Raw genomic sequence first — 57671 nt, forward strand, 5'->3', positions numbered from 1 at the left:
ACCGGTCTCACCACGCACCAGCACGGTGACGTAACCGCCGCCGACAAACTGGCGGCCAATCAAACGCACTTCCGAGGCCTTGGTCATGGCGTCCGCCGCTTCAATCGCCGGCACCAGTCCACGCGTCTCGATCATGCCCAATGCGATACCCATTTTTTCACTTGCCATGTCAGTCTCCTGTTAGTCTCAAATTAAAATCAGTCCCGCACACTACAAACTCTTGCTGCCCTTACTGTTCGGCGCCTTTTGCCTGTGGCCTATGTGCGCCATTCCGCTTCACTCCAGCTATCGATAATCCCGCCTATCGTCATGTCGGTCGTGATCTTGGGGTTGCCCGCCGCGATACGTGCCGCTGAGATGCCTATCGTCACCACAAAATCACCGGGCTTGCAGCCTATCGGGTCGAGTGCTACCGACAGGTTGCCCTGATAATCCTCGACTACCCGCAACGCCTTGGCAGCTAGCCAGAAGTTACGCTTGGTCGTGACCAAGTCGCGCACAACACGCATGATTTCCATTTACTGCTTTCCGTCTTTGCTGTCGTCTTCCCAGTAGTCGATGATACCCACGATGGTGAAATCGCTCGGATAGTCCTTGCTGCCAGCGGCATCACGCGCCGCAGAGCTGCCGACCACAATCACCCAGTCACCGGGCTTGCAGCCCACCGGGTCAACCGCAACCTGTTTGCCACTGCTGCCGCGCTCTTTCACCACCAGCAGGCGGCGGTTTCCAAGGCCGCCGATACGGGCGGTGGCCACCAGGGTTTTCTCAACCTGACAAATCTTCATTGCCTTGACTCCATTTTGTTGCATCCACAGGCACAGCGCTCGCTGCCCGTCACTCGGTGCGCTGCCACATCCTCAAGCGGGCTGCCCGGTGTGCGATCCTTGACCGTGGTATAGGTGTATAGCCAGCCGTCACGCAGCAGATCCGGATAGCGCGCATGAATCGCGTGCTCAAGGCGTTCACAGCGTGCGATGGCGCGCTCGCGTGAACCCGGTACACGCCCGTCATAGCGGAAGTGAACGAATGCCGGGATCGGCAGGTCATGCGCCATATTTACCTTGCGGAAAATCTTGATGCCCACATCCATGTCGGCGGCGCCTTCCTCTATTGTTTCCATCTGCGCCTGATAGGCGAAATTGCGCATCTGTACGTCATCGAAGCTGTCGCCTACGGTGATGAAGCGCTCGGTATGGCCGAGATCGGTGTAGCGCCCGTTGTGCCAGGCGCGCACATACTCGATCTGCGCCATGTTGTTCTTGAGCAGGTAGGCGCAGAACCAGCGCATGCCTTCGGTGGCGCTGTCATCCGACGATACGCCTGCGGCCTCGGCTACTGCCAGGCGGATGGCTTCTTTCGCTGCTTCTCGTGCCAGTGTGTCCGTTGCATCAAACAGCGCGCGGTTATCGACAAAGCGGTCCAAGCTGATCACGCCTTGCGCGTCGGGCACATGTACCTTGATCGCGTCGGTATCGGTGTCCACGCCCACCAGCAGCGTGGCCACCGAGGCGCCACAGCAGTGGCTGTTCTCAATGGCATCGGCAAAGCTGTTCAGACGCTCCAGCAGTGCGCCCGCCGCCTTGCGCTCATCACTGCCGTGCGCGGCGCAGCCTTCATGAGCGGGATCCGAGCTGCTGGTGTGGTACACACCGAGCTTGAGGTAGCGTGTCGGCTCATCGGCCTTGTTGGGCGCACCTTCGCGATGGCGGCGTAATTCCACCTCGGTCCAGTTGCGCACGCTTTCCTCGATATCGAACATGCTGCCGGCAAACGATTTTCTGCTGGTCACCACGGCGGGTGGTACACGCAGGATGTAATCCACCACGCCGCTCAGGCGACCATCGGCGCAGGGTGTAATATCAATGGCATGAAAGCCCCATTTGTGAATCACTGCTTCCGCAGGCTCGCCTTCCGTGAGGTTGCTGCCGCTGCGGTCGAAGTCACGCTTGGCGAGTTGACGGAAGGTTTGGAACGCACTGTAGGCGTAAAGACCGCGCATGTTGAGCGGTTTGACCCAGTTTGCGCTGAGACATGATCCGGGCAGTTCGAAGCCCAGGCGAGTACGCATCAGGTCCTGAATGCGATCGGCGTAGCCATCCTGGTGCTGCAAGGCTGCGACTTCCTTCAGCGCAGGCTCAATAGCCCCGAACGCGGTGGTGATCACAGCCTCGCGCTCCAGCAACTGCTGATTGTGCACGGCATCATACAGCGGATGCGCGCCCGCAGGCGTGGTGCTGCTGAGGTCGGACGGCGCAGCGCCAAACAGCGTAACGTATGGATCGGTGACCGCCGCAGGCGCGCCACCGTAGCCGCCGGGATTGTACATCCCGACGCCTGGGTGCTGCCTTCTGCTGTGTGCCTGCGTGATCATGCGTTATGACTCGTCAACTCCATCGCAAATAACCATCAATCTGTTAACCCTGGGCCCCACCTGATAAGGTGACGCGCGCGGCCGATAAGGCCGACCAGCCGACCATGCCGGTCACATGCTGGGTGGGGGCTTCATGGTTGCCCTTGCCCTTGAACTTGCTGGCATTGGCGAAGGCATGTGATTTACCGTTGCGCTCGCTGGGGTTACGTTCCACAGCGATATGGCCCTCGGTGCCGGTCACATTGTTCTGTTTGGTCCAGGCGCTGCCGGTGATGGCGGGGCCTTCCACGCGGCCTTCACCGGTGATGCGTGACTTGCGTTCATCGCGCTCCGCGCGGCCACGTGGGCTGAAGTGAAATTCCTGGTTGCCGGTGATCTTGCCATCGCCTACGGCGAATGCGCCTGTTATCCGCATCTCGGCACTCGGCGCCTGCACGGCACTGGCGTCGGCGTGCAGATGACCCTCGCGCTGCGGCGAGCGCACGCTGAAGCGGTGGTTGATGTTGCTGATAGCGTCCGCTGTCATTTCCACCTCGGGTGCTTCTGTACGGAAATAAGGTGTTCCGGTGATGCTGCGGTCACCGCCACGCTGGGTACCCGTGACATGCTCTGCATTGAACGGGGCATCACCCGTCACGCGGGCTGTTGCAGGTTGTCCGGGCATGACGCGCTGCGCCACGCTGGTGGCTGCGTCTGTTGCGCAGGCCGTCTCATATTGGTTGGGGCCGGCGTAAGGCGTGCCGGTAACGGAGGCGCATACGCCGTACTCGTCGCCACTGACGTTGGGATTGTGCGCCACGTCTACACCGGTAATGCGCTGGCGGGTCCAGGTCTCGGACTCGACGACTTTCTCGCCCGTCACCGGGTCGGGACGTGTGCCTTGACTGTTGCAGGACATGCCCATCGCGCCGCTGCCTGCGCGCGTTCCAGATGCCGCCGCTGGCGTGGCGCAGAGAGGCTGCTTGTTGCCCGGCATCAGATACTGGGTGCCGGTAATCGGCCGGCATGCGCCGGGCTCGTCGCCGGTGATGCGCAGGCTGCGGCCCACAGCGGTGCCTGAAACAGGCAGCCCGCCATCGGTTTGTTCGGTTACGTACTCGCGATCCCGGTCACGCGAGCCGATCGACTTGATCGAGCGGCCGAGGTTGGTGCCGAACACGGTGTGTCCGTGCGGGTTGTTCTGGCGCTGGAACTGCATGCTGGTGTAAGCACCCTGTTCCCGGCGGTTGAGCAGGTCGTCGTTAATCTCCTGGTCGGCCTCGCCTGTAATGCGAATGGCGCTGTTGGATTCGTCGCCGGTGATCATGATCTTGCTGCGCACCTGGCTGCCAGTGACCACCTGGCCGTTTGCAGTGCGCGCCGCGCCGACCTTGAGCCCGCCTTCGCGCGGGTTGAAGCCGGTTTCCTTGCCAATGTACTGCGAGCCGGTGACCTGTACATCCGCGCCGGGCTCATCGCCGGTCATGTTCGCACTGCGGCCAATACGTATGCCGGTCACTTTTTTGCCCGCGTAGGTTTCGGTATTGGATACCTTGGCTGGATAGACGAGCGGTGCCGAGTGGCGCACACGACCGCAGGGCCGAGTGGACTCTGTATTGCCACGGCCGTTTCTGGCACGTGAGCCACGCAAGGCCTGTGCGGCCTGGCGACCGTTGCCGCTCATGACGGCCACCCGTGGGGTGGCAGCGGCGGCGGTCGCAGCTGTTTGTACCGAAGCGGTGGCCTGCACGATGCCCTGCTTGCCCTGCACCGACCCTGCACGCCGGGTGCGTGAGGCGTCACGGCCGGTGAGCACGTTACTGTCCGTTGTTACGGGCGCAGGTGCGCTCTGGACAGCCGCTGGCGTGACTGACTGTGCAACACTTGCCATGCCCGCAATGGTGGCCTCGCGTTCGCCCATACGGGTACGGTCGATAGCAGGCGGCAGCCCCGCCTTACCCTGTCCCAACTGTGTACGGCGTTCCCGGGAGGCCTCTCGCCCACCGGTGGCTTTCATTGTGATATTCGCTTGGCTCATGACATCACCCTCGATACTGGTTTGGTTCCCGGCCTGTGATGATTGCGGCCACAGGTCGTTTTGCTTTTTAGCGTCCGGCGCGGTGCACGATAAACGCCGTGCCCAGGCTTTGTGCATAGTTGTCATACGCTACCAGGCGTACGTGGTGCCCCGGATTGGTGCGATGGCAGGCATCAATTTCGGCCAAAATCTTCTCAATCGAAGTCTCGCCGAAAAACGGCAGCTTCCACATGTACCAATAGCGAGAGAATGCCTTCTCGGGCTCGGTGTGCTCGACTGACGGACTCCAGCCTTGACCTATCATATAGGCAATCTGCTGGCGGACTTTTTCGGGCGAGAGCGGGGGCAGATAGGAAAAGGTCTCACCCTTGCGCTCGGTTGCCTTGTATGGTTGAACTTCTGGCATGACGGCTCTCCTGTACTTAAAATATCTGGCGGGGTAGGTAGCGGATCGGATTACGCGCGCTTCTGCGTGTCGAGTTTGTCCACGGTATCGAACTCGAACTTGATCTCTTTCCATGTCTCCATGGCAATCTTGAGTTCGGGGCTGGACTGCGCGGCCTCGGTGAGAATCTCCTTGCCCTCGCGCTCGACCTGGCGACCCTGGTTACGCGCATCGACGCAGGCCTCAAGCGCCACACGGTTGGCGGTCGCGCCGGCGGCGTTACCCCACGGGTGGCCCAAGGTGCCGCCACCGAATTGCAAGCAGGCGTCGTCGCCGAAGATGGCCACCAGTGCCGGCATGTGCCAGACGTGAATGCCGCCCGAGGCCACCGGCATCACGCCCGGCATGGCGCCCCAATCCTGATCGAAGAAGATGCCGCGGCTGCGATTCTCGGGGATGAACGACTCGCGCATGATGTCGATCCAGCCCAGCGTCGCTTCGCGGTCACCCTCGAGCTTGCCGACCACGGTGCCGGAGTGCAGGTGGTCGCCGCCCGACAAGCGCAGGCACTTGGTCAGCACCCGGAAATGAATGCCGTGGTACGGGTTGCGGTCAAGCACGGCGTGCATGGCGCGGTGGATGTGGAGCAAGATACCGTTATCCCGGCACCAGTTGGCCAGACTGGTGTTGGCGGTGAAACCGCCGGTCAAATAGTCATGCATGATGATGGGCGCGCCCAGGGACTTGGCGAACTCGGCGCGCTTGTACATCTCTTCCACGGTCGGCGCGGTGACGTTCAGATAATGGCCCTTGCGCTCGCCGGTCTCTGCCTCGGCCTTGTGCACCGCCTCCATGACGAACTCGAAGCGATGATTCCAGCGCATGAACGGCTGGCTGTTGATGTTCTCGTCGTCCTTGGTGAAGTCGAGCCCGCCGCGCAAACACTCGTACACGGCGCGGCCGTAGTTTTTGGCCGACAGGCCGAGCTTGGGCTTGATGGTGCAACCCAAAAGCGCGCGGCCATACTTGTTGAGGCGATCACGCTCCATCTGGATACCGTTGGGCGGGCCGCCGCAGGTTTTAACGTAGGCGATCGGGAAGCGGATGTCTTCCAGACGCAGGCTGCGGATCGCCTTGAAGCCGAACACGTTGCCGACCAGTGAGGTCAGCACGTTTACCACCGAGCCCTCCTCGAACAGGTCGATCGGGTAGGCAATAAAGGCGTAGAACGCGGTGTTGTCGCCGGGCACCGGCTCGATGCGGTAGGCGCGGCCCTTGTAGTAATCCATGTCGGTAAGCAGGTCGGTCCACACCGTGGTCCAGGTGCCGGTGGATGACTCGGCGGCGACAGCCGCAGCGGCCTCTTCGTGCGGCACACCGGCCTGTGCTACGATCTTGAAGCAGGCCAGTAAGTCGGTATCGAGCGGCACGTAATCCGGTGTCCAGTAGGACTTGCGGTAGTCTTTAACGCCGGCGGTGTAAGTTTTTTCTGCCATGATCAGCTCCTCAATGTGTAAACCGTGCATGCTTGCAGTACGCAAATCGCACTGCTTTGTGGATGCACTATAGGAGTAAGCCAAAGACTGGTCTAATCAATTGTTAATATCGTCTTGATAGACTTAAATCTATGATTAAGCGGCAGGTCGCGCCTGTGGGCCAGGCGCTCACATAGTGGTTTGCGCCGGACTTTATTGCGGGGTATAGAGACAGGCGTTGTAGAGCATGCCAGGCGTTGCGCATGTTCATGCGCGGAGATGGGAGACAGTGTGCAGGACGGTGAAGCGGGTGTTGCTAGCGGCCGTGCTTGGACAGCGACTCAATCAGGTTTTTGGCCTCGTGCAGAACAAAATCCTTGAAGGCGCGCGCGATGGGAGACAGGCGCTTGTCCTTGCGGTGCACCAGATACCAATGGCGGATGATGGGCAGCGACGCAACGTCCAGAATCGCCAGCCGTTTCACCTCCAGCTCCAGTGCCACGGTATGCACCGACACGATGCCCAGCCCCAGGCCTGCCAGCACGGCTTGTTTAATGGCCTCGTTGCTGTTCATTTCCATGCCGGTAACCACGTGAATATTCTGCTCGGCAAAAAACCGTTCCATCGCAATCCGGGTGCCAGACCCCTGCTCCCGGATCAGAAAGGTTTCTTCTTGCAGACGCTGCAGCGGGATGCCACGCTCCCGTGTCAGCGGGTGATCATAAGGTGCAATCACCACCAGCGGATTTTCCATAAAGGGCACGGCGACAAAGTCCTGCTGGCGTGGTGGCACACCCATGATGACCATATCCCGGTCGTTGGCAGCAAGATGCGCGAGCAGGGCTTCGCGGTTGGTCACCTCCAGGTTGACCTTGACGCCCGCATAGCGCTTGCTGAAAACCGCGAGCAGGTAGGGTGCGAAATATTTGGCGGTGCTCACTACGGAGATAGTCAGCTTGCCGCGTTTGACGCCTTTGAGTTCTTCCAGGGCCGATTCGGCATCGGCCAGATGTTGTGTGATGCCCAGACTATAATGATGAAACTCCTTGCCGGCCTCGGTCAGGAAGATGCGTTTGCCGGCCTGCTCCAGCAAGGTGATGCCGAGATTTTCCTCTAACTGTTTGATTTGCATGGATACGGCGGGCTGGGTCAGGCACATCTCCTTGGCGGCCCGGGTATAGCTCAAGTGACGGGCCACGGCATCGAAGATACGTAATTGCCGCAAGGTGGTGTTCATAAGTTGTATCTTATAGTAAAAATCAAAAATACTGAATATTGTTTATGGTAAGGCGGGCTTATAGTGTGTTCCAGTGATTCAAGGTGCCCCGCGCGTAACTGGTTCGGGAAATTTTTACTGATCAATGGAGGCCATTATGGCAAAAGCTGAAGCTGGTGGGACAATGAAGGAAGGTAAGGATCGCTACAAGGCAGGCGTCTTACCTTACAAAAACATGGGCTATTGGGAGCCTGATTACGCGATCAAGGAGACCGACGTGCTGGCGATGTTCCGTCTCACGCCTCAAGCGGGCGTGGATCCTGAGGAAGCCGCCGCTGCGGTTGCGGGCGAATCCTCCACCGCCACCTGGACGGTGGTATGGACGGATCGGTTGACCGCCTGCGAACTGTACCGCGCCAAGGCCTACCGCGTTGATCTGGTGCCGAACACCGGCCCAGGCACCAAGAACGAAGCCCAGTATTTTGCCTACATCGCCTATGATCTGGATCTGTTCGAGGGCGGCTCCATTGCCAATCTGACCGCTTCCATCATCGGCAACGTATTCGGATTCAAGGCCGTGAAGGCGCTGCGTCTTGAAGACATGCGCATTCCGGTCGCTTACCTCAAGACCTTCCAGGGCCCGGCCACCGGTGTTGTGGTGGAGCGCGAGCGTCTGGACAAGTTTGGTCGTCCGCTGCTCGGTGCCACCACCAAGCCCAAGCTCGGCCTGTCTGGCCGTAACTATGGCCGCGTGGTGTATGAAGGATTGAAGGGCGGTCTGGATTTCATGAAGGACGACGAGAACATCAACTCGCAGCCGTTCATGCACTGGCGTGATCGCTTCCTGTATTGCATGGATGCCGTGAACAAGGCCTCCGCTGCAACCGGCGAGGTGAAGGGTCACTATCTCAACGTCACCGCTGGCACCATGGAAGAGATGTACGAGCGTGCAGAGTTCGCCAAGTCACTCGGCTCCGTCATTATCATGATCGACCTCGTCATCGGCTACACCGCCATTCAGTCAATGGCCAAGTGGGCACGCAAGAACGACATGATCCTGCACTTGCACCGCGCCGGTAACTCGACCTACTCGCGCCAGAAGAATCACGGCATGAGCTTCCGCGTGATTTGCAAGTGGATGCGTATGGCGGGCGTGGATCATATTCATGCCGGTACCGTGGTGGGCAAGCTGGAAGGCGATCCGCTGATGATCCGCGGCTACTACGACACGCTGCTCGACACGCACACCCCGATGAATCTGGAAAAAGGCCTGTTCTTCGAGCAGGACTGGGCCTCGCTCAACAAGGTGATGCCGGTCGCTTCCGGCGGTATCCATGCCGGCCAGATGCATCAGTTGTTGACCTATCTGGGCGACGACGTAGTGCTGCAGTTCGGCGGCGGTACCATCGGTCATCCGCAGGGCATTCAGGCCGGTGCAGTGGCAAACCGTGTTGCACTCGAAGCCATGGTCATGGCGCGTAACGAAGGCCGCGATATCTGGAACGAAGGTCCGCAGATTCTGACGGATGCCGCCAAGTGGTGTGGCCCGCTCAAGGCCGCGCTGGATACCTGGAAGGACATCACGTTCAACTATGAATCCACCGACACGCCTGACTTCGTGCCCACGGCCACCGGTAGCCACTAACAGATCAAGGAGAAGCGATTATGATGACCAACATTGGAAATCGCGTCACGCAAGGGCAGTTTTCCTTCTTGCCCGACCTGACCGATGCGCAGATCACCGCGCAGCTCAAATATGCACTGAAGAATAACTGGGCGGTAGGCGTCGAATACACCGACGACCCGCATCCGCGCAATACCTATTGGGAAATGTTCGGTAACCCGATGTTCGACCTGAAAGATCCCGCCGGGATTTTGCTGGAGATCAACAATTGCCGTAAGACGTTCCCGAATCATTACATCCGCGTGACGGCGTTTGATTCCACGCGCGGCGTGGAAAGCCCGACCATGTCGTATATTGTGAACCGCCCCAAGAAAGAGCCGGGCTTCGGTCTGGTGCGGCAAGAAGTGGAAGGACGCCACATTCGTTATACCATCCACTCCTACGCCACCGACAAGGCTGAGAGCGAGCGTTACTAGCAGGTAGTTCTGTCAGTGGGGCGGCGCAACGCCGCCCCGTTTTTTTGTAGTTGGGCTGTAGACACATTAACTTCATGGAGTAAGTCATGAGCGAGCCCACCGCCGAGCAAGATGGCAAGCCAGAACCTTCCGCCCTGCACAGTGTTCCGGACAATACCCCGGTGGATCTGGAGGCTGAGTTCCGTGCCTCAAATATCCAGGAGGTGCTGGACACGCTCGACCGTGAACTGATCGGCTTGAAACCCGTCAAGACCCGTATCCGTGAGACCGCAGCGCTGCTGCTGGTGGATCGTGTGCGCAAGAAGCTGGGGCTTTTGGCGCAGACACCGACGCTGCACATGAGCTTCACCGGCAACCCCGGCACCGGCAAGACCACGGTGGCGCTGCGCATGGCCGAGATACTGCATCGGCTCGGCTACGTGCGCGAGGGGCACCTCGTATCCGTCACGCGCGACGATCTGGTCGGGCAATACATCGGTCACACCGCACCCAAAACCAAGGAAGTGCTGAAAAAGGCAATGGGCGGCGTGCTGTTTATCGACGAGGCTTATTACCTCTATAAGCCGGAGAACGAGCGCGATTACGGCGCGGAGTCGATCGAAATCCTGCTGCAGGTGATGGAGAACAACCGCGACGACCTGGTGGTGATTCTCGCCGGCTACAAGGACCGCATGGACAAGTTTTTCCACAGCAACCCCGGCATGCGTTCGCGCATCGCCCATCATATTGATTTCCCGGATTACAGCGCAGAGGAGCTGCTGGCCATCGCCAGGCTGATACTGGAGGAGCAACAGTACCGTTTCAGTCCGGACGGTGAAAAGGCTTTCTTCGACTACATCGGCAAGCGCATGAAGATGGAGCACTTCGCCAATGCCCGCAGTATCCGCAATGCGCTGGATCGCGCGCGCCTGCGCCAGGCGAACCGCCTGTTCGCCAACCCGGGCTCAAAACTGACCAAGAAAGACATGGTGACCATCGAGGCTGAAGACATTCTGGCGAGCCGCGTGTTCAGCGAAGGCGTGCCGGATACCGAGATGCCAAAGGCATGAGGAAGCCGTGGCGCGCCAGCCCGCTGCCGGTGATGGCTGTCAGCAGCGCGCCTGCCTGAGACACTGGCCATGGAGCCTATCAACAAGTTGATTGCAGGCTTTGCGCGCTTTCGCAGTAAATATTTCGAAGGTCAGTCGGCGCTGTTCGAGAAGCTTTCCCGCCACGGGCAGTCCCCGCACGTCATGGTGATTGCCTGCTGTGACGCCCGCGTCGATCCTGCCATTATCACCGACTCCGACCCCGGCGACTTGTTCGTGGTGCGCAATGTGGCCAACCTGGTGCCGCCATGTGAGACCGGAGGTGGTTATCACGGTACCAGTGCGGCACTCGAGTTCGCGGTGTGTGGCCTCAAGGTCAGTCACATTGTCGTGTTGGGTCATTCACACTGTGGCGGCGTACACACGTTGTTGAAGGACCCGAGTACGCAGCAAGGTGACTTTATCGGTCCCTGGATGGCGCTGGCTGAGGGTGCCTGCCGGCAAGTCAATGCAGCGCATGCGCATGCGCCAGAGGCAACACGACAGCGTGCCTGTGAGCAGGCTGTTGTGCGGGTATCGCTCAAGAACCTGCAAACCTTTCCCTGGATACGTGAGCGTGTAGAGTACGGGGGTCTGCAGTTGCATGGCTGGTATTTCGATATCGATGGCGGCGACTTGCTGTGCTACAACAAAAAAATGACGGTTTTGAAAATCTCGGGGGAACCTTGCCCGCCTGAGTGCATGGTATGATGCGGCAGTCCAGGTCACTTTAAGCATGATCCCAGTCTTGTTTCATACCAACATTCCCAGTCTCAAGCTGCTGCATCAGGGCAAGGTACGCGATCTCTACGAGGTCGATGCCAAGCATCTGCTGATGATTACGACCGACCGCCTGTCGGCGTTCGACGTTGTTTTGCCCACGCCCATACCCGGCAAAGGCCAGGTACTGAACACGCTCTCCAATTTCTGGTTCGAACGGCTTGAGTACATGATGCCGAACCATCTCACCGGCATTGCGCCGGAAGATGTGGTCAAGACCGAGGCAGAGCGCGAGCAGGTGCAGGGCCGCGCCGTGGTGGTGCGCAAGCTGACACCATTGCCGGTGGAGGCCATAGTGCGCGGTTTTCTCGCGGGCTCGGCCTGGAAGGAGTATCGGGCGAGCGGCACCGTCGGAGGCGTCGTCATGCCGCCCGGCATGGCGGAAGCGGGGTGGATGCCCGAGCCGCTGTTTACACCCAGCACCAAGGCGCCGCCGGGGGAGCATGATGCCGCCATGACCATGGTGCAAATGGAAGCACTGCTGGGCACCGAGCGCGCGCGCGAGGTCGAGGTGATGAGTGTGACGATGTATTTTGAATCCATGAAATATGCCTCGGAACGCGGCATCATCATCGCGGATACAAAATTTGAGTTCGGCGTGGATGATGCGGGCGAACTCACGCTGATGGATGAGGTGTTGACGCCGGATTCTTCGCGTTTCTGGCCGACCTCGAGTTATGAGCCCGGCCACAACCCCCCCAGTTTTGACAAACAGTACGTGCGGGATTATCTAGAAGGCATTGGCTGGAACAAGCAGCCTCCGGGGCCTGAGTTGCCGCCGGAGGTGGTCGAGCGTACCGCGCAGAAATATCAGGAGGCGCTGTTGCGACTGACACAAAATGCGGATTAGTAGGATTATCGCCGGGCATGACGCGCGCGGCTGACATCGCAGACGCCGTCCAGGTATTGCGCAGTGGCGGTGTGGTCGCCTTTCCCACTGAGACCGTTTACGGTCTCGGTGCCGATGCCTCGAATCCCGCCGCAGTCGAGCGCGTGTTCGCCATCAAGGGCCGCCCCGCGCATCACCCGCTCATCATACACATTGCGGATGCGGCACAATTAAGGCGCTGGGCGCGCGACATTCCGCAAGACGCCCATACCCTTACCAGCTGTTTCTCGCCAGGCCCGCTCACACTCATTCTCAAGCGCGCACCGCAGGTGCCGGATTGCGTCACCGGCGGCCAGGACACGGTGGGCCTGCGTGTGCCCAGCCACCCGGTGGCGCTTGAACTGCTGCATGCCTTTGGCGGCGGTATTGCCGCTCCGTCGGCGAATCGCTTCGGGCACGTGAGTCCAACCACGGCGGCACACGTGCATGCAGAGCTGGGCGGGGAGGTGGACATGATACTCGATGGTGGGCCATGCCGTGTTGGCCTTGAATCCACGATCGTAAGCCTGGTGGGTGACCAGCCCGTGATCCTGCGCCCCGGCGCCATTTCGCGTGCCATGCTGGAACAGGCGTTGGCGAAAAACATCCGGGTCGATGCTGTGCCGCATGAAATGCCGCGTGCGCCGGGTATGCTGGAAGCGCATTACGCGCCTTCCATGCCATTGTTTGTGGTACCGGTACAGATGCTGGCGGAAACGGCGCGCACCTGCGCTGCCAGCGGGCAGCGTGTGGGTATCATATGCATCGAGCCGGGAATTAATTCGCTACCGGAGGCGCAGGCGCAACAGTTTGTGATGCCGCACGATGCGGAAGCCTATGGGCAGAGACTTTACGCCGTACTGCATGAGGCCGACGCAGCGGGCTTGCAGGTGCTGCTGGTGGAGCAGGTGCCGGGCGATGAGGCCTGGCTTGCGGTGCGCGACCGATTGAGCCGCGCGGCGGCGGCTCACGGCTGATCGCCCGGGGGTGTGCTGGGTTATACTTAACGTGCGCCGCACACCGGGCAGTCAGCGTGATGGCTACGGGGCGCTTGGGTTACCGGACAGTCGGGTGCCGCCAGTCACTGCTTTGGTTGAAGGCCAGCATACGTAATGAAAAATAAACAAGATCACGATAGGCGCTCAGTGCCGCCAGCGGATGCGGGCAGTTCCAGCCTGCATCAGGCCCCGTGGGAGCACTCCCTCCGCAAGGTAATCACGCCGTTTGAGGAATTCATCCAGAACCAGACCACTGCCAGTGTGCTGCTGATGCTGTGTCTGGTCATTGCCCTGTTTATTGCCAATGCACCCCTCGCGGGCCTGTACCAGCAAATCATCAATACACCGGTTGCCTTCACGGTCGGCAGTTTCGTGCTGGAAAAAAATGTGCATCATTGGGTCAATGAGGGCCTCATGGTGCTGTTCTTTTTTGTGGTCGGGCTGGAGATCAAGCGCGCCATCCTGGTCGGGGAGCTGTCCAGTTTCCGCAAGGCCGCCTTGCCCATCGTGGGGGCGCTGGGGATGATCGTGCCGGCACTGCTGTATTTCAGCCTGCATTCGGCAGGTGACGCGGCGCGCGGCTGGGGTATCCCGATGGCGACTGACATCGCTTTTGCCGTGGGCGCCTTGATGCTGCTCGGCAGCCGTGTTACGCGTTCGCTGGTGATGTTTCTGGTGGCGCTGGCGATCGCGGATGACCTGGGTGCCGTGTTGATCATTGCGGTGTTCTATACGGATCAGATCGTACTGACCTATCTTGCCGCAGCGGCAGGCCTGCTGGCGGTGTTGTGGTGTTCAACCTCGCGGGTATCCGTCACCCCGTCCCGTATATATCATCGTCGCAGTCCTGCTCTGGCTGATGCTGCTTAAATCAGGCGTGCATGCCACCGTCGCCGGCGTGCCGGGGGCGCTTACGGTGCCGGCGCGTTATAAATACGATACCCTGCGTTTCAGCCGCGACATGCACGCGTTGATGGCGCGGTTTGACGCCAGTCACCGGCCTGACACGGATATCCGCGCCGACGAGGCGCAACGCTCGGTGCTGCGCACCCTGGAGCGCAACATTGAGTTGGTCGATACGCCGCTGCAACGCCTGGAGCATCTCTATCATTTGCCCGTGGCGTTATTGGTGATCCCGATCTTTGCCCTGGCCAACGCGGGTGTGCCGATTGCCTTTGACACGGTTTGGACGGCCTTGCATCATCCGGTGGCTGTGGGCGTGATAACCGGTCTGGTGTTGGGCAGGTTTGTCGGTATTGCGGGCGGTTGTTGGCTTGCGCTCAGATTTAATATCGGGCAACTGCCGGAGCATACGGAATTTCGGCACATTATCGGTGCTAGTCTGCTTGCGGGCATCGGGTTTACCATGTCACTGTTTATTGCCGAACTGGCCTTTGCAGGACACCCCGAGGAGATGTTGATGGCCAAGCTGGGGATATTGAGCGCTTCGCTGGCGGCGGGTGTGCCCGGATACGCGTGGTTGTTGCTGATCACCCGCGCCAAACGTCAGCCTGCCAGTGGCTGAACGGAAAAAGCCAGCGCATGTCGCTGCCTGCAATAGTCATGATTGGGCTAAAATAGCCCTTGGGCAGAGGGGGGTTGCCTTGGGGCGCGGTATGCACAATGTGCGCAAACCCGGAATCCCGCCGATAAACCAGACGCTGCGTTCAGGACATGAAGACGAATAAACCGCTGGTGGGTGTGGTCATGGGCAGTGACAGTGACTGGGAAACCATGCGTCACGTCGCGGCCAGGCTGGAAGAGTTCGGCATCGCTTACGAAAAAAAGGTGGTCTCCGCGCACCGCACGCCGGACGTGCTGTATGAGTACGCCGAGTCGGCCGCAGGCCGCGGCCTCGCCTGCATCATTGCCGGGGCGGGCGGCGCGGCGCACCTGCCCGGCATGCTGGCCGCCAAGACCATCGTACCGGTGCTGGGCGTGCCGGTGCCGTCCAGACATTTGCAAGGCGTGGATTCGTTTCTGTCTATCGTGCAAATGCCGAAGGGTGTGCCGGTAGCGACCTTCGCCATCGGCGAGGCGGGCGCGGTGAACGCGGCGCTGTTTGCTGTCGCCCTGCTGGCACTGCATGACACTACGCTGGCGTCACAGTTGCGCGATTTCCGCAAACAACAAGAGCAGGCCGTGCTCGCGATGACACTCCCGCCGCGCGCATGATTGCTCCGGGGGCAATGCTCGGCGTTCTGGGCGGCGGACAGCTTGGGCGCATGTTTACCGTGGCCGCGCGTACCCTGGGCTATCGTGTTACCGTCCTCGATCCAGACCCGTACAGCCCCGCCGCGCAATTCTCAGACGCGCAAATCTGTGCAAACTACGATGACCATGCAGCGTTATTAGAGCTAGGTAAACGCTGCGCCGCAATCACCACCGAATTTGAAAACGTACCCGCTCGGAGTCTGGAGCTGCTTGCTGCATTGTCCACGGTGCGGCCCGCCGCCGCCGTCGTCGCCATCGCCCAGGACCGCATTACTGAGAAATCGTATCTTGCAGAGCAGGGGTTTCCAGTGGCTTCCTTCGCGGTGGTTCGCACTGAACAAGAACTGCATGAAGCGCTAAGTAACATTCCAGCGCCCGCCATACTCAAGCGCAGCCGTTTGGGTTACGACGGCAAAGGGCAAGCGCCTGTCTCGAATCTGGAGTACGCCGTAACTGCCTTTCACATGTTGGGCGACGAACCCTGTGTGCTGGAGCAGCGCGTTTCGCTGGGAAAAGAGATTTCAGTTGTCGTGGCGCGTGGCGCGGACGGCGAGACGGTGTGCTTTCCCGTTGCGGAGAATCAGCATCAAGACGGCATTCTGGATGTCAGCATCGTGCCTGCGCGCATCAGCGCAGCGCTTGCAACGCAAGCGACGGATATGGCCGGGCAGCTCGCCCAGCGGCTTGATTACTGCGGTGTGCTGGCCGCGGAGTTTTTTGTGCTGCCCGGCGATAAACTCATTATCAACGAAATCGCGCCGCGTCCGCACAACAGCGGGCATTACACGCTCGATGCCTGCGTCACTAGCCAATTTGAACAGCAGGTGCGCGCGCTGTGCGGCCTGCCGCTCGGCGGCACGCGCCTATTGTCTCCTGCGGTGATGGTAAATTTGCTGGGCGATCTGTGGGCGGACGGCGAGCCGCACTGGGAAAAATTATTACAGCACCAACAAGTAAAACTTCATCTGTACGGCAAGAGTGAGCCCCATCCAGGCCGCAAGATGGGCCACTTTACCTGTCTCGATGAATCGCTTGAGCAGGCCCTGGCCGTGGCCTTGGAAGCCAAAACAGATTTGCTGAACCGTATTACAACCTCCGCTCAGGGAAGGGTAAGCTTATGATGCTGGAGACGATCGGAGCCTGGGGGATGTAGCTGGGATTTATCCTGCTGGTGCTTGTCATGCTGGCCGTGGATATGTTTCTGTTGGGGCGCCAAGATTCTCACAAGGTGAGCCTCAAGGAGGCGGCCACCTGATCCGTGGTGTGGGTGACCATGGCCTTGCTGTTTAACGCGGCATTATGGTGGTATCTCGACGGCAATCTCGGGCGCGAGCTGGCCAATCAAAAGGCGCTGGAGTTCTTTACCGGTTATCTCATCGAGAAGTCTCTGGCGGTGGATAACATCTTTGTATTTCTGATGCTGTTCAGTTATTTCGCGGTGCCTGTGGAATACCAGTGCCGGGTGCTGCTCTACGGCGTGCTGCGCGCAATCGTGATGCGTGCCGTGATGACACTGCTCGGCGCCTGGTTGATCGCCCAATTTCACTGGATACTCTATGGAAGCACTGAATAAGTCCATCATGGACTTCTCAGAGCACGAAAAGCAAAAACGTGGCCATAAGATTATTTCTGACTTAATCAGAGGTTCCTTAAACAAGTCAGTAAGTAAGGTTACACTTCCCGCTGCGTCCCCGCCCCTTGTGTAGGGGGCGGGACAGGGTGGGGGCTAGAGTAAACAGGGTTTTTACTCAGGAGTCACATCATTAATGTTGTGGCCTTATTTGCTGACTCCTGAGTAAGTCTTCATTTACACTCCCGTTTCCGCCCTTGCCTGTGTATGCGCATTTCAAACAGTTATAATCCAGCGCAATGAATTTGCTCCTCTTAGTCCTCACCCCCTTCATCGGCGCTGCGATAGCCGCCTGGATTTCCCGGCTGGGCCGGCTGCATGCCGCCTGGATGGCGGGGGCGGTGACGCTGCTCGCGCTGGCCTGGCTGCTGCCGCTGGCGGGCGCGACTTTCGCCGGCCACACCGAGATCCAGCGTATAAGCTGGATGCCGGCCGTTGGCCTCGATCTCGCCTTCCGCCTGGATGGACTGGGCCTGCTGTTCACGCTGCTGATCCTGGGCATCGGCCTGCTCATCATTCTTTACGCCCGCTATTACCTGTCGGCGAAGGACTGCATGGGGCGCTTCTATGCCTATCTGCTGCTGTTCATGGGCTCCATGCTGGGCATCGTGTTGTCCGAGAACATCATCCAGTTGTTGATCTTCTGGGAACTGACCAGCCTTTCTTCTTTCCTGCTCATCAGCTACTGGCAGCATCGCCCCGATGCCCGTAACGGCGCGCGCATGGCGCTGGCGGTAACCGGAACCGGCGGGCTGGCACTGCTGGGAGGCTTTCTGTTGCTGGGCGAAATCGCCGGCAGCTATGATCTGTCGGTTATCCTGGCATCGGGCGACATCATCCGTGCCCATCCTCTCTATGTGCCGATGCTGGTGCTGGTGCTATTAGGCGCCTTCACCAAGTCGGCCCAGTTCCCGTTCCATTTCTGGCTGCCCAACGCCATGGCGGCGCCGACACCGGTGTCGGCTTATCTGCATTCGGCCACCATGGTCAAGGCCGGAGTATTCCTGCTGGCGCGGCTGTTTCCGGCTCTGTCCGGCACGCCGGAATGGTCCTGGCTGGTGGGCGGGACGGGGCTTGCCACGCTGCTGCTGGGGGCATACGTCGCCCTGTTCAAGCACGACCTCAAGGGGCTGCTGGCCTATTCCACCATCAGCCATCTGGGCCTCATCACCCTGCTGTTCGGCATCGGCACGCCGCTCGCGGCGGTGGGCGGGGTGTTCCATATCATCAACCACGCCATCTTCAAGGCCTCGCTGTTCATGGCCGCCGGCATCATCGAACACGAGACCGGCAGCCGCGACATGCGCCGCATCAACGGCCTGTGGAAGTTCATGCCCCACACCGCCACCCTGGCCATGGTGGCGGCCGCGGCCATGGCCGGCGTGCCGCTGCTCAACGGCTTTCTGTCCAAGGAGATATTCTTCGCCGAGGCGGTGCATCGTACCGCCGGTCTGCCCTGGGGCTGGCTGTTGCCGGCGGCGGTGACGGTGGCTGGCGTGTTCGCCGTGGCCTATTCGCTGCGCTTCATTCACGACGTGTTCTTCAACGGTGAACCCATCGATCTGCCGAAGACGCCGCACGAACCGCCGCGCTGGATGAAGGTGCCGGTGGAAGTGCTGGTGGCGCTGTGCCTGCTGGTGGGGATTGTCCCCATCCTGACCGTGGGGCCCATCCTCGCCCTGGCGGCCGCCGGCACGCTGCAGGCGCCGCTGCCCGAATACAACCTGGCCATCTGGCACGGCTTCAACCCGGCGCTGTGGATGAGCGCGATCGCCCTGGCCGGCGGCGGGCTGGTTTACCGCGGCCGCCGCCCCCTGTTCGTACTGTATGAGCGGCTGGAAGGGCGGCTGGAGGCGAAGGCGATCTACCATCGCTTGCTGGGCGGGCTGTTCGCCTTGGCCGGTGTGCTGACCCGCCTGCTCGACACCGGCTCGCTGCAACGCATGCTGTTCCTGTTCATTCTCTTCGCCTTGGCTCTCGGCATGGCCGGTTTTCTCGGCGGCGGGGAAGCGCCGCTGACCGGGAGCCGCGCACTGTTGCCGGTGGATGGCGTCAGCCTGCTGGCTACTCTGGGACTGGCGGCGGCGGCCGTCGGCGCGGTGATCCTGCACCGGCAGCGCTTGGTGGCGCTGATTCTCATGGGCGCGGTCGGGCTGGTGGTCGCGCTGATCTTCATCAAGTTCTCGGCGCCCGACCTGGCTTTGACCCAACTCTCGGTGGAGGTGGTGACGGTGGTGCTGCTGCTGCTGGCCCTGTATTTCCTGCCCCAGCACACTCCCTCCGAATCGGGTGCGCTGCGTCGCAGCCGCGACCTGCTGCTGGCGGTCGCGGCGGGCGGCAGCGCGGCCGCCCTGACCTGGGCGGTGCTGACCCGGCCCCACCAGAGCATCGCCGGCTATTTCCTGGCCCACAGCGTGCCGGGCGGCGGCGGCGCCAACGTGGTGAATGTGATTCTGGTGGATTTCCGCGGCTACGATACCCTGGGCGAAATCGCCGTGCTGGCCTTGGCCGGGCTGGGCATCTACGCCATGCTGGAGCGCCTGCACCTGTCCGGCCCCGAGCGCGACGCCGGGGGCCGCCTTTGGAACCCCGACCTGCACCCGGCCATCATGGCCACGTTCAGCCGCCTGCTGCTGCCGCTCGCCCTGCTGGTGTCGGTATTCATCCTGCTGCGCGGGCATAACCTGCCCGGCGGCGGCTTCATCGCCGGGCTGATTACGGCGGTGGCGCTGATCATGCAATACCTGGCCAACGGCCTGATCTGGACCCAAGCCCGCCTGGCGGCGAACATGCACCCCGTCATCGGCATCGGCCTGCTGATCGCCGTGCTCACCGGGCTGTCCAGTGGGCTGTTCGGCTACCCGTTCCTCACATCCACTTTCGCTCATCTGCACTGGCCGCTGGTGGGCGAGTTCGAGCTGGCTTCGGCCATGGCCTTCGATCTGGGGGTGTATCTGGTGGTGGTCGGCGCCACGCTGCTGATCCTGATCCAGCTGGGACGGGTACACAGCACAAGTAGCCCGTCGAACGCCAAGAAGGAGCCCCGCTGATGGAAGCCCTGATTGCGTTGATCATCGGCGTGCTCACCGCCTGCGGCGTCTATCTCGCCCTGCGCGGACGCACCTTCCCGGTGGTGCTGGGGCTGACCTTTCTGTCCTACGCGGTCAACCTGTTCCTGTTCGCCATGGGCCGGCTGGTCATCGGTCTGCCGCCGATAATCGCCGATAGCGCGGCGGGCTACACCGACCCGCTGCCCCAGGCCCTGGTGCTCACCGCCATTGTCATCAGCTTCGGCATGACCGCCTTCGTCATCGTACTGGCCCTCAAGGCGCGCGCCGAACTCGGCAACGATCACGTGGACGGGAGGGAGGAACGATGAACCACCTGGTCATCGCCCCGGTGTTGCTGCCGCTGCTGGCGGGTATCCTGCTGCTGTTGCTGCGCCGGCGGAATCTGCCGCTGCAACGCGCTGCAGGTGCGAATTCATTCGCACATTTAACCCTTCAGCGCGCCCTGAGCGTCACTGCCGTGGCCGCCCAGATCGGGCTGGCTGCGGGGCTCATGGCGGCGGTGAGCGGCGGCGACATTCTGGTCTACGCCCTGGGCGACTGGCCGGCGCCGTTTGGCATCGTGCTGGTGGCGGATCGGCTCTCCGCCTGGATGCTGCTCATCACCGCGCTGCTCTCGCTGTTCGCTCTGCTCTACGCGATACGTGGCGCCGACCACGCCGGCGCGCATTTCCATGTGCTGTTCCAGCTGCTGCTGTTCGGCCTGAACGGCGCCTTCCTCACCGGCGACCTGTTCAACCTGTTCGTGTTCTTCGAGATTCTGCTGCTGGCCTCCTACGGCTTGCTGTTGCACGGCGGCGGGCGGCGGCGCACCCGCGCGGGCCTGCATTTCGTGGTAATCAACCTGGCCGGTTCCACCTTGTTCCTGTTCGCCATAGGCACCTTGTATGGCGTGCTGGGCACGCTCAACATGGCCGACCTGGCAGTGAAGGTGGCGGCTACGCCGCCCGAAAACGTCCCGCTGGTGCGGGCGGCCGGCCTGTTGCTGTTTGGCGTGTTCGCCCTCAAAGCGGCACTGCTGCCGCTGTACCTGTGGCTGCCCGCCGCCTACGCCCACACCAGCGCGCCGGTGGCGGCGCTGTTCGCGATCATGACCAAGGTCGGGGCCTACAGCATCCTGCGCGTGTACACGCTGATCTTCGGCGACCAGGCCGGCCCGGCGGCCAACCTGATTGAACCCTGGTTGCTGCCGCTGGCGCTGGTCACACTGGCAGTGGGCATGCTGGGCGCAGTGGCCAGCACCCATCTGCGCCAGCAGGTGGCTTATCTGGTAGTGGCCTCCATCGGCTCGTTGCTGACCGCCTTCGGCCTTAACAGCGCCGCCGGCATCGCCGCCGGACTGTATTACCTGCCGCATACCACCTTCACGCTGGCGGCGTTCTTTTTGCTGGCGGATGCCATCGCCAACCGTCGCGGCCCGCTGGGCGACCGGCTCGATCCCGGCCCGGTCATCGCCAACTCGCGACTGCTCGGCGCCCTGTTCTTCGTCACCGCCATCCTGGCGGCGGGTCTGCCGCCGCTGTCCGGCTTTCTCGGCAAGTTCCTGATACTGCGCGCCGCCTTGGAACACCCGGCCCTGCCCTGGGTGATGGGGGTGCTGCTGGTGACTGCGCTCCTCGGCCTGATCGCCCTGGCGCGCAGCGGCAGCCTGCTGTTCTACCGGGCGCAGCCGGCCGAGACTGCCGTACCCGCGGCGGCGCCCGGCGGCGGAGAACTCGCACCCATCATGGGGCTGCTCGCCCTGTGCCTGGCGCTGACGATCTGGGCCGGGCCGGCCACGGACTTCGCCCGCGCCACCGCCGGGCAGTTATTACAACCCTACCACTATGTCCACGCCGTGCTCGGCGGGGGAGGGAGCCGCTGATGCGCCGCCTGCTGCCCCACCCTCTTGTCACCCCGGTTCTGGCCGGAGTCTGGCTGCTGCTGGTCAACAGCGTGGCGCCCGGCCAGATCGTGCTGGGCCTGCTGCTGGGCTGGGCCATCCCCTTTTTCACCCTGCGCTTCTGGCCGGAGAAGGTGCGCATCCGCAGGCCATTCACCCTGCTGCGCTTCACCGGCGTGGTGCTGATGGATATCGTGCTGGCCAACTTTACCGTGGCGCGACTTATCCTCGGCCGGCCGGAGCGCCTCCGGCCCGCTTTCGTGGTGGTGCCGCTGGATATCACTTCGGATCTGGCCATCAGCCTGCTGGCCAACACCATCTGCCTGACACCGGGCACGCTGTCGGCGCTGCTCGCGCCGGATCGCAAGAGCCTGCTGATCCATACCCTGGATGTGAGTGACATCGACGCGCTGGTCGCCACCATCAAGCAGCGCTATGAAACCCCGCTGAAGGAGGTCTTCGAAGCATGTTGAATATCGCCATCCCCATCGCCTTCACCCTGGTGTCTGTCGCCGTGGCCCTCAATTTCTGGCGCCTGCTGCGCGGTCCCAGCGCGCCAGACCGCATCCTGGCCCTGGACACCCTGTACATAAACACCGTCGCGCTGCTGGTGCTGTTGGGCATACATCTTTCCAGCGCCCTGTATTTCGAGGCGGCGCTGCTCATCGCCCTGATGGGTTTCGTCGGCACCGTCGCGCTGTGCAAGTATCTGTTGCGCGGCGACATCATCGAGTAATGGCCATGCTGGATTACTTTTTGTCCTTCCTGATTCTGACCGGCGCCGTGTTCACCTTCATCGGCTCCCTGGGCCTGGCCCGGCTGCGCGATTTCTACACCCGGCTGCACGGCCCCACCAAAGCCACCACCCTGGGCGTGGGCAGCCTGCTCATCGCCTCCGCCATTTACTTCAGTACGCGCGGCGCCGGCATCAGTCTGCACGAGGTACTGGTGACCCTGTTCCTCTTCATCACCGCCCCGGTAAGCGCCCATCTGCTGGCCAAGGCGGCCCTGCATCTCAGGCTGTACAGTCTGGCAGCGGTACCGGAGGAAGCAGCGCGGCAGGAAAGCGCGGAGGCGAAAACGAATCCTGAAAGCTCGCATCAATAACAGGGGCGTGTCTGACAGTGTGTTGAAAAAGCCCATCCATGGGCTTTTTCAACACGCAAAGCGAAAAATGTGATTTTCGCTTTTCTTCATTTTCCAAACACATACACCGTGTTTGAAAAATGGCGGCACGTCCTTGTGCCGCGCGCAGTCTGTTTTTCAACAGACTGCTAACGCCGTACCGCAAGCGTCCCGGTTGCGCTAGAATGAAACATGCCGCGAATGGTTTTCTAGCGATGTCCGCTTACTTTGTTTCTTCGTTGAATGACGCCGAGATACAAGACCATGTGCGCCGTGCGTTGCGTGAAGACATCGGCGGCGGCGATGTTACTGCGGCGCTGATTCCGGAGCCGGCACAGGGGCAGGCCAGCATTATCAGCCGCGAAGCGGCAGTGTTGTGCGGGACGGCCTGGTGTGATGCCGTTTTCCGGCAACTCGACAGCCGTGTGCGGACGGAGTGGCATGCGCACGATGCCGACCGCATCGCTGAAGATCAAGTATTGTGTACGCTGCGCGGCCCGGCACGCGCGCTGCTCACCGGCGAGCGCACCGCACTCAACTTTCTGCAAACCCTGTCAGGCACCGCGACGCTCGCGCGCCGCTACGCCGATGCGGTGGGGGGGCTGCGCGCCCAGGTGCTCGACACACGCAAGACCCTGCCGGGGCTGCGTTACGCCCAGAAATATGCCGTCACCTGCGGCGGTTGCCATAACCACCGCGCGGGTCTTTACGACGGCATCCTCATCAAGGAAAACCACATTCTCGCGGCGGGCTCCATTACGGCGGCGTTGCATGCCGCGCGCGCCTCGGCGTCACCCGGCATGATGATCGAGGTCGAAGTGGAAGCTATGGACGGACTGTGCGAGGCATTGAATGCCGGTGCAGGGCGCGTGCTGCTGGATAATTTCACGCTGGCCGATGTGCGGCGCGCGGTGCAGGAAAATCGCGGGCGTGCACGGCTTGAAGCTTCAGGCGGTGTGACGCTGGAGAATATCCGCAGCGTGGCGGAGACCGGCGTCGATTATATTTCGGTGGGCGACCTCACCAAAAACGTGCGCGCCGTCGATATGTCGATGCGCTTTGTTCTCTCCCCCTAAAGCGGAGTTGTAGGTCAGGCTGCGTAAGCTGCCTGACGGATACGTGGCTTCGTAGCTCCGTCACTGCATGAAGTCACGCAGCTTCGCAACGTGACCTGCGATTGCTAAAGGCTCTCTCCCCTTTGGGGGGGGGGTTACAGACGGTGGCCGCGTGCGCGCAGTATGGACTGTGCCTCCAGCGCGAGATGGATAATCTCCAGTTCCTGCTCCCAGTCGTACCCTGCACTGTTTTCCGCCGGTGCAGGGTACGCAAGATCATGCCAGGGTTCGTCCGCGTATATTTTGACGTGCCGCGTCTCTTCCATGCTGCGGCTCAAATCGGGCCAGATTTCATAAAACATGTCTGCCGGGCGCGTCACTGCCCATGCGTCGACCAGCCTGTAGCGTGCAGGCAGCCGGGTGAACGCCTCCGGCGTCCCGGTCTGTGCCGCGCCGGTTTCTTCATTGACGTGATCGGTGTGGATATGCACGATGAGCTTCGGTGCGCGCCGCACAATTTCCGGCGTGAGATTCACGCCGGACGGCATCCATGAAGAGAATGCCACGTCGAACGGGAAATCAATGTCGGCAAATTTTTCACTACGGACTTCGTAGCAATCACTGTCATAAAAATCGGCGATCTGATTCGGCTTCGCCTCCGGGTCGCGCAGACCAATGACCTTTACGCCTTCGCGCGCCAGCAGGCTGCCGATGAAGCCGTTGCCGCAATGGATATCGCACACCAGCGGTTGTTGCGCGACGCGGCGCGCGTACCACGCGATCTTCCGCATCTCTTCGTGCAGCGGGTAGTACGGCGCCACCGTAGGGGCGAACAGTTTCGGGTCGCGGTCTGCGGCGCTGAACACGAGATAGTGCAACGGCAGACTTTTGATGCGCTTGTCGAACGGCAGTGCGGTATTCCAGGCCGGGTGCAGCTTCTGCTGGAATTCAAAGATGCGGTTGAACATGGCCTCGGTGAAGGCCTCCATGTCGCGCAATTTTTCAAATTTATCCATGGTGATTCCGGTTTTCAGTGCGTAAGAAAGTAGGTGAGTTGCAGTGCCAGCAGAGCGTAAAGCGCGGCCAGCACATCGTCCAGCATGATGCCGAAGCCGCCTTTTATTTTTTGATCAGCGATATTGATGGGCCACGGTTTCCAGATGTCGAATAGCCGGAACAGTCCGAAGCCCAGCACGATCCATTCCCAACCGCGCGGTGCGGCAAACATGACAATCAGATAGCCGGTGATTTCGTCCCACACGATGCCGGGGTGATCCTCCGTACCCAGTGCGCGCGAAGTGGTGCCGCACAGCCATATGCCGACGACGAACAGCAGCAGACACAAGGCCGTGTAAAGCTCCAGCGTCAGCGTTTGCGCCCAGAGATAAACCGCGACGCCGACCAGCGTGCCGAAGGTGCCGGGGGCGGGCAGCAGGCCGGCACCCAGACCAAAGGCGAGCAGGTGTGCCGGATTGCGTCCTAAGTGGCGCAGTGTGACTGGGCGATTCATGCGCCGAAATGCAGATAACCGCTGCTGCGCAGGGCGCGTATGCTGCCGTCGGCTGCGATGCAGCGCAGCCCCGGCTCGGCTTCAATAACGCCGACGTTGACGCAACCGGCAGGGAAGCATTCCATCACATCAAGTAATGCAGCGCGCTGCCGCGCGGGCACGGTAAAACACAGTTCATAGTCGTCGCCTGCTGTCATGGGCAGCTCCCAGTCGCCCGTTTTTTCGATATACGCAGTGACATCGGCAGACAGGGGGAGTGCGGCGAGATTAATGTGTGCACCCACGCCACTGGCCGCCAGGATATGCCCGAGATCGGCGCAGAGGCCATCGGAGATATCGATGGCGGCGCTGGCGATACCGCGTAGCGCCAGGCCCTCCTGGATACGGGGCTGGGGACGGTTGAGGCGATGTGCAAGCTGCGCTGCGGAGTCGCCAGAAGATAGCGTCGGTTGTTGTAGTGTGCGCAGGGCCAAAGCGGCGTCACCCAGAGTGCCGGTGATATAGATCAGGTCGCCTGCACAGGCGCCGCTACGGCGCAGTGCGGTGCCTGTGGGCAGCAGGCCCAGTATCTGTACTGTAATGGAGAGCGGGCCGCGTGTGGTGTCGCCACCAATGAGTTGTACACCCTCTGCTGCGGCAAGTGCCAGGAAGCCGCTGCTGAAGGCGGCAAGCCAGGCCTCATCGGCATGCGGCAATGTGAGGGCGAGCGTCGCCCAGCGTGGCTCGGCGCCCATGGCCGCCATGTCGCTCAGGTTAACGGCGAGCGCCTTGTGGCCGATGTCCTGCGGTGCCGTCTGTGCCGGAAAGTGCACGCCTTCCACCAGCGTATCTGTCGCGACCGCGAGCTCCATGCCTGCCGGTACTCGCACCAGTGCGGCATCGTCTCCAATGCCGAGCGCCACGTCCGGGTCGGGCACTGCTGCCGGGCGTGCGAAGTAGCGTTCGATCAGGGTGAATTCGGTCAGCGCCATGCGAGCCGTGGTTGCCCTTAGGATGGGCGGCTCAGCTCGCCGGGCCGCAGGGCGCGGGCGACCTTGTCGAGCACGCCATTGACGTATTTGTAGCCCAGATCGCCACCGAAGCGTTTGGCAAGCTGGATGGCCTCGTTAATAATGACGCGGCAGGGTATTTCGGGGTGCGCGCGCAGCTCGTATGTGCCGATGCGCAGAATCGCGCATTCGACGGGGTCAATCTCGGCGATTGGCCGATCAAGCATGGGCGACAGACTGCGTTCGACGTCATCCAGCTGTGCCGGAATCTGGTGCAGCAGTTCCTGGAAATAGGGTAGCTCGGCCTTGTCCAGGGCGTGATCGATCAGAAACTGGGCTTCAATGTCAGACAGGTTTTGCCGCCCAATCTGCCATTGGTAGAGTGCCTGTACTGCGGCGCGGCGCGCCAGACTACGGGCGTGGCTCATCGGGCTTTCTTTTTGGGTGCCACAAGGCCTTTCAGAACGCTGACCATCTCCATGGCGGCCAATGCAGCCTCAGCGCCTTTGTTGTTGTTTGGGGTGGTGCGGAGCAGGGCCTGTTTCACCGTATCGGTGGTGAGCACGCCGAAGCTGACAGGAATGTCCTGTTGCAAGGCCACGCGGGCAAGGCCCTCGGTACAGGCGCCCGCTACATATTCAAAGTGCGGTGTATCACCGCGGATCACGGCGCCAAGGGCAATCAGCGCATCGTAGCGCCCGCTCCGGGCCAGTTGCTGTGCCGCGAGTGGCATTTCAAATGCGCCCGGAACCCGCAGGATGTGAATATTACGCTGCGCGATGCCGTGGTCGCCAAGGGCCGTCAATGCGCCATCGAGCAGGGCATCGACGATGGCACTATTGAAGCGCGCCGCCACGATACCGAAGCGTGCACCACGCAGATTAAAGCGGGTGGCGGCAGGTTTGGTTTTTTTCATGGAAGTAACGAACCCTGTAAAAAAGCAGGTGACAAGGTGCGCACAGTATACCCCATGCGGGGCGGGTTGGGGTGCGGGTATCCGCAGTTATTGCGGCTCGGCTGAGATGTAGTCGATGATCTCCAGGTCGAATCCGGAGATGCCATGTAGCCGCCGTGGCTGGCCCAGTACGCGCATCTTGTGCACGCCCAGATCCATGAGAATCTGGGCGCCGATGCCGTAGGTACGCAAGTCTGCCGCACCCTCCTGGCTGGCCGGGTGTGTCGTGTGGGGCTGGGACAGGGAGCGCTTGACGAATGCCAGCAATTCCTGTGTCGGGTCGGGTTTGCGCAGAATCACGATCACCCCGCTGTCCTCCTGCGCGATACGTTGCAGGGCGGCATGCAGTGTCCAGCCGCAGTCATCGCGCTTGAGTCCGATGCTGTCCATGGCGTTTTCGACATGCACGCGTACCAGTGCCGGCGTTCCGGCATACAGACTGCCGCGCACCAGCGCCAGATGTATCTGGCCGTCGATGGTGTCCCGAAACGCATGCAGCTGGAATTCGCCATGCTCGGTCTGTACCGGATGGGACGCGACATGCTCTACCGTCTTGTCGCGCTGGATACGGTAATGAATCAGGTCGGCGATGGTGCCAAGTTTGAGTCCGTGGTGTTGGGCGAATACTTCCAGATCAGGCCGCCGGGCCATGCTGCCGTCTTCGTTCAGGATTTCGACGATGACCGCCGCAGGCTCCAGTCCGGCCAGGCGCGCCAGATCACAGCCGGCCTCGGTATGGCCGGCACGCGTGAGCACGCCGCCGGGCTGCGCCATGAGCGGGAAGATATGGCCGGGCTGGGTCAGGTCGGCAGGCTGCGCGTCAGGCCCAACTGCCGTGCGCACGGTGTGGGCACGGTCGGCGGCGGAAATGCCGGTGGTGACGCCGTGGGCCGCCTCGATGGAGACGGTGAAGTTGGTGCGGTGCTCCGTGATGGTGCCGCTGACCATGAGTGGCAGGCGCAATTGCGCGCAGCGCTCATGCGTGAGCGTGAGACAGATCAGGCCGCGCCCAAAGCGCGCCATGAAGTTGATGTCTTCGGTACGCACCTGGGTTGCCGCCATAACCAGGTCGCCTTCATTTTCGCGCTCCTCGTCGTCCATGAGCACGACCATTTTACCGGCGCGAATATCAGCGATGATTTCTTCAGTACTGTTTAACGACATGTCTGTAGCCGTTCCAGATAGCGTGCAATCATGTCTACCTCGATGTTGACACTGTCGCCGGGTGTGAGTGTGCTGAACGTGGTTTCCTGCAGGGTGTGCGGCACCAGGTTGACCTCAAACACGGAGTCTGTTGCCGTATTGACGGTCAGGCTCACACCATCGACGCAGATTGAACCTTTTTCCGCGATGTATTTTGCGAGTGCAGAGGGCATCTTGAATGAGGCGTGCAGCGACTGTCCAGCAGCGTCGCATCCAAGCACAGTGGTGGTCCCATCCACGTGGCCGCTGACCAGATGGCCGCCCAGCCGCGTCATGGGCGTGACGGATTTTTCCAGATTGAGTCGGCTGCCGGGTGCAAGCGAGGAAAAAGTGGTGCGTGCCAGGGTTTCGGCCGATATATCGGCCTGAAAGCTATCTGCGTCAAGTGCCGCAACAGTGAGGCAGACGCCATTTATTGCGATGCTGTCACCGAGCTTTACATCGGACAGTTCAATCTGGCTGGCGGCAATGCGCGCCCGGGCCTCCCCGTCGTGGTGGGTGAGCGCCTCCAGTGTGCCTGTGCCTGTAATGATGCCGGTAAACATAAGACAGCCACGATACAAGATCGGACAGGCAAGTAGCAAGAAGCCTGCCCATGCCAGATGCAGAGTTACTCGGTTTGCGGGCCAAGCACGCGTAATATTTCGTCCACTGTGGTCAGTCCCTGCCGTACCTTGGCGTGGGCATCATCAATCAGCGTGGTGGTGCCAAGCTGCCGCGCCATGCGGGTGAGGTCAAGAATACTGGCGCCGGAGGCGATCATGTGACGCAGCTCGGCATTGGGTGTGAGTACCTCGTACAGTGCCAGTCGCCCACGGTAGCCAGTTTGATTGCACTGGGCGCATCCGATGCCGCCTTGAAACACAAGCCCGGATGCCGTAAACGCAGGGCCGAGTTGTGCCAGCAGTTCGGAAGCCGGGGATGTGCGTTCGCGACAGGTGGTGCAAATCCTGCGCACCAGGCGCTGCGCGATAATGCCCTCCAGTGCCGTGGCGATCACGTATGGCTTGAGTCCGAGATCGAACAGGCGCGCAATGGTCGCAATGGCGGAGTTGGTGTGCAGGGTGGAGTACACCAGATGTCCGGTGAGCGCGGCATGGAATGCAACTTCGGCAGTGTCGAAGTCGCGGATCTCGCCGATAAGGATCACGTCCGGATCCTGGCGCAGGATGGCGCGCAACACGCTGGGAAAATTGAGTCCGATCTTTTCGCGCACCAGCACCTGGCCAGCGATGTCGAGATAGTATTCCACCGGGTCTTCGATGGTGACGTAATTCTTGGTGGCGGTGGCGTTGTGCTGCAACAGCGAATACAGCGTGGTGGTCTTGCCACTGCCGGTGGGGCCGGTGGCGAGGATAATGCCTTGTGGCTTGGCGACCATGTTCACTAGTCTGGCAAGGTCAGGCGACGAGAACCCCAGGTCGTGTATGGTGTGTATCGCGGAGTTTCGGTCCAGGATACGCATCACGATCTTTTCGCCATTTATGGTAGGCAGGCTGGAGATGCGCAGATCGACCACGCGCAGCGGGGTCTTGACCGTGATACGTCCGTCCTGTGGCCGCCGCCGCTCGGTAATATCCATTTCCGCCATGACTTTGATGCGTGATATCAGAGACATGTGCAAGTGATGCGGGATATGTATCTTGTCAGCCAGAACGCCATCGATGCGGTAACGCACGACTACGCTCTTTGTGCGCGGGTGGATGTGAATGTCGCTTGCGCCCAGCCGGATGGCTTCGATGATGATGGAGTTGACAAGCCGGATGGCAGGAGGCTCTTCGGTCTCGCGTAGCAGTTCCTCCAGTGAGCGATCATCCTCCTCCTCGATGACGATCTCTATGCCTTCATACGGATCAACCGTGGAGACCAGGGTTTCCAGTTCCTCGAATGAGGGAGACCGCTCACCGTAAACGGCAGCGATCTTGGCCTTGATGGCGGCCACATCTGCCATGACCACTTGTATCTCCAGGCCCGAGACAAAGCGCAAGTCGTCGATGAGGCCCGTGTCCATGGGGTCGGCCATGGCCAGCAGCAGACGACGTCCTTCCGACTTTAGCGGCAGCACCCACTGGCGTTCGCAGAAACTGCGCGGCACCAGTGCGGCGACGGCAGGGTCAATCTGGATTTCAGGCAGGGCGACTTCATCTACCAGCAGTTCCTTGCGTAGAATATCGCGCAGGGTCTTTTCATTTACCCAGTCGCGCTCGATCAGCAGGCGGATGACGGGGTCTTTTCTGGTTTGCTGTAGTTTGTGCAGCTCTTGCACCTGCTTGCTGTTGAGCAGGTTACGTTTGTGCAGCATGACGGCAAGCTGGCTACGGTTGGTGACGGCAAATTTGTTGAGTGCCACGATCTCCTGGGTCTTTTTCTTGTTTTCATTTTTCAGTGCGCGATTTTTTTCGAGCAGATCGTGCTGTTCCAGCGCGAGTGCAACGGTGATTCGCAGATCGTCATCATTCCATGGCTTCAGTATGAATTTGTATACGGCGCCGTCATTGACAGCGCCCATTACAGCACTGGTATCGGCGTGGCCAGTTAGCATGATGCGTATCATGTCCGGCTGTATGGTCTTGGCCCTTTTCAACAGTTCCGCACCATTCATGCCCGACATCATGTGATCGGATACCATAAGGTGGAACTTTTCTTTGCCCAGTAACCGCAAGGCTTCCTGACCATTGGTGGCGGTATCAATTATGTAGTTTTCCTGACGGAAAACGCGTTGCAGGGCCTTGAGTACATTGCTGTCATCGTCTACCAGCAGCAGGCGATAGACGCAACTCACCGGTTCGGTGAGACTTGCTGCCTCGGGTGTGACGCCAGTAAACAGGGATGCGTAGTGTGTCATGATCAGGGATGTACGGCTTTTTCAAGGGGCAGATAGATGCTGAATGTGCTGCCTGTGTCTACTTCACTCTTTACCTCAATGTGTCCGCCATGGGCCTGGATAATGTCATGGCTTACGCTCAGGCCGAGACCGGTGCCCTGGCCTACATCCTTGGTGGTGAAGAAGGGTTCGAAAATGCGGGGTAGCAGATGCTGAGGTATGCCGCAGCCATCGTCACTGATGCGGATACATATCTCGCCGGCAAGCAGTTCTGTTTGTACATGAATGTGGCCAAAAGAAGTCATGGCCTGGCTGGCATTGAGCAGTATATTGACCAGCACCTGACCAAGCTGGCCAGGATGGCACCATACCAGGGGAATATCCTGAAAAGTGCTGCTGAGTGAGGCACGCGCCTGCAGGGTGTTTCTTACCACGTTACAAACCTGGGATATTTTCTGGTTGATATCCGTAAGTTCCTCTTCGGTTCGGTCAATATTTGAGAAACCCTTGAGGTCTGCCACGATACGCATGATACGCCCTGCCCCCTCCGCGCTTTCCTCCAGCAGTGCCTTGAAGTCCTCCAGCATCAGAGTGATGTCCTGTTGTGCGAAAATCGCCGCTGCGCGTTCGGTGTTCTGCGCATTGCGTATAAGGCTAGTGGCTGCCACCAGTTTGTGAACATACGAGCGGGCGGTGTTGAGGTTGCTGGTGATGAAGCCGATAGGGTTGTTGATTTCATGCGCAACACCAGCGGCGAGCTGGCCGATAGAGGCAAGCTTTTCACTCTGGTACAGATGGCGTTGCGCTGTGTTAATCGTCTGCACCTGCTGCGTCACGCGTTGCTCCAGATTTTCCGCCAACGCCTTGTAGCGCGCCTCTGATTCCGCCAGTGCGGCATGTTCACATTGCAGCTTCTCGTAGTCAGCGTGTACTGCTTCGAGATGAAGGGCTGAGGCCATGTGGTAGCGGCGTGCGCTCTCAAGCAGTAACTCGATAAGTGCCGTTGCCGCCTGCAGACGTGCCACTTCCTGTGTCGGGGCTTCCAGATAACCCAGCGCTTCCATATCGCCCTGTATGACCTGTCGCGTACACTGTGTCGGCACCCTGTCTTTACCCAGCACGGTACAATTGTGCATATCCGTGATATGTACTTCCACGCCCAGCAGTGCGCGCAGACATTCCAGCAGGCGTTTACCATCTATGCCAGCAAGCTGTTCACGCAGGCCGAGCTCACGATCAAATCGGGGGAGCGGTTCGGTGTTCACGCGTGCATACGCTCTGCTGCTCCACCCAGCGTGGTGGCGACAAAGGTCGCTTGGTCAAGGCCGTGTCTGGCATGCAGTTCGTACTCATACTCGATGGCCGCATATACCTGCGATAGCAGGACTGTGAAGGTTTCACATACGCCATGGCCGGTGAGTGCGCTGCTGTATGTAAGTGGCCAGGGTGTGGTCTGCCAGCGCTGGCGAATTTCGCCCTCACTCAGAATATCTGGCAGGTCGCGTTTGTTAAACTGCACGACGAGCGGGAGCTTGTCGAAGTTGAGTCCGACACGGTGAACGTTCTGCGCCAGATTGTCGAAAGACTCGCCATTATTTATGCTTTGCGAGCGCTGCGAGTCGGCGACAAATACCACGCCGTCGGCACGCGACAGCACCGCTTTACGTGTGCCATCGTGCGCTATCTGGCCGGGCACTGTGAACAGCTTGAGTTTGATCAGCAGCCCGGAGGGTGTGTGAAATCCCAGCGGCAACAGATCGAAGAACAATGTACGGTCGTTGCTCGTTTCAAGCGTCATGATGTTGCCTGTATGCTCTGGGCGCAGCAGATCATGCAGTCTCATGAGATTGGTGGTCTTGCCGCTCTGTGCTGGCCCGTAGTAAACCAGCTTGAGTGTCAGCTTGTTTCCCGATGCATCGAAGTCCGCCATGACATCCGCCTAGGTGTCTTCCGCGTCCAGCAGGATGGAACCGTCATCGTCCAGTTTTACCCGTGTAATACCGGCATGCTCCGCTTCAAGACGTTCCAGCTCCAGACGCTGGGCGCGCACCTGGTCAGCAAGGCGGCGGTTCTCCATCAGTACGCCATGGTGCATGAGTGCATGCGCTACCGTTGTGCGTAGTTCGTAGTCGTGCCAGGGCTTGGTGACAAAGCGAAAGATATGGGCTTCGTTGATGGCGCCAAGCAGCGCATCCATGTCGGTATAGGCGCTCAGCACCATGCGCAGGGTGTCAGGCTGCAGCTGATGCAGTGTAGTGAGAAAGAACACGCCATCCATGCCCGGCATGCGGTAGTCCGAGATGGCGAGATCGAACTCGCCGCCCGCCTTGATGCGCTTTAGTGCCTCGGTGCCGCTGTTGAAGGTTTCAATGTGATAATTGTCCTGGGCCAGCACACGCTTCACGGCGCGCAGCACATTTTCATCGTCATCGACCAGCATGATACGTTGCACGACTACCTCCTGGTGGCTTTCATTTCATGTATATCCATTCAGGAATCAGGCGGATTGTATGTAAATCGTGTGTCTGTGGCCTTCCTCTTTTTCAAAGGCGATCACCTTGTGGATCACGACGGCATTGAGTGTGCGCCCTTTGGAGAGCAGCATAAGACCGCCTTTGCTGACGAGGTCGCGCGATAGCACCATGCCCTCGTGCAAATCATCAGAAGAAAGGCGTAGCTCTGAGATATCGGCGTTGTCCGTGGTGTCAATAACATGCAGGAAGGTGTCTACAATTTTCGCATCATAGCGTTGGTTGCGATTGGCAATAAGAAACGAGCAAGCCTCCTGTGCGCTCATTTTCCCATGCAGCAGTTTACCGGCCTGTAGTGCGTCATAGTCGCTGGCCACTGCCAGGATGCGTGCGCCAAGCGGGATACGCTCGCCTGAAAGCTTGTCGGGGTAGCCCTTGCCGTCGAAACGCTCATGGTGGCTGCGAATGTACTCCGATGCCTTATGCAGCGTATCCAGGCTGAGCAGAATAGCCTGTCCGGTTGCGGGGTGTTTCTCAAAGCCTGCACGCTCATTCTCTGAGAGATCGATGTAGGACTTGTTGAGTACGTTATCCGGCAACCCGATTTTTCCAATATCATGCAGTAGTGCGGAGTAGTGGATATCCTGTACATCACCCTCGGATAGCCCGAGTTTCGTGGCGATGGCCTGTGCGTGCTCCGCAACACGGCGTGTATGGCCGGTTTCGGTGCCCTCACGTAACCCAATCAGATGCGAGAACACCGAGATGGTGGTGTCGTAGGCCTGCTTTAGCTGCTGATAGGCCAGATCCAGCATGTCTGCGGTTTGCTGTATTTCCTGTGTTCTTGACGCCACTTTCCTTTCCAGGCTTGTATTTAATTCCTTGAGCTGTTCATTTTGCTGGAGAACCTTGGATTCCAGGCGCTTCTTTTCCCGCTCCAGATCCTTCTTCTCCAGGGCCTGTTTGACGCACAGGAGGATGTCGGTGTCTTCCCATGGCTTGGGGATGTAGCGATAGATGCTGCCCTTGTTGATGGCATTGATGGTGGAGCTGATGTCAGCGTAACCGGTGAGCAGGATGCGTATGGTGTCAGGCCAGGATTTTGTTACCTGCTCCAGAAATTCGGCTCCATCCATGCCGGGCATACGCATATCGGAGATCACGAGGTCTATATGCTCGTGGGCGAAAACCTCCAGCGCCTTGTTGCCGCTTTCAGCCGTAAGGATGCGGTAGCCGGCGGGCCGGAACAGTCGTTGCAGTGACGACAGGATATTGGCCTCATCGTCGACGAACATGATGGTGGCGGAGGGGACGGTTTCAGGGTTGGCACTCATGACATTACCTTTAGGCTTGTGCGACGAGTTTGTGGTCTTGGCTTTGCTGTATCGGGAGCCACACTGTAAAGCATGTGCCTTTTCCGGGCTGGCTTGCCACGTCAATCTTACCGCCATGTTTGCTGATAATGCTGTAGGCAAGAGACAGTCCGAGCCCGGTACCCTTGCCCACCGGCTTGGTGGTGAAGAATGGATCGAAGATGCGCGGCAGGTTTTCGGGTGCAATACCCTTGCCGGTATCTGTGACGGATACCCATGCCTGCTCATCCTGGAAACCAGTCTTGAGTGTGATTGTGCCCCGTTCTTCGATGGCATGCGCCGCATTGACCAGCAGGTTCATGAATACCTGGTTGATCTGTGATGCCACACACTCAACCAGCGGCACTTCGCCATACTCCTTGATGACATCGGCCTTATATTTAACTTCATTGTTGACGATATTGAGCGTGCTGTTAAGCCCCTTGTGCAGATCGGCGAATAGCCACTCGGCGCTGTTCACATGCGAGAAGTCCTTGAGATCCTGCACAATGTGTTTTACGCGTGTGATGCCTTCCTTGCACTCGCGCATCAGGTTCAAGGTATCTTCGCGCACAAACGTAAGGTCTACCTTGGCTTTGAGCGTTGTGATCGCGGCAAGCATCTGGGCAGCATCAGGCTGGGTGGCCAGTAGGGGTTCAGCTTTCTCATAGGCGCTAAGCACGCTGAGAATATCCTGCACATAGTTCTGCATGCTGCCCAGGTTCGAATAGACATAGCCGATTGGGTTGTTTATCTCATGCGCTACGCCAGCCGCGAGCTGACCGATGGAGGCCATCTTCTCTGACTGCAGAAGCTGGCTGTGTGCTTCTTCAAGTTGATGATTTATTTTTTGCATCTTTGCATTGATGGCGGACAGCTCTCTAATGCGCTGCTGCTGATATTCATGCAGACTGGCCTCTGACTCGGCAAGCTTCTTGCGAGTGTTGATCTGAACGAAGATGCGCTCGACCGCCAGCGGCAAATAGCTGATCGACTCAACCGATTTTATGATGAAGTCACTTACCCCTGAGCGCAATGCAGCTATCACGGTGCTATCGTCACTCATGCCGGTAGCCATGATGATGGGCAGGTCGTAACCGTTGGCTTTTAGTTGTGCCATGAACGCGAGGCCGGTAATGCCAGCGGGCAGTATGTAATCCAGTACAACTACATCAATGCCGTCCTGCTGAATGATGCCTAGTGCCTCAGCGGCGGTTACGGCATTAAAGACCTTGTAGCCGGACTTCTCCAGGGCGCGGCGCTCCAGTGTGGCGATTCCGAGATCGTCTTCAACGATGAGTACTGTTCCGCGTGTTGTCTCTGTCATGGGCCTTCTCTTGTGTCCTTTCGTTTTTACGCCGCAGGTTGTTCTATAGGGATGCGTTCATTGGGCACGACGGCTATTTGCAGGAACATGCCGAGACGACGCACGACGTCGCAGAAAACTTCGTACTCCACCGGTTTGGTAATATAGATGCCACAACCCAGCTCATAGCAGTTAGCTACCTCGCGTGGATCATCTGTAGTAGTGAGCATCACGGTGGGGATGGTTCTGGTGCGTTCATCCGATTTGAGCTGGCGCAAGACCTCGACCCCGCCCATGCGTGGCATGTTGATATCGAGCAACATCACCAGCGGGTGATCGTGCGCGCGCCCGGTATAGGCGTTGGTGGAGTGCACATAGTCGAGGGCCTCCTGGCCATCCTTGACCCAGACTATGTCGTTGACGACCCCGGCTCGGCGCAGATTGCGCTGCACCAGCGTGGCATGGCCCTCGTCATCTTCGGCCAGTAATATGGTGGCAGGTGCAGTATTTATCATAAATATTTACTCCGTTTAATGTTTGCTATGCGGCTGCTTCTGTATCCATGGTGTTGACAGGTAGGCTGATGAAGAATGTGGTGCCTTCACCTTCGCATGATTGCACCCATATTTTTCCACCGTGGCGTTCTACCATGCGACGTACGATGGAAAGCCCGACGCCTTCACCTTTTGCCTTGTCGGGATGGAAGCGCTGGAATATCTGGAACAGCTTGCCTTGGGCTGCTACGCTCATGCCAAGGCCGTTATCACGGACATAATAAGTGCGCAGGGTAGCGTTGACGCTGTTCTCCGGGATCCAGCCTATTTCGATGAGGCCCGGTCGGTTCGGGTCGAGATAGTTGAGGGCATTGCCAAGCAGGTTGGCGAATATCTGCTCGATGGCGGTGGCATCACCCCAGAGCGGTGGCAGATCAGTTGTGGTGAAAGTTGCTCCGCGCTCCTGGGCTATGGACTGCATGGAATCAGTGATGCGCTGGATGACGCTACCCATTTTTACACCAGTCCAGTGATACTCCACCTGGCCGGCACGAGAGAGCCGCAACAAGGCATCAATGATATTAGACAGGCGCATGACGCCTGCCCGGATGAAATTGATCGAGTCCTGCATGTCGCTGTCTAACAATGCCAGGCCGCGTTTGCGGATATCCTCCGGGATGTTGTCGCTGGCCATCAGCAGGCGTAAATCCTGGGACACAATGGTAAGCTCGTTGCTGAAGCCCTGCAGGTTGACGAGTGGTGAGCGTAAATCATGCGAGACGCTGTAAACCAGCATGTTATTCTCTTCATCACGTTGCTGGAGCTGGTCGAGATAGAGTTCTGCCTGCGCGTTGGTGGCTTCCAGGTCGGCGGTACGAACGCGCACGCGCTCTTCCAGTTCATCGTTGTTGCGGCGGAGCTCCTCTTCGGTTTCCTTTTGCCGCGTGATGTCGGTGCGGATTGAAACGTATCGGGAAGGCCTGCCCGTATGATCCATGAAGGGTACGATTGTTGTTGCTACCCAGTAGAAGGAGCCGTCTCTCTTGCGGTTCCTGACGTGTCCCTGCCACACCTTGCCGCTGGAAATGGTCTTCCAAAGATCGGCGAAAAAGTCCTTTGTGTGCAGGCCGGAATTTACGATTCTGTGGTTTGCCCCCAACAGGTCTTGTTCTGAATACTGACTGATCTCGCGGAATTTTTCATTCGCATAAATAATGTTACCGTTGGCATCGGTTATGCTGACAATGGCATGGTGATCCAGCGCGGCCTTCTGGAACTCAAGGTCCCTGTAGGTTTCCTCCAGCGTACGTGAACTTTGCCTGAGCCGGAAAAGAATATAACCGACGTAGACGAGCAGAAGAATGGAACTTACATAAAGCAGCAGGCGATATACTGCGGCTTCTTTCTCGGCGACGTCATAGTAAGCCTGATGGGTGGTGTAAAGGGCCTGGTAGTGTTTCGCAGTCGGCATCGCAATCATCTCGCGGACGAGATTATCAACCACAGGTTTAAGCTGTATGGCATTGGCCACATACACCAGCGTCACACGTACCGCCTCGTTTACGGCTGCGGGGTATTGCCCGCGCAGCGCATGCAGGTTTTGAAGTTGTGCCTCCACACGCGGGCGGCCGTGAACCGCGCTGTCATCTTCGAGATAGAGCAGTGTATCCAGCAGTAAGCCGCTGATTGCGGTCTTGAGCCGGCTGTACTCTGCCTCGTTGAGCAGGCTGTCGAGGTCAGAGTCACCCTCGACAAAATAGCGCATCGCGCTCTGGAGGTGATCCGCCGCGCTCTGGAGCTGGGTATTCTGCATTTTGAAATGCTCAATGGCGGCCATTTTTTCGCTGCTGGTTTGGGCGGCGATGTTGAAGGCTTCGTCAGCCGGTTGGCGTTTGTCTGTGGGTATGGCAGACGAGGCTGTTTGCAGTCGCTGGCTGAGTCGACGGGTTTTCCTGGTGGTGTCTACCAGAGGGTCGTAGTTATGCAGAAGACCAAGATTGGATTTCAGGATATCTTCATTCAGTCGGGTATCGAGGTACTCGATGTTGCGTATCAGAGTGAGTGTATTGTCATGCGCGGCATAATTCACGCCCTGAATCTTGATGAAAAGAAAGGAGAACAGGGCAGCAATAGCTGCCCATAACAGTCCCTGCCGGATATGCGCCAGGTTTTTCATAGCAGTGGTTTACCGTTGTACTCGCCGGGCAGGGTGTATAGGAATTTAATGAGCAGGCTCATGTCACCAGGTGTAATTTCGCGCCCCAGTTGATATTTCCCCATGATGTCTATGGCTTCCTCCAGGGTCGCGGCCGAGCCGTCGTGCAGATAAGGTGGGGTCAGAACGGCGAGACGCAGGCTGGGTACGCGAAAGGTGTGCCGGTCACGTTCATCGCCTGTGACATTGAATCGACCAAGATCGACTTTGCTGCCATTGCCGCGATCAGAAAAATAGTCGGCAGTGATGCCAAAGGTCTGGTACATGTTGCCGCCGACGTTCTTGCCTTGATGACAGGCGGCGCAGCCGTAGCTCTTGAACAGGGCATAGCCTGCCTTCTCTTCTTCCGTGATGGCCTGCTGGTCACCACGCAGGTATTTATCGAAACGGGAGTTGGGCGTGATCAGGGAGCGTTCGTAGGTGGCGATGGCATCCTTGATGGTGTGACTCTGAATGCCGTCAGGGTAGAGTTTATTGAACTGCTGGACATAACGGGCATCCTGTCGCAGTTTATTTATGATGTCAGGCCAATTTGAGCCCATTTCCGCCGGGTGGTGGACGGGCCCCTCCACCTGGTCTTCCAGGGTTTCTGCACGCCCATCCCAGAACTGCCTGAAATTAAGCCCGCTGTTGAAGACGGTGGGAGAGTTGACGTTGCCGAGCGCGCCACTGTTGCCGAGGGAGTATACGCGCTGGTCGGTACCGCCCATGCTGAGGACATGGCAGGTTGCGCAGGAAACGGTATTGTCATGCGACAGCCTGGGATCGTTAAATAAGGCCTCTCCCAGGCTGATTTTATTTTCATCCAGACGGTAACCTACCGGGATGGGCCAGATCGGTTCCTGCTCGTTATGGCCCGTGTCGGCATGGATATAAGCATCGTCATCTGTGGGGTTAAGCAGGGCGTCTGTTGTCTGCCCGGTTGTCAGATAGACAAACAGCAGCCATGCCATTATCCCCAGCAGTATTGTTGCGGCGCTCGCTATTCCGTACGTGGAATTTTTATTCATGACTACACTCGGTGTATCTAACCTCAGCGTCACCTTAAGGACCAGCAGGCTGAAATGCGGCGCGACCGTGTACGACGCAACCTTCGGCTCCCGAAGGTTGCGCCATGTCAGCCTTGCCCGATCCGTTGGGGCAGGCGCCTCTGTGCCATGTATTTAAAGATGGCTGGCATACCAGTTAGCGACACCGGGAGGGGAAACTTTAGGCGCCTGCATGTGTCTCACAAGCTATTGGATTTAAATGTGATAATTTAATTCCGGGGGGCTGTGGTGGGTTTTTGCAGGTGGTGAGTTGAGGGCGATGGAGGAGATAACAGGGTATTCCAGCCGCTGAGGCAGGGCACTTCGCCCCTGAGTGGAGGAGGCCTGAAATGGGATGAAACAGGTCTACTTAAGGGGCACTGGCGGCCCAATTGGGTGCCTCTCCAGCCTGTCTGCAGGCCCTCTATTTAAGAGCCCAGCGGCCGTGACAAGCGTCGCCCTTCGCGCAACAGGTGTGCAACGTCTGCCGCCGGCATGGGCTGGCAGAACAAAAAGCCCTGCATTTCATCACACTTCAGCTCCTGCAGGAATCTGAGTTGTTCCAGTGTTTCCACGCCCTCGGCAATGACGTTCAGCTTCAGGCTGTGTGCCAGGGCAATAATAGCTGAAACTATTGCCGCATCCTCCGGGTTAATCGAAAGGTCGCTTACGAATGTGCGATCGATCTTCAGGCCAAATAATGGGAAGCGCTTGAGGTAGGTCAAGCTGGAATAGCCGGTGCCGAAATCATCAATTGAAACCTTTACTCTCATGGCGCGCAACTGGTGCAGCGTCTTGATGGTTTCTTCCACATTGTCGACAAGCAGGCTCTCGGTAAGCTCCATCTCCAAACCCTCCCAGCTTGGATCAAGGCCGGTCTCCTGCAAAATGCGGGTGATGGTTGCAGCAAAATCAGGTTGCCGGAACTGTAACGCCGAGAGATTGACCGAAACCCGGATGGGCGCGAGGCCCTCTGTTTGCCAGGCCTTGTTTTGTGCGCAGGCGCTGCGTAATACCCATTCCCCCACTGGCACAATCAGTCCGGTTTCCTCCAGCAACGGGATAAACTCTGCCGGTGCCACCAATCCCCGCTCCGGACTTTGCCAACGGAGCAAGGCCTCCACGCCAATGATGCCTCCACTTTCCAGATCCAGCTGGGGCTGGTAATAAAGTACGAACTCGTTACGCTCCAGCGCATGACGCATACTACTTTCAAGGGTCAGGCGCTGTAACGCTTTGGCGTTCATCTCCTCAGCATAGTATTGATAATTGTTGCGGCCTTGCCGCTTGACGTGATGGAGTGCGGTATCGGCGTTTTTAACCAGTGTGGCAGAGTCTCCGCCATCCGAAGGGTAAAGGCTGATCCCGATGCTGGCTGAGATAAAGCACTCATTATTGTCGAGTACAAAAGGATCGGCCAATACATCAAGAATTTTCCGCGCAATGCCGGCGGCATCCTGCGCATTGTCCAGTTCGGACAGGATAAACATGAATTCATCCCCGCCTGCCCGGGCAAGCGTATCAATCACGCGCACGCAATTTGACAGCCGCTTGGACACCGCCTGCAGCAGCGCATCGCCCTGCGTATGGCCCAGTGATTCATTGACGATCTTGAAGCGATCCAGATCGAGCGACATGATTGCTGCCAGCCGTGTATTGCGTTGTGCGTATCCCAGCGCCTGCTGCAATCGGTCGGCGAACAACAAACGGTTGGGAAGACCGGTGAGCGCGTCATAGTTGGAGATGTGGGTCATCCGCTGCGTTTTTTCTTCTATGAGTTGTTCCAATTCTTCATTGATGCGCGCAAGCTTTATGTTCGCCGTTTGGATTTCCAGCGTCAGTTGTTCCCTCTCTTTCACCAGGGTGTACTGCATGAAGGCCTCATGCACATTGGCGCGCAGCGTTTCATTGCTCCATGGCTTGGTAAGGAATTTGTAGATGGCGCCCTGGTTGACGGCTGCAGTAACCGAGGCCAGATCGGTATAACCACTCAATACCATGCGTATGGTCTCGGGGTACAGATCCTTGACCCGGGTCAATAACTCAACGCCGGTCATCTTCGGCATGCGCTGGTCGGTGAGGATGACGCCGACTGTATGATTCGCCAATAGCGCCAGCGCCGAATCACCACTGTTTGCCGTCAGCACTTCGTACCCATCCTGATGCAGCAGGCGCACGAGGGATGCGGTGATGTTTTCCTCATCATCGACGAGCAGGATTGTTTTATCCATAGGATGTGTACGGCATGCCCCAATTCATATCAGAGAGCATATTGCATGCCAGTATTTGCGGACAGCTCTTATTGTCCTGGTGGCAGAGTAGGGTATGGTGGGGCACAGTTGAGTTATGCTCCTGCGGCAACTCTGTGCCCGAAAGGCGTAACCGTACGCAGCGGGGCGATTTGACCACCGTTGTGGGGGGGCTCGTGGGTTTGGACGTATTAAGTCAGGTAAGCGGTGCGGTTCTTTTGGCGGTGATCCGCCAATCGTGGCCCACCGGGCGCATCTCCACAATTTCGAGATCAATACGCTGCATCAATTGTTCGATGCCTGGTTGCAGATGCATCAGCCCCCGCGCACTGTCGCCGAGCAGCATCGGTGCCATGTAAATGACAAGCTCATCGGCCAGACCGGCATACAGCATGGCGCCGCTCAGAAGGGGGCCGGCCTCGACCAGCAGGTCATTGATGTGATATGTGGCAGCGAGGTGGTGTAGTACTGCGGGTAGATCAAGGCGGTCGCTGACCTGCGGCAGTTGTGTGACTACTGCGCCTGCCTGTGTGAGGCTGGCATGTTTGGCTGTATCGCTGAGGGTGGTCAGTACCAGTGTCTGTCCGGGTTCTTGCAGCATCCGCGCAGCAGGGGGTAGACGCAGGTGGCTGTCCAGCACCACACGCAGCGGATGCAGGTGGTCTTCCGCCACCCGCACGGTCAGCCGCGGGTCATCAGCCAGCGCGGTGTTGATGCCGGTCAGAATGGCGCCGCTTTCGGCGCGTAGCCGTTGCACGTCGGTGCGCGCGGACTCGCCGGTAATCCATTTACTCTCGCCGGTGGCTGTCGCGGTGCGTCCATCCAGCGTCATGGCCAGCTTCAGGCGCACAAACGGTCGGCCAGTACGCATGCGCAAGGCAAACCCCCGGTTGAGTTGTTCGGCTTCGGCTTGCATCAGTCCGCTGTCCACGGTGATGCCAGATTGCGCGAGCTGTGCCAGACCCTGGCCCGCGACCTTTGGGTTGGGGTCAGGCATGGCGGCAATGACCCGCGTCACACCCGCCTGGATGAGCGCGTCCGTGCACGGGGGGGTGCGGCCCTGATGACAACAGGGTTCGAGGGTGACATAGGCCGTGGCGCCGCGTGCCCGTTCACCGGCCTGTTGCAGCGCGTGAATTTCGGCGTGTGCCTCGCCCGTGCGTTGGTGCCAACCCGCGCCGACGACCGTGCTGCCATGTACCAGCACGCAACCGACGCGGGGATTGGGGTGGGCGGTGTAGCGCCCGCACGCCGCGAGTTGCAACGCGTGTGCCATGTGGGCCTGATCTGTTGCGGTCATTTTTTGGCGGGGTCGGCAGGCAGCAAGGGGATCTGGTGTTTCTTTACCGCTTCCGGCTGCTTGAGCCGCAGGCGTTCGATCTCGTCGCGGAAGGCATCGACATCCTGAAAGCTGCGGTAGACCGAGGCGAAACGCACATAGGCGACCTCGTCCAGTGCGTGCAGTTCGTCCATCACCCATTCACCCAACGTACGCGAGTCGATCTCACGTTCACCGCTGGCGCGCAGGCGCTGCTTGATGTGGCGGAGGGCGGCCTCGACGCGCTCGCTCGGCACCGGGCGTTTTTCCAGCGCGCGCATCATGCCCGCACGCAGTTTTTCATCATCGAAGGCGACGCGGCTGCCATCGCGCTTGACCAGACGCGGCATCGCCAGTTCAGCGGTCTCGTACGAGGTAAAACGCTCGTTGCAGGTGACGCACTGCCGCCGTCGTCGTACTTCCGCGCCTTCGTTAGCGAGGCGCGAGTCGATTACCTTGGTGTCATCTGCTCCACAGAAGGGACAGCGCATGGTGTGCGCTCCTGATTGTCACAGTTATGATCCGTATACCGGCAGGCGGCGGCAAATCTCCAGCGCTTGCTGCTTTACGCGGGCGATGACCTGCTCATCCCCGATGTTGTCCAGCACGTCACAAATCCAGCCGGCAAGAGTGCTGGCATCGCTTTCCTGAAAGCCACGGGTGGTGATTGCCGGTGTGCCGATGCGGATACCGCTGGTCACGAACGGTGATTGCGGGTCGTTCGGTACCGCATTTTTGTTGACCGTGATATTGGCCGCGCCCAGGGCCGCTTCCGCCTCCTTGCCGGTCAGCTTGCGGCTCACCAGATCGACGAGGAACAGGTGATTGTCGGTGCCGCCGGAGACGACGTTATAGCCGCGCTCCATCAGGGTCTTTGCCATGGCGCGGGCGTTGACCAGTACCTGCTGCTGGTAGGTCTTGAACTCAGGCTGCAAGGCTTCCTTGAACGCCACCGCCTTGGCCGCGATGACGTGCATGAGCGGGCCGCCTTGAATGCCGGGGAAGACGATGGACTGGAGCTTCTTTTCGATTTCCGGGTTGGCGCGCGCGAGGATGACGCCGCCGCGCGGACCACGCAGGGTCTTGTGGGTAGTGGAGGTGGTGATGTCGGCGATGTTCACCGGGCTTGGGTAGACGCCTGCGGCGATCAGCCCCGCCGGGTGCGCGATGTCAACAAACAGGTAGGCACCGACGCTGTCTGCAATCTTGCGGAAGCGTTGCCAATCGACCACACGCGAATAGGCGGAGAAGCCTGCAACGACCATCTTCGGCTTGTGTTCCTGCGCGAGCTTCTCAACCTGATCATAGTCAATCTCGCCGGTGCTTACGTCCAGTCCATACTGCACCGAGTTGTAAATCTTGCCGGAAAAACTCACCTTGGCGCCGTGCGTGAGGTGGCCGCCGTGGGCGAGGCTCATGCCGAGAATGGTGTCGCCGGGCTGTAGCAGCGCCATATATACCGCAGCGTTGGCCTGCGAGCCGGAATGCGGCTGCACGTTGGCATAGTCGGCGCTGAACAACTGCTTCACGCGGTCGATGGCCAGTTGCTCGGCCACATCGACAAACTCACAGCCGCCATAGTAGCGCTTGTGGGGATAGCCTTCGGCGTACTTGTTGGTGAGCACCGAACCCTGGGCCTCGAGTACCCGTGGGCTGGCGTAATTTTCAGACGCGATCAGCTCGATGTGATCTTCCTGCCGCTGGCGCTCGCCCTCCATAGCGTTCCACAGCTCGTCGTCAAAGCCCGCAATCTTCATTTTATGGCTGAACATGGTGTCCCCAATCGCTGCAAAATATGCGCAATGATAACCGATTTGGCGTCACCCACCTAAGGCCCGGCGGCGCAGAGGCGGGTTGGGTGGCGGCGCAGGATGGGCTACACTGGCAACTCGCTACCATTCAAACCCAAGGGAGAGGCAATGACCCAACGCAGTGCTGTGATAGAGACCAACCAGGGTACGATCCGTTTTGATCTGCTGGAGGCGGATGCCCCCAAGGCCACGGAAAACTTCATCACCCTCGCCGGCCGGGGTTACTACGATGGCGTGATCTTTCACCGGGTGATCAAGGGCTTCATGATTCAGGGAGGAGACCCGACCGGCACCGGACGCGGTGGTGAGTCGGCGTGGGGTGGGCGCTTCGAGGACGAGATTGATCCGCAGTCGGCGCTGTACCAGTCAGGCTACAAGGCGGGTACCGTGGCGATGGCCAACGCCGGGCCGAACACCAACGGCTCGCAGTTTTTCATCATGCATGCGGACTATCCACTGCCGGCGAGTTACACCATCTTTGGGCGGGTCACCGAGGGCCAGGAGGTCGTCGATGCCATTGCCAACACCCCCCGCGACCGCAGCGACAAACCCGTTGAACCGGTGGTGATGGGCAAGGTCATTATTACATCAGAACAGTAGTTGTCCCGGCCAGCGCGCTACTGCGCGCTGGCCATTTCCCGCCTTCTTCCCCGCCTCCTGAACGGCCGTTACCTTACTCCAAAATCCTGTCGGGCATGTCTCTGCGCACCCCAAGTTGGCCGGGGTGTATTCATGGCGCGGTGTGCGCATGCAAATAATGATTGACACCGGCACGGCTATTCGTACTATGAGCGCACACAATGAACATGCACGGCAAGTTGTACCCTTGTCCTCACCGCTACGGCAGCCTGCCCTCCGGCAATCTGTCAGTGACGCCGCTTTGGCCTTCGCCAAGGCGGCGTTTTTCGTTTAACCGTTGCATCTTTCCAGCCGTCAGGAGACAGCCCCATGCTTAACCAGCTCGACGAACCTCCCGGTAGTAGCCTGCTTGACAACCCTCCGCGATGGAGTGAAACGCCTTTGGCGTCCAGTCCGTCGCTGACACTGCATGTCAACAAGACCTTCCCCAACCGCTATCTTGCCATTGAAGGCCACAGGCTTTACCCCTTCACCATCGACCTCAAGCCGCTGTTTGAAAGTTACCTCAGCCGCGCCCAGGTCCCGCTCTCCGACTACACCTTTGCCAACAACATCATCTGGCTGTCGCAGAAGAGCGGCTTTTACCAGGTCATCGACGAGTGTTTTTGCCTGTTCTGTTTGACGGGCGAAGGCCTTACCATGCCACTGCCGCCACTCGGCAGCCCGGACGACCAGCGGGCGGCGCTCGCGACCTGCTTTGAGATCATGGATGGCTACAACGCCGCTCCTCTGCTCGGCAAGGTCGAATTTGTCTACCGTGATTTTCTCCAGGTTCTGAATCTGGAACATGAGACCCCGTTCCCGGCAGTTACCCGTGACTGGCTGGTGGAGCGTGCCCTGCCGGACTATGTGTATACCACCTGCGACCTGATTGAACTCAAGGGCAACGCCTATAAAACCAAGCGCAACGAGATCAACCAGTTTCGGCGCATCTACCCGGATCACCGCATGGAGCCGGTGGGGCCGCAGCACCACGACGGTATCCGCGAACTGGTTAACACCTGGCTGCAAGAGCGCATCAAATATCTGCCCGCGCAGGAGATACCCAACTTTCTGTGTACGGCCGAGCTGGAGCGTACCGCGATCAACCGCGCGCTGGCGCATTATGACTACCTGCAGCTGGATGGTCTCTGTCTTATCATCGGCGACAGGATTGAAGGCTTTACCTTCGGCGAACGCATTACTGCCGATGTCGCGAGTGTGGTGGTTGAGAAAACCAATTTCACCATCCAGGGTTCGGCGCAATACCTGTTCCGCGAATTCGTCAAGACCTACCGCGACTGCATCTTCATTAACGTGGGTGATGACCTGGGCCTGGAGAATCTGCGCAAGGTGAAGATGAGTTACCGCCCGGCCTTGTTCGGTGAAAAATTTACCTTGAGCCGGTGCAGTGTTCAGGGCTGAACAGCACGCCTCCGGCGCTGCCCACGCGTACGCGACAGTTCACGATGCGGGCAGGGTGCGCAGTGCCCTGCCCGCCGATCTGGCTGCGCTGCTGGTACTGGAGCAGCATTTTCCGGGCGATCGGTTGTCACGCCAAAGTTTTCGTCGGTTGTTGTGTAGCGCGAGCGCCGAGCTGCGGGTATACGAAGAGGCCGGGCAGGTGGCGGGTAACGCCGTGCTGCTGTATCGCCGCAGTTCCACGCAGGCGCGCATATACTCCCTGATCGTGCATCCGGACTATCAGGGCCGCGGTATCGCCCGCACGCTGCTCGACAGTGTCGAGGATGCAGCAACGGCACGGGGTTGTCGTGCACTCTGTCTGGAAGTACGCGCCGACAATGTTTCAGCCTTGCGGCTATATCAAAAGGCGGGCTTTAAGGTGGTCCGCCAGATCACTGGCTACTACCAAGACTGCGCCACGGCGTTGCGTCTGGAGAAATCCCTGCCGGGCAGTGTGTAGCAGGAAACGCAGGCGAATATCCAGTATCATAGTAGCCCTGATTTGCTACTAGCCGCTCGTTACTGCCCCTATGCAATATATCTACACCATGAACCGCGTCGGCAAGGTAGTGCCGCCGAAACGCGAAATCCTGAAAGACATCTCGCTCTCGTTTTTTCCCGGCGCCAAGATCGGCGTGCTGGGGTTGAACGGCTCGGGCAAGTCTTCGCTGCTGCGCATCATGGCGGGGATGGACAAGGACTATCTGGGGGAGGCGCGCCCGCACCCCGGTACCCGCATCGGCTTTCTGGCGCAGGAGCCGCAGCTCGACCCGAAAAAAGACGTGCGCGGCAATGTGGAGGAAGCCGTGGCGGAAACCAAGGCACTGCTCACACGCTTCGACGAGGTGAGCGCGCGCTTCGCCGAGCCCATGAGCGATGATGAGATGAATGCGCTGCTCGAAGAGCAGGCACAGTTGCAGGAGAAGATCGACGCGGCAGGTGCGTGGGAGCTGGATCGCACACTGGAAATCGCTGCCGATGCGTTGCGGTTGCCGCCGTGGGACGCCGATGTGAGCAAAATCTCCGGCGGTGAGCGCCGCCGTGTGGCGCTGTGCAAATTGCTGCTGTCCAAGCCCGACATGCTGTTGCTGGACGAACCGACCAACCACCTCGACGCAGAATCCATCGCATGGCTCGAGCGCTTCCTGCACGAATACCCCGGCACCGTGGTTGCCGTTACCCATGATCGCTACTTTCTCGACAATGTCGCGGGCTGGATACTGGAGCTTGATCGCGGCCACGGCATCCCGTGGCAGGGTAATTACTCCTCCTGGCTGGAGCAGAAAGAAAAACGTCTGGAGATCGAAGAGAAGCAGGAAACCGCACGCCAGCGCGCCATGAAGGCCGAGCTGGAGTGGGTGCGCGCCAACCCCAAGGGGCGGCACGCCAAGAGCAAGGCGCGTTTGACTGCATTTGATGAGCTGGCTTCACAGGAAACACAGAAGCGTAGCGAGACCAAGGAACTGTACATTCCGCCGGGGCCGCGGCTCGGGGATCTGGTGGTGGAGGCGGAAGGCTTGCGCAAGGCATTCGGTGACCGCGTGCTGATTGATAACCTGAGCTTTAATTTACCGCGTGGCGGCATCGTAGGGGTGATCGGCCCCAATGGCGCGGGCAAGTCCACGCTGTTTCGCATGCTGGTGGGCGAGGAGAAGCCGGACGGTGGCGCGCTGCGCATCGGCGAGACCGTGCAGCTTGCCTACGTAGACCAGTCACGCGATGCGCTGAGCGGCAACAAGAACGTGTGGGAAGAGATTTCCGACGGTCTCGACGTCATTACCGTGGGCAAGTTCGAGCTACCCTCGCGCGCCTACGTCGGGCGTTTCAACTTCAAGGGTTCGGACCAGCAGAAGCTGGTGAAGGACTTGTCCGGCGGTGAGCGTAATCGCCTGCATCTGGCCAAGCTGTTAAAGAGCGGCGGCAACGTGCTATTGCTCGACGAGCCGACCAACGACCTTGACGTGGAAACCTTGCGCGCGCTCGAAGAGGCGCTGCTCGATTTCGTCGGCTGCGTAGTGGTCATCTCGCATGACCGCTGGTTTCTGGATCGCATTGCCAGCCACATACTCGCCTTTGAGGGCGAGGGTGTAGTGACCTGGTTCGAGGGCAATTACGCTGACTACGAGGCCGACCGCAAACGCCGCCTCGGCGTTGAGGCCGACCAGCCGCACCGGCTGAAATACAAAAGACTTGCAAGCTGATACCCTAAGGGCATGCCCAAGGACATCCCCGCAGACTCCGTCGGTTTAGTCACGCCCCAGACGCGGCGCTTTGACGAGCCGCTGGCGCTGGATTGCGGGCGCACGCTGGCAGGCTATGATCTGGCCTATGAAACCTATGGCAGCCTGAATGCCGACGGCTCCAACGCCTTGTTGATTTGCCACGCGCTGTCTGGCGATCATCACGCTGCGGGCTATCACAGCCTGGAAGACAAAAAGCCGGGCTGGTGGGACAGTTGCATCGGCCCCGGCAAGCCGTTCGACACCAACCGCTTTTTTGTAGTGGCGCTCAATAATCTGGGTGGCTGCAAAGGCTCTACCGGCCCGGTGAGTACCAACCCCGCCACCGGCAAGCCCTACGGCCCGGATTTCCCCATCGTCACCGTGCGTGACTGGGTGCGGAGCCAGAAGCGGCTGGGCGATGCGCTGGGTATCCGGCAATGGGCCGCCGTGATCGGTGGCAGCCTCGGCGGCATGCAGGCCATGCAGTGGGCCATCGATTATCCCGAGGGCCTGCGTCACGCACTGATGATTGCCGCCGCGCCCAAACTCTCGGCCCAGAACATTGCCTTCAATGAAGTGGCGAGGCAGGCCATCATGTCCGATCCGGATTTCCATGCCGGGCATTATTACGAACATAACGTCGTGCCGCGTCGTGGGTTGATGCTGGCGCGCATGCTCGGCCATATCACCTATCTGTCCGATGACGCCATGCGCGCCAAGTTCGGGCGTGAGCTGCGCGAAGGCAAGCTCAATTTCGGTTTCGACGTCGAATTTCAGGTCGAGAGCTATCTGCGCTATCAGGGACAGTCCTTTGTGGATCGCTTCGACGCCAATACCTATTTGCTCATGACCAAGGTGCTGGACTACTTTGATCCGGCGGCAGAGTGTAACCATGACCTGTCGGCGGCACTCAAGCTGGCGCAGGCCAAGTTCTTTGTGGTTGCGTTTACCACCGACTGGCGCTTTTCACCGGCCCGCTCGCGCGAGATTGTGCGCGCCCTGCTCGATAACGATCACGAGGTGAGTTACGCCGAGATTACCTCGTCCGAGGGGCACGACGCGTTTCTTATTCCCGATGCGCATTATCTGAGGCTGCTGCATGCCTATCTCGAACGCATCGCCAGTGAGGTGGATGTGTAATGGCCTTGCGTCCTGATTTTGAAATCATCAGCGAATGGATTACGCCGGGTAGTCGCGTGCTTGATCTCGGCTGCGGCGATGGCACGTTGCTCGCCCATTTGCACGCCACGCGCAACATCAGTGGCTATGGTCTGGAGATCGATGGCGACAACATCGCCAAATGCATTACTGCGGGTGTGAATGTGATTCAGACCGACCTTGATGCCGGCCTGTCCGACTTCGACGCCGACTCGTTCGACTACGTGATTCTCTCGCAGACCCTGCAGGCGGTGTATTACCCCGACCGGCTGCTGGATGAGATGCTGCGCGTCGGGCGCGAGGGCATCGTCACCTTTCCCAATTTCGGCCACTGGCAAAACCGGGTGCAGATTGCGCTCGGCGGCCACATGCCGGTGTCGCGCAATCTGCCCAACGACTGGTACAACACGCCCAACATCCATCTCTGCACACTGCGGGATTTCGAGCGTCTGTGCGCAAAAAACGGCATCAGCATACTGCAACGCACCGTGGTCGATCATGCCCACCACGCGGGCCTGGGCATGCGGCTGTTTCCCAACCTGCTGGGTGAGATCGCGCTGTACCGCTTCCAGCGCCGTTCGGATGTATAAGGCGGGATTGTAATCAGCCGCCGTCGAGTCTCAGTATCCGTGTCCTCATGCGCCACAACAGCCATAACCCCGGCAGCGCGGCGAGCGTGGTGATGAAGAAAAAAATCACCCAGCCCAGCTCGTCGGCGAGCAGTCCCGCAGGCGGCCCCAGGTATTGCCTGCCGAAGGCAGAGAAGGCGGAGAACAGCGCGAACTGCGTGGCCGTATAACGGTGGTCGCACAGCGCCATGAGCAATGCGACGAAGGCCGCCGTGCCCATGCCGCCGCTCACCTGTTCAAATACCACCGCGATGACCAGCATCGTATAGCTTTTGCCTACCCATGCGAGCAGCATAAAGCTCAGGTTGGAAACGGCCTGCAGTACGCCGAACAGCATCAAGGCGCGGTACAGCCCAAGTTTCGGCAGCAGCGCGCCGCCGAACAGCGCGCCTGCAATCAGCGCAAACAGCCCCAGCCCCTTGTTGACCGCGCCCACCTCGCTCAGGGAAAAGCCCACGCCGCGCAGCAAAAAGGCCGTGCTCAATGTGCCCGCGAAGGCATCGCCGAGCTTGTACAGCACAATCAACAGCAGTATCCACGCCGCGCCCGTAAGAGAGTGCAGCGAAACGAAGGCTTTGAACGGCCCTGTCACCGCCTCCTGCAACGTGCGCGGCGGCGCGATGTGTCCGTCCGGCTCCGGGCCGAGCAGCGTGGCGAGGACGCCCACTATCATCAGTCCCGCCAAAATGAGATACGTAGTGTGCCAGCCGAAGTAGTCGGCCATGATCAACGCGCCCGCGCCCGACACCAGCATGGCGATGCGATAGCCCATCACCGATACCGCCGCGCCCGCGCCGCGTTCCGCCGGGCGCAGCACATCGGCGCGGTAGGCGTCGAATGCAATGTCCTGCGAAGCCGAAGTGAAGGCGACAAACATGGCGAGCGCCGCCAAGGCCCACAGCGCGTGTTGCGGCGAACCCAATCCCATCGCCGCGATACCCAGCATGAGCGCAACCTGCGTGGCGACCATCCAGCCGCGCCGCCGCCCCAGCCACGGCGGCACAAAGCGATCCATGAACGGCGCCCAGAGAAACTTGAGCGTGTAAGGCACGCCCACCAGCGTAAAGATGCCGATGGTTTTCAAATCCACCCCTGCGGTGGTCATCCACGCCTGCAACGTACCGCCAGAGAGCGCCAGCGGCAGTCCGGAGGAGAATCCAAGCAGCAACACCACGCCCACGCGGCGGTTGGTGAAGATGGTGAGGTAGTCTTTAAGTTGCATCAGAGCGTGTAATTGTAATCCATCGTCAACGGCGCGTGGTCGGAGAAGCGCTGCGCCTTGTAAATCGAGGCGGACTTCACTTTATCCGCCAGTCCCTGCGTGGTGACGTGATAATCAATGCGCCAACCCACGTTTTTCGCCCACGCCTGCCCGCGGTTTGACCACCACGTATATTGCTCCGGCTCCTGATTCACCACGCGAAACGCATCGACAAAGCCAAGCTTGTCGAATAACTGATCCATCCACGCGCGTTCTTCGGGCAGGAAGCCGGAATTCTTCTGGTTGCTGCGCCAGTTTTTGAGGTCGATGTTTTTGTGTGCGATGTTCCAGTCGCCGCAAATAATGTATTCGCGTTTGCTGTTGCGCATTTTTTTCAGCACCGGCACCAGTCGTTCGAGCATGTCGAATTTCACGGCCTGGCGCTCCGGGCCGGACGAGCCGGAAGGCAGGTACAACGACACCACGCTCAGGTTGCCGAAGCGCGCTTCGATATAACGGCCTTCGGCGTCGAAATCCGGCCAGCCGAGGCCCATGATGACCTTGTCCGGCTTGCGTTTGCAGTACAGCGCCACGCCGCTGTAGCCTTTTTTTACCGCGTCGTGAAAATAGCTGTGGTAGCCGTCCGGGTGCAGTGCGCTGTCCGTCAGTTGATGCTCCTGCGCCTTGGTTTCCTGCAGGCAGACGACATCCGGCTTTTGTTTCAGCATCCACGGGAAAAATCCCTTGGCCGTTGCCGAGCGGATGCCGTTCATGTTGAGGGTGATGATGCGCATGAGCGTAGCCCCGATGATACACTAGTTGTTCACTGATAAATAAAGGCGGGATGGTATCGCAACTGATCGTTTATTGTCGGCGCCGGTGCCCGTTTCCTTCGCGCAGGCATTGCGTTACTGGTTCAGGTTAGGCTGCATCAGTTTTGGCGGGCCAGCCGGTCAGATCAGCCTGATGCATGAGGAGCTGGTGGAGCGTTCACGCTGGATTTCGGAGCGGAGGTTTCTGCACGCGCTCAACTACTGCATGGTATTGCCCGGCCCGGAGGCGCAGCAGCTGGCCACGTATATCGGCTGGCTCATGCACGGCGTCAAGGGCGGCATCAGCGCCGGTGTGTTGTTTGTAGCGCCATCGCTTGTCCTGCTGGTGGTCTTGTCGTGGTTGTATGTTGCCTACGGCGATGTGTCGCTGGTGGCGGGAATATTCTATGGCATCAAGCCCGCAGTCACTGCGATAGTTGCTTTCGCTGCCTATCGCATAGGCGCGCGGGTGTTGCATAACCGGGTGCTGTGGGTGATTGCGGTCAGCGCCTTTCTGGCACTGTTTGGGCTGGGCGCACCGTTCCCCATGATTATTCTGGGCGCGGCGCTGGCCGGGTATCTGGGCGGGCGGATGGCACCCGCACTGTTCACTGCGCCACCGGCACATGCCGGCAGCCACAGGAATTACGGTGCCGCCCTGATTGATGATCATACGCCGTTGCCTGTGCATGCCACGTTCAAGCCCGCGCGGGCATTGCGGATCGTGGCGCTGGCGGCGATGCTCTGGCTGGGGGTGATGGGGCTGCTGGTGGCGCAGTTTGGCTGGCAGGGTGTGCTGGCACAGATGGGCTGGTTTTTTACCAAGGCGGCGTTGCTCACCTTTGGCGGGGCGTATGCCGTGCTGCCTTACGTCTATCAAGGCGCCGTGGAGTATTATCAGTGGTTGAGTGCGCCACAGATGATCGACGGTCTCGCGCTGGGTGAAACCACGCCCGGACCGCTGATCATGGTAGTGGCGTTTGTCGGGTTTCTCGGAGCCTGGGGTGATGCGCTGTTCGGCCCGGACATGTTGCTGTTGGCGGGTATCATGGGTGCGGGGGTGGCGACCCTGTTTACCTTTTTACCCTCATTTGTGTTTATTCTGCTTGGCGGGCCGCTGGTGGAGTCCACGCGGCATAGCATCGGGTTGACGGCGCCGCTCACGGCTATTACCGCGGCCGTGGTGGGTGTGGTGGCGAATCTTGCCCTGTTCTTTGCCGGGCATGTATTGTGGCCTCAGGGTTTTGAGGGCGCTTTCGATCTGCCCGTATTACTGGTCGCACTGGGCGCGTTTCTTGCTTTGTACCGGTATCGTATGGGGGTAGTTCAGGTGATACTCACCTGCGGTACACTGGGCGCACTTTATTCTTTGGTCGTATAAGCGAGGCGTTTACGGCGATGCAAGATTACCAGCACGAATTTCTCGACTTTGCCCTGGATGTTGGCGCGCTCAAGTTTGGCGAGTTTACGCTCAAGTCCGGGCGGGTGAGTCCGTACTTTTTCAACAGCGGGCTGTTCAATACCGGTGCCCGTCTGGCCCAGCTGGGGCGCTACTATGCAGCGGCGCTGGTGTATGCCGGGGTGGCCTACGACATGCTGTTCGGCCCGGCCTATAAAGGTATTCCGCTGGTGGCAGCGGTGAGTATCGCATTGGCCGACTACCACGGGCACGATCTGCCTTACGCCTTCAATCGCAAGGAGGCAAAGGATCACGGTGAAGGTGGTCTGGTGGTCGGGGCGGCGCTGGCCGGACGGGTATTGATAGTGGATGATGTGATTACCGCCGGTACATCGGTGGGTGAATCCGTTACGCTTATCAAGGCTGCGGGTGCCATACCTGCTGGCGTGCTGATTGCGCTTGACCGCCAGGAGCGCGGTACGGGGGCACTGTCCGCCGTGCAGGAGGTACAGAAGAGTTACGAGCTGTCAGTAGCCAGTATTGCGACCTTGGAAACGCTGCTGACCTATGCCAGCCAGCAACCGGCGATCAGGCCGCATCTGGCGGCCATCGAGGCTTATCGGGCCCGCTACGGGGTTTAGGGTGGAGCGGTGAATTTGCAGTTAAAATGCGCAAAAATCGGAAAAATTCTTGTAACATTCTGGTTTTGAGGCGGTCTAAAGCGGGGACAGTGTATCGGATACGTCTATTAGGGCTGGGTCAGTCTCTGCTATAATAGGACAATTAATTTTCATTCTGCCGGGAGTCGCTCATGATGGATGGACTGTTAAATATGCTGGCGGGTGGGTGGCTACAGCTGTCGGGCTGGGAGTTGGTTGTGGTCACGCTGGTCATGACCCACATTACTATTGCTTCGGTGACCATCTTTCTGCACCGTCATCAGGCGCACCGCGGGCTGGAGCTGCACCCGCTGCCCAGCCATTTTTTCCGTTTCTGGCTGTGGCTCACCACCGGCATGGTGACCAAGGACTGGGTGGCAATCCACCGCAAGCACCACGCCAAGGTCGAAACCACAGAGGACCCACACAGCCCGAAAGTCTTCGGTCTGCGCAAGCTGCTGTTGCAGGGTGCCGAGCTCTATCGCGCCGAGGCGAAAAAACAGGACACACTGGACAATTACGGCCACAACACCCCGGACGACTGGCTGGAGCGCAATATCTATACGCCCCGTACCGGTTGGGGCATCCGGATCATGCTGATTATCGACCTCATGCTGTTCGGTGCGGCGGGCCTCGCGATATGGGCAGTCCAGATGATCTGGATCCCCGTCACTGCGGCGGGCGTCATCAATGGTATCGGCCACTGGTGGGGCTATCGCAACTACGAGTCTCCGGACGCCTCCACCAACATCGTGCCGTGGGGCATCCTGATCGGCGGCGAAGAGTTGCATAACAATCACCATGCCTTCGGCAGTTCCGCCAAGCTTTCTTCCAAGTGGTGGGAATTCGATATCGGCTGGTTTTATATCCGTACCCTTGAGACCCTCGGCCTTGCGCGCGTCAAGAAGGTGGCCGTGGAGCCGGTGATGGTGCAGACCAAGCATATGGTGGACATGGATACGGTCAAGGCCGTGATTACGCACCGCATGCGCGTGATGGCTCATTATGCGCAGGACGTACTGGCACACGTGCATGCGGAAGAGGTGCGCATTGCCCAGGGCGCATACCGTTCCCTGCTCAAGCGCGCGCGTGGTCTGCTGGTGCGTGAGGAATCTCTGCTGAACGAGGATGCGCGCGCCAAGTTGCAGGCAGTGCTGAGCCAGAGCGCGCAACTGCAGACGGTGTACCAGTACAAGCAGCGGCTGCAGCAGATCTGGCAGCGCTCCGCCGAGACCCATGAAAACCTGCTGCATGCATTGCAGGACTGGTGCAAGCAGGCCGAAGCGACCGGTATCCAGGCGTTGCAGGAGTTCTCTCACAAGCTGCGTGCCTACTCGCTGCAACCGGCATAAGTTCACAAGCAGTTAACCCATAAAAAACCCGCCAGTGGCGGGTTTTTTATGGGTGAAAGATGGCAGCTGTGGGTCTACTTGATCTTGCCTTCCTTGTAGGCCACATGCTTGCGCACCACGGGATCGTACTTCTTGATTTCCATCTTTTCCGGCATGGTGCGACGGTTTTTGGTGGTGG

At 59.5% G+C, this 57671-nt stretch carries 55 protein-coding genes and 2 pseudogenes (1 of these 57 running past the window's edge); 26 read left to right on the forward strand and 31 right to left on the reverse strand.

From position 1 onward, the window contains the following. From Q8L89_07315 to Q8L89_07350, 8 genes are all read right to left on the reverse strand, one after another. Window positions 1-168: BMC domain-containing protein (locus Q8L89_07315; GenBank protein ID MDP1708854.1), on the reverse strand; the 168-nt coding region annotated here is incomplete at its 3' end. 89 nt (window positions 169-257) lie between these two features. Then, complete coding sequence (locus tag Q8L89_07320) at window positions 258-518, reverse strand: carboxysome peptide B (GenBank protein ID MDP1708855.1); 261 nt, start codon at window positions 516-518, stop codon at window positions 258-260. After that, window positions 519-788, reverse strand: a complete 270-nt coding sequence (locus tag Q8L89_07325) for a carboxysome peptide A (GenBank protein MDP1708856.1) — start codon at window positions 786-788, stop codon at window positions 519-521. Continuing rightward, a complete protein-coding gene (locus Q8L89_07330) occupies window positions 785-2329 on the reverse strand; it encodes a carboxysome shell carbonic anhydrase (protein ID MDP1708857.1) in 1545 nt (514 codons plus the stop codon). Before Q8L89_07330 ends, Q8L89_07325 begins: the two co-directional genes overlap by 4 nt. Before the next feature lie 88 nt (window positions 2330-2417). Further along, the gene (locus tag Q8L89_07335) at window positions 2418-4391 is read right to left on the reverse strand and encodes a CsoS2 family carboxysome shell protein (GenBank protein ID MDP1708858.1); all 1974 of its coding nucleotides are present in this window, start codon (window positions 4389-4391) and stop codon (window positions 2418-2420) included. A 67-nt stretch (window positions 4392-4458) separates the two neighbouring features. Next, window positions 4459-4797 carry a ribulose bisphosphate carboxylase small subunit gene (locus Q8L89_07340; protein MDP1708859.1) on the reverse strand — a complete coding sequence of 113 codons (339 nt, stop codon included), beginning with the start codon at window positions 4795-4797 and terminating at the stop codon, window positions 4459-4461. Window positions 4798-4847: 50 nt separating this feature from the next. After that, window positions 4848-6272 carry a form I ribulose bisphosphate carboxylase large subunit gene (locus Q8L89_07345; protein MDP1708860.1) on the reverse strand — a complete coding sequence of 475 codons (1425 nt, stop codon included), beginning with the start codon at window positions 6270-6272 and terminating at the stop codon, window positions 4848-4850. Window positions 6273-6567: 295 nt separating this feature from the next. Next, window positions 6568-7488 carry a LysR substrate-binding domain-containing protein gene (locus tag Q8L89_07350; protein MDP1708861.1) on the reverse strand — a complete coding sequence of 307 codons (921 nt, stop codon included), beginning with the start codon at window positions 7486-7488 and terminating at the stop codon, window positions 6568-6570. Between the two features lie 136 nt (window positions 7489-7624). Between Q8L89_07350 and Q8L89_07355 the strand changes: the two genes are divergently transcribed. The 17 genes and pseudogenes from Q8L89_07355 (at window position 7625) to nadC (ending at window position 24275) form a co-directional block, all read left to right on the forward strand. Continuing rightward, on the forward strand, window positions 7625-9112 hold the full coding sequence (locus Q8L89_07355; protein ID MDP1708862.1) for a ribulose-bisphosphate carboxylase large subunit: 1488 nt from the start codon (window positions 7625-7627) through the stop codon (window positions 9110-9112). A gap of 20 nt (window positions 9113-9132) precedes the next feature. Continuing rightward, entirely contained in the window at window positions 9133-9567 is a 435-nt protein-coding gene (locus Q8L89_07360) for a ribulose bisphosphate carboxylase small subunit (GenBank protein MDP1708863.1), read from the forward strand. An 86-nt stretch (window positions 9568-9653) separates the two neighbouring features. Beyond that, complete coding sequence (gene cbbX / locus Q8L89_07365) at window positions 9654-10616, forward strand: CbbX protein (GenBank protein MDP1708864.1); 963 nt, start codon at window positions 9654-9656, stop codon at window positions 10614-10616. A gap of 69 nt (window positions 10617-10685) precedes the next feature. Beyond that, entirely contained in the window at window positions 10686-11345 is a 660-nt protein-coding gene (locus Q8L89_07370) for a carbonic anhydrase (protein ID MDP1708865.1), read from the forward strand. A gap of 25 nt (window positions 11346-11370) precedes the next feature. Continuing rightward, complete coding sequence (locus Q8L89_07375) at window positions 11371-12264, forward strand: phosphoribosylaminoimidazolesuccinocarboxamide synthase (GenBank protein MDP1708866.1); 894 nt, start codon at window positions 11371-11373, stop codon at window positions 12262-12264. A 17-nt stretch (window positions 12265-12281) separates the two neighbouring features. After that, the gene (locus tag Q8L89_07380) at window positions 12282-13259 is read left to right on the forward strand and encodes an L-threonylcarbamoyladenylate synthase (GenBank protein ID MDP1708867.1); all 978 of its coding nucleotides are present in this window, start codon (window positions 12282-12284) and stop codon (window positions 13257-13259) included. 291 nt (window positions 13260-13550) lie between these two features. After that, a pseudogene (gene nhaA / locus Q8L89_07385) lies at window positions 13551-14805 on the forward strand (Na+/H+ antiporter NhaA). A 149-nt stretch (window positions 14806-14954) separates the two neighbouring features. Then, on the forward strand, window positions 14955-15455 hold the full coding sequence (gene purE, locus Q8L89_07390) for a 5-(carboxyamino)imidazole ribonucleotide mutase (GenBank protein MDP1708868.1): 501 nt from the start codon (window positions 14955-14957) through the stop codon (window positions 15453-15455). Then, window positions 15452-16615: a 5-(carboxyamino)imidazole ribonucleotide synthase gene (locus Q8L89_07395; protein MDP1708869.1), complete on the forward strand. Its 1164-nt coding sequence runs from the start codon at window positions 15452-15454 to the stop codon at window positions 16613-16615. The genes purE and Q8L89_07395 overlap by 4 nt, the downstream gene beginning before the upstream one ends. A 59-nt stretch (window positions 16616-16674) precedes the next feature. Further along, window positions 16675-17052: pseudogene (locus Q8L89_07400) on the forward strand (hypothetical protein). 311 nt (window positions 17053-17363) lie between these two features. Beyond that, a complete protein-coding gene (locus Q8L89_07405; protein ID MDP1708870.1) occupies window positions 17364-20174 on the forward strand; it encodes a monovalent cation/H+ antiporter subunit A in 2811 nt (936 codons plus the stop codon). Then, window positions 20174-20503, forward strand: a complete 330-nt coding sequence (locus Q8L89_07410) for a Na+/H+ antiporter subunit C (GenBank protein MDP1708871.1) — start codon at window positions 20174-20176, stop codon at window positions 20501-20503. The genes Q8L89_07405 and Q8L89_07410 overlap by 1 nt, the downstream gene beginning before the upstream one ends. Continuing rightward, complete coding sequence (locus tag Q8L89_07415) at window positions 20500-22056, forward strand: monovalent cation/H+ antiporter subunit D (GenBank protein ID MDP1708872.1); 1557 nt, start codon at window positions 20500-20502, stop codon at window positions 22054-22056. The genes Q8L89_07410 and Q8L89_07415 overlap by 4 nt, the downstream gene beginning before the upstream one ends. Continuing rightward, a complete protein-coding gene (locus Q8L89_07420; protein ID MDP1708873.1) occupies window positions 22056-22547 on the forward strand; it encodes a Na+/H+ antiporter subunit E in 492 nt (163 codons plus the stop codon). Before Q8L89_07415 ends, Q8L89_07420 begins: the two co-directional genes overlap by 1 nt. Beyond that, a complete protein-coding gene (locus tag Q8L89_07425) occupies window positions 22541-22810 on the forward strand; it encodes a K+/H+ antiporter subunit F (GenBank protein MDP1708874.1) in 270 nt (89 codons plus the stop codon). Before Q8L89_07420 ends, Q8L89_07425 begins: the two co-directional genes overlap by 7 nt. Window positions 22811-22815: 5 nt before the next feature. Continuing rightward, on the forward strand, window positions 22816-23181 hold the full coding sequence (locus Q8L89_07430; protein ID MDP1708875.1) for a Na+/H+ antiporter subunit G: 366 nt from the start codon (window positions 22816-22818) through the stop codon (window positions 23179-23181). 203 nt (window positions 23182-23384) lie between these two features. Continuing rightward, entirely contained in the window at window positions 23385-24275 is an 891-nt protein-coding gene (gene nadC, locus Q8L89_07435; protein ID MDP1708876.1) for a carboxylating nicotinate-nucleotide diphosphorylase, read from the forward strand. Window positions 24276-24409: 134 nt separating this feature from the next. Here nadC and Q8L89_07440 read toward each other — a convergent pair whose 3' ends face one another. The 20 genes from Q8L89_07440 to glyA all read right to left on the reverse strand — a co-directional run bounded on the left by Q8L89_07440 (window position 24410) and on the right by glyA (window position 45940). Beyond that, entirely contained in the window at window positions 24410-25270 is an 861-nt protein-coding gene (locus Q8L89_07440; GenBank protein ID MDP1708877.1) for a hypothetical protein, read from the reverse strand. Between the two features lie 14 nt (window positions 25271-25284). Further along, window positions 25285-25764, reverse strand: a complete 480-nt coding sequence (locus Q8L89_07445) for a phosphatidylglycerophosphatase A (protein ID MDP1708878.1) — start codon at window positions 25762-25764, stop codon at window positions 25285-25287. Then, window positions 25761-26729, reverse strand: coding sequence for a thiamine-phosphate kinase (thiL, locus tag Q8L89_07450; protein ID MDP1708879.1), 969 nt, complete (start codon window positions 26727-26729; stop codon window positions 25761-25763). The genes Q8L89_07445 and thiL overlap by 4 nt, the downstream gene beginning before the upstream one ends. 23 nt (window positions 26730-26752) lie before the next feature. Continuing rightward, entirely contained in the window at window positions 26753-27181 is a 429-nt protein-coding gene (gene nusB / locus Q8L89_07455) for a transcription antitermination factor NusB (GenBank protein ID MDP1708880.1), read from the reverse strand. After that, on the reverse strand, window positions 27178-27669 hold the full coding sequence (gene ribH / locus Q8L89_07460) for a 6,7-dimethyl-8-ribityllumazine synthase (protein ID MDP1708881.1): 492 nt from the start codon (window positions 27667-27669) through the stop codon (window positions 27178-27180). The genes nusB and ribH overlap by 4 nt, the downstream gene beginning before the upstream one ends. 87 nt (window positions 27670-27756) lie before the next feature. Continuing rightward, complete coding sequence (gene ribBA, locus Q8L89_07465; GenBank protein MDP1708882.1) at window positions 27757-28872, reverse strand: bifunctional 3,4-dihydroxy-2-butanone-4-phosphate synthase/GTP cyclohydrolase II; 1116 nt, start codon at window positions 28870-28872, stop codon at window positions 27757-27759. After that, complete coding sequence (locus tag Q8L89_07470; GenBank protein ID MDP1708883.1) at window positions 28863-29456, reverse strand: riboflavin synthase; 594 nt, start codon at window positions 29454-29456, stop codon at window positions 28863-28865. The genes ribBA and Q8L89_07470 overlap by 10 nt, the downstream gene beginning before the upstream one ends. A 65-nt stretch (window positions 29457-29521) precedes the next feature. Next, the gene (locus Q8L89_07475) at window positions 29522-31756 is read right to left on the reverse strand and encodes an ATPase, T2SS/T4P/T4SS family (protein ID MDP1708884.1); all 2235 of its coding nucleotides are present in this window, start codon (window positions 31754-31756) and stop codon (window positions 29522-29524) included. A 2-nt stretch (window positions 31757-31758) separates the two neighbouring features. After that, window positions 31759-33000, reverse strand: a complete 1242-nt coding sequence (locus tag Q8L89_07480) for an ATP-binding protein (GenBank protein ID MDP1708885.1) — start codon at window positions 32998-33000, stop codon at window positions 31759-31761. Next, window positions 32997-33665, reverse strand: coding sequence for a GTPase domain-containing protein (locus Q8L89_07485; protein ID MDP1708886.1), 669 nt, complete (start codon window positions 33663-33665; stop codon window positions 32997-32999). Before Q8L89_07485 ends, Q8L89_07480 begins: the two co-directional genes overlap by 4 nt. A gap of 9 nt (window positions 33666-33674) precedes the next feature. After that, complete coding sequence (locus Q8L89_07490) at window positions 33675-34187, reverse strand: response regulator (protein ID MDP1708887.1); 513 nt, start codon at window positions 34185-34187, stop codon at window positions 33675-33677. A 45-nt stretch (window positions 34188-34232) separates the two neighbouring features. Further along, on the reverse strand, window positions 34233-35540 hold the full coding sequence (locus Q8L89_07495) for a response regulator (GenBank protein ID MDP1708888.1): 1308 nt from the start codon (window positions 35538-35540) through the stop codon (window positions 34233-34235). A gap of 10 nt (window positions 35541-35550) precedes the next feature. Then, window positions 35551-36885, reverse strand: a complete 1335-nt coding sequence (locus Q8L89_07500) for an ATP-binding protein (GenBank protein ID MDP1708889.1) — start codon at window positions 36883-36885, stop codon at window positions 35551-35553. Between the two features lie 26 nt (window positions 36886-36911). Beyond that, entirely contained in the window at window positions 36912-37379 is a 468-nt protein-coding gene (locus Q8L89_07505) for a response regulator (protein ID MDP1708890.1), read from the reverse strand. Between the two features lie 25 nt (window positions 37380-37404). Beyond that, on the reverse strand, window positions 37405-39534 hold the full coding sequence (locus tag Q8L89_07510) for an ATP-binding protein (protein ID MDP1708891.1): 2130 nt from the start codon (window positions 39532-39534) through the stop codon (window positions 37405-37407). Next, window positions 39531-40583: a cytochrome c peroxidase gene (locus tag Q8L89_07515; GenBank protein ID MDP1708892.1), complete on the reverse strand. Its 1053-nt coding sequence runs from the start codon at window positions 40581-40583 to the stop codon at window positions 39531-39533. The genes Q8L89_07510 and Q8L89_07515 overlap by 4 nt, the downstream gene beginning before the upstream one ends. Window positions 40584-41029: 446 nt before the next feature. Further along, window positions 41030-42832, reverse strand: coding sequence for an EAL domain-containing protein (locus Q8L89_07520; protein MDP1708893.1), 1803 nt, complete (start codon window positions 42830-42832; stop codon window positions 41030-41032). Window positions 42833-43046: 214 nt separating this feature from the next. Beyond that, window positions 43047-44150, reverse strand: a complete 1104-nt coding sequence (gene ribD / locus Q8L89_07525; GenBank protein MDP1708894.1) for a bifunctional diaminohydroxyphosphoribosylaminopyrimidine deaminase/5-amino-6-(5-phosphoribosylamino)uracil reductase RibD — start codon at window positions 44148-44150, stop codon at window positions 43047-43049. Further along, complete coding sequence (gene nrdR, locus Q8L89_07530) at window positions 44147-44659, reverse strand: transcriptional regulator NrdR (protein ID MDP1708895.1); 513 nt, start codon at window positions 44657-44659, stop codon at window positions 44147-44149. Before nrdR ends, ribD begins: the two co-directional genes overlap by 4 nt. Before the next feature lie 24 nt (window positions 44660-44683). After that, window positions 44684-45940: a serine hydroxymethyltransferase gene (gene glyA, locus Q8L89_07535; GenBank protein ID MDP1708896.1), complete on the reverse strand. Its 1257-nt coding sequence runs from the start codon at window positions 45938-45940 to the stop codon at window positions 44684-44686. Window positions 45941-46087: 147 nt separating this feature from the next. Here glyA and Q8L89_07540 point away from each other — a divergent pair, with 147 nt between their 5' ends. The 6 genes from Q8L89_07540 (at window position 46088) to metW (ending at window position 52031) form a co-directional block, all read left to right on the forward strand. Continuing rightward, entirely contained in the window at window positions 46088-46579 is a 492-nt protein-coding gene (locus tag Q8L89_07540) for a peptidylprolyl isomerase (GenBank protein ID MDP1708897.1), read from the forward strand. Window positions 46580-46927: 348 nt separating this feature from the next. Beyond that, window positions 46928-48022, forward strand: coding sequence for a phosphatidylglycerol lysyltransferase domain-containing protein (locus Q8L89_07545; protein ID MDP1708898.1), 1095 nt, complete (start codon window positions 46928-46930; stop codon window positions 48020-48022). Next, window positions 48009-48521, forward strand: a complete 513-nt coding sequence (locus Q8L89_07550; protein MDP1708899.1) for an N-acetyltransferase — start codon at window positions 48009-48011, stop codon at window positions 48519-48521. Before Q8L89_07545 ends, Q8L89_07550 begins: the two co-directional genes overlap by 14 nt. Window positions 48522-48591: 70 nt before the next feature. Beyond that, window positions 48592-50262 (forward strand): energy-dependent translational throttle protein EttA, encoded by a 1671-nt coding sequence (gene ettA / locus Q8L89_07555; GenBank protein ID MDP1708900.1) that lies wholly within the window; start codon window positions 48592-48594, stop codon window positions 50260-50262. A gap of 12 nt (window positions 50263-50274) precedes the next feature. After that, window positions 50275-51423, forward strand: coding sequence for a homoserine O-acetyltransferase (locus tag Q8L89_07560; GenBank protein ID MDP1708901.1), 1149 nt, complete (start codon window positions 50275-50277; stop codon window positions 51421-51423). Continuing rightward, window positions 51423-52031 carry a methionine biosynthesis protein MetW gene (metW, locus tag Q8L89_07565; GenBank protein ID MDP1708902.1) on the forward strand — a complete coding sequence of 203 codons (609 nt, stop codon included), beginning with the start codon at window positions 51423-51425 and terminating at the stop codon, window positions 52029-52031. Before Q8L89_07560 ends, metW begins: the two co-directional genes overlap by 1 nt. Window positions 52032-52044: 13 nt before the next feature. Here the strand turns inward: metW and Q8L89_07570 are convergent, their stop codons facing one another. Continuing rightward, window positions 52045-53292 (reverse strand): MFS transporter, encoded by a 1248-nt coding sequence (locus Q8L89_07570; protein MDP1708903.1) that lies wholly within the window; start codon window positions 53290-53292, stop codon window positions 52045-52047. After that, window positions 53292-54065 carry an exodeoxyribonuclease III gene (locus Q8L89_07575; GenBank protein ID MDP1708904.1) on the reverse strand — a complete coding sequence of 258 codons (774 nt, stop codon included), beginning with the start codon at window positions 54063-54065 and terminating at the stop codon, window positions 53292-53294. The genes Q8L89_07570 and Q8L89_07575 overlap by 1 nt, the downstream gene beginning before the upstream one ends. Before the next feature lie 85 nt (window positions 54066-54150). Here Q8L89_07575 and chrA point away from each other — a divergent pair, with 85 nt between their 5' ends. The 3 genes from chrA (at window position 54151) to Q8L89_07590 (ending at window position 57493) form a co-directional block, all read left to right on the forward strand. Continuing rightward, window positions 54151-55464: a chromate efflux transporter gene (gene chrA / locus Q8L89_07580; protein ID MDP1708905.1), complete on the forward strand. Its 1314-nt coding sequence runs from the start codon at window positions 54151-54153 to the stop codon at window positions 55462-55464. A gap of 17 nt (window positions 55465-55481) precedes the next feature. After that, window positions 55482-56123, forward strand: coding sequence for an orotate phosphoribosyltransferase (gene pyrE / locus Q8L89_07585; protein ID MDP1708906.1), 642 nt, complete (start codon window positions 55482-55484; stop codon window positions 56121-56123). Window positions 56124-56314: 191 nt separating this feature from the next. Then, window positions 56315-57493 carry a fatty acid desaturase gene (locus tag Q8L89_07590; protein MDP1708907.1) on the forward strand — a complete coding sequence of 393 codons (1179 nt, stop codon included), beginning with the start codon at window positions 56315-56317 and terminating at the stop codon, window positions 57491-57493. A 74-nt stretch (window positions 57494-57567) separates the two neighbouring features. Here the strand turns inward: Q8L89_07590 and rpmG are convergent, their stop codons facing one another. Continuing rightward, window positions 57568-57671 carry the 3' portion of a 50S ribosomal protein L33 gene (gene rpmG, locus Q8L89_07595; GenBank protein MDP1708908.1) on the reverse strand. 52 nt of this gene lie beyond the right edge of the window, so the window shows 104 of its 156 coding nt (coding positions 53-156); its start codon lies beyond the right edge, outside the window — the gene reads right to left on this strand; the stop codon is at window positions 57568-57570.

This window comes from Gammaproteobacteria bacterium (assembly GCA_030680605.1).
Classification (GTDB): domain Bacteria; phylum Pseudomonadota; class Gammaproteobacteria; order SURF-13; family SURF-13; genus JAQBXX01.

Excerpts from the sequence above, each read along its gene's own strand:
- Q8L89_07395 (MDP1708869.1), top strand. The coding sequence starts at position 15,452 with ATGATTGCTCCGGGGGCAATGCTCGGCGTTCTGGGCGGCGGACAGCTT.
- ribBA (MDP1708882.1), bottom strand. The coding sequence starts at position 28,872 with ATGTCGTTAAACAGTACTGAAGAAATCATCGCTGATATTCGCGCCGGT.
- glyA (MDP1708896.1), bottom strand. The coding sequence starts at position 45,940 with ATGTTCAGCCATAAAATGAAGATTGCGGGCTTTGACGACGAGCTGTGG.
- Q8L89_07415 (MDP1708872.1), top strand. The coding sequence starts at position 20,500 with ATGAACCACCTGGTCATCGCCCCGGTGTTGCTGCCGCTGCTGGCGGGT.
- Q8L89_07520 (MDP1708893.1), bottom strand. The coding sequence starts at position 42,832 with ATGGATAAAACAATCCTGCTCGTCGATGATGAGGAAAACATCACCGCA.
- Q8L89_07325 (MDP1708856.1), bottom strand. The coding sequence starts at position 788 with ATGAAGATTTGTCAGGTTGAGAAAACCCTGGTGGCCACCGCCCGTATC.
- Q8L89_07350 (MDP1708861.1), bottom strand. The coding sequence starts at position 7,488 with ATGAACACCACCTTGCGGCAATTACGTATCTTCGATGCCGTGGCCCGT.
- purE (MDP1708868.1), top strand. The coding sequence starts at position 14,955 with ATGAAGACGAATAAACCGCTGGTGGGTGTGGTCATGGGCAGTGACAGT.
- Q8L89_07575 (MDP1708904.1), bottom strand. The coding sequence starts at position 54,065 with ATGCGCATCATCACCCTCAACATGAACGGCATCCGCTCGGCAACGGCC.
- Q8L89_07505 (MDP1708890.1), bottom strand. The coding sequence starts at position 37,379 with ATGATAAATACTGCACCTGCCACCATATTACTGGCCGAAGATGACGAG.
- Q8L89_07375 (MDP1708866.1), top strand. The coding sequence starts at position 11,371 with ATGATCCCAGTCTTGTTTCATACCAACATTCCCAGTCTCAAGCTGCTG.
- Q8L89_07515 (MDP1708892.1), bottom strand. The coding sequence starts at position 40,583 with ATGAATAAAAATTCCACGTACGGAATAGCGAGCGCCGCAACAATACTG.
- metW (MDP1708902.1), top strand. The coding sequence starts at position 51,423 with ATGGCCTTGCGTCCTGATTTTGAAATCATCAGCGAATGGATTACGCCG.
- Q8L89_07485 (MDP1708886.1), bottom strand. The coding sequence starts at position 33,665 with ATGGCGGACTTCGATGCATCGGGAAACAAGCTGACACTCAAGCTGGTT.
- Q8L89_07495 (MDP1708888.1), bottom strand. The coding sequence starts at position 35,540 with ATGAGTGCCAACCCTGAAACCGTCCCCTCCGCCACCATCATGTTCGTC.
- Q8L89_07360 (MDP1708863.1), top strand. The coding sequence starts at position 9,133 with ATGATGACCAACATTGGAAATCGCGTCACGCAAGGGCAGTTTTCCTTC.
- Q8L89_07405 (MDP1708870.1), top strand. The coding sequence starts at position 17,364 with ATGAATTTGCTCCTCTTAGTCCTCACCCCCTTCATCGGCGCTGCGATA.
- Q8L89_07355 (MDP1708862.1), top strand. The coding sequence starts at position 7,625 with ATGGCAAAAGCTGAAGCTGGTGGGACAATGAAGGAAGGTAAGGATCGC.
- ribD (MDP1708894.1), bottom strand. The coding sequence starts at position 44,150 with ATGACCGCAACAGATCAGGCCCACATGGCACACGCGTTGCAACTCGCG.
- Q8L89_07340 (MDP1708859.1), bottom strand. The coding sequence starts at position 4,797 with ATGCCAGAAGTTCAACCATACAAGGCAACCGAGCGCAAGGGTGAGACC.
- ribH (MDP1708881.1), bottom strand. The coding sequence starts at position 27,669 with ATGAAAAAAACCAAACCTGCCGCCACCCGCTTTAATCTGCGTGGTGCA.
- Q8L89_07560 (MDP1708901.1), top strand. The coding sequence starts at position 50,275 with ATGCCCAAGGACATCCCCGCAGACTCCGTCGGTTTAGTCACGCCCCAG.
- Q8L89_07570 (MDP1708903.1), bottom strand. The coding sequence starts at position 53,292 with ATGCAACTTAAAGACTACCTCACCATCTTCACCAACCGCCGCGTGGGC.
- Q8L89_07440 (MDP1708877.1), bottom strand. The coding sequence starts at position 25,270 with ATGGATAAATTTGAAAAATTGCGCGACATGGAGGCCTTCACCGAGGCC.
- Q8L89_07370 (MDP1708865.1), top strand. The coding sequence starts at position 10,686 with ATGGAGCCTATCAACAAGTTGATTGCAGGCTTTGCGCGCTTTCGCAGT.
- nadC (MDP1708876.1), top strand. The coding sequence starts at position 23,385 with ATGAAACATGCCGCGAATGGTTTTCTAGCGATGTCCGCTTACTTTGTT.
- Q8L89_07335 (MDP1708858.1), bottom strand. The coding sequence starts at position 4,391 with ATGAGCCAAGCGAATATCACAATGAAAGCCACCGGTGGGCGAGAGGCC.
- Q8L89_07420 (MDP1708873.1), top strand. The coding sequence starts at position 22,056 with ATGCGCCGCCTGCTGCCCCACCCTCTTGTCACCCCGGTTCTGGCCGGA.
- Q8L89_07425 (MDP1708874.1), top strand. The coding sequence starts at position 22,541 with ATGTTGAATATCGCCATCCCCATCGCCTTCACCCTGGTGTCTGTCGCC.
- Q8L89_07380 (MDP1708867.1), top strand. The coding sequence starts at position 12,282 with ATGACGCGCGCGGCTGACATCGCAGACGCCGTCCAGGTATTGCGCAGT.
- Q8L89_07475 (MDP1708884.1), bottom strand. The coding sequence starts at position 31,756 with ATGACACACTACGCATCCCTGTTTACTGGCGTCACACCCGAGGCAGCA.
- Q8L89_07590 (MDP1708907.1), top strand. The coding sequence starts at position 56,315 with ATGCTGGCGGGTGGGTGGCTACAGCTGTCGGGCTGGGAGTTGGTTGTG.
- nusB (MDP1708880.1), bottom strand. The coding sequence starts at position 27,181 with ATGAGCCACGCCCGTAGTCTGGCGCGCCGCGCCGCAGTACAGGCACTC.
- Q8L89_07510 (MDP1708891.1), bottom strand. The coding sequence starts at position 39,534 with ATGAAAAACCTGGCGCATATCCGGCAGGGACTGTTATGGGCAGCTATT.
- Q8L89_07545 (MDP1708898.1), top strand. The coding sequence starts at position 46,928 with ATGCTTAACCAGCTCGACGAACCTCCCGGTAGTAGCCTGCTTGACAAC.
- Q8L89_07540 (MDP1708897.1), top strand. The coding sequence starts at position 46,088 with ATGACCCAACGCAGTGCTGTGATAGAGACCAACCAGGGTACGATCCGT.
- Q8L89_07500 (MDP1708889.1), bottom strand. The coding sequence starts at position 36,885 with ATGACAGAGACAACACGCGGAACAGTACTCATCGTTGAAGACGATCTC.
- pyrE (MDP1708906.1), top strand. The coding sequence starts at position 55,482 with ATGCAAGATTACCAGCACGAATTTCTCGACTTTGCCCTGGATGTTGGC.
- Q8L89_07430 (MDP1708875.1), top strand. The coding sequence starts at position 22,816 with ATGCTGGATTACTTTTTGTCCTTCCTGATTCTGACCGGCGCCGTGTTC.
- Q8L89_07320 (MDP1708855.1), bottom strand. The coding sequence starts at position 518 with ATGGAAATCATGCGTGTTGTGCGCGACTTGGTCACGACCAAGCGTAAC.
- ettA (MDP1708900.1), top strand. The coding sequence starts at position 48,592 with ATGCAATATATCTACACCATGAACCGCGTCGGCAAGGTAGTGCCGCCG.
- Q8L89_07470 (MDP1708883.1), bottom strand. The coding sequence starts at position 29,456 with ATGTTTACCGGCATCATTACAGGCACAGGCACACTGGAGGCGCTCACC.
- Q8L89_07330 (MDP1708857.1), bottom strand. The coding sequence starts at position 2,329 with ATGTACAATCCCGGCGGCTACGGTGGCGCGCCTGCGGCGGTCACCGAT.
- Q8L89_07410 (MDP1708871.1), top strand. The coding sequence starts at position 20,174 with ATGGAAGCCCTGATTGCGTTGATCATCGGCGTGCTCACCGCCTGCGGC.
- Q8L89_07445 (MDP1708878.1), bottom strand. The coding sequence starts at position 25,764 with ATGAATCGCCCAGTCACACTGCGCCACTTAGGACGCAATCCGGCACAC.
- cbbX (MDP1708864.1), top strand. The coding sequence starts at position 9,654 with ATGAGCGAGCCCACCGCCGAGCAAGATGGCAAGCCAGAACCTTCCGCC.
- Q8L89_07345 (MDP1708860.1), bottom strand. The coding sequence starts at position 6,272 with ATGGCAGAAAAAACTTACACCGCCGGCGTTAAAGACTACCGCAAGTCC.
- nrdR (MDP1708895.1), bottom strand. The coding sequence starts at position 44,659 with ATGCGCTGTCCCTTCTGTGGAGCAGATGACACCAAGGTAATCGACTCG.